We start from the raw sequence: 57,393 nt of genomic DNA, 5'->3' as shown, positions 1-57,393 counted from the left end.
GGCGGCAAGGACATTCGAGTGAGGTCGGGAAGTTGAAGACTAAGGGTGCAATCCTCCGGGAACTGAACACGCCGTGGCGGATCGAGGAGATCGAGATCGGCGACCCGAAGGCGCACGAGATCAAGATCCGGATGGAAGCGGCCGGGATGTGTCACTCCGATCATCACCTGATGACCGGCGGCATCCCGATGGCCGGCTTCCCGATCCTCGGTGGTCACGAGGGCGCCGGCGTGGTGGAGCAGGTGGGCGAGGGCGTCACCGACTTCGCGGTGGGCGATCACGTGGTGCTCAGCTTCATCCCGTCGTGCGGCAAGTGCGCGTCGTGCCGGGAGGGCGTCGCCAACCTCTGCGACATGGGCGCCATGCTGCTCCAGGGCGAGGCCGTGTCCGACCACACCTTCCGCATCCACACCGCCGCCGGTGAACCGGTCTACCCGATGACCCTCCTCGGCACGTTCTCGCCGTACATGGTGGTGCACGAGGCGTCCGCGGTGAAGATCGACGACGACATCCCGTTCGAGGTCGCCGCGCTGTGCGGCTGCGGCATCCCGACCGGCTACGGCAGCTCGACGCGCAGCGGCGACGTGCGGCCGGGGGAGGACGTCGCCATCGTCGGTGTCGGCGGCGTCGGCACCGCCGCGCTGCAGGGCGCGGTGATCGCGGGGGCACGCAACGTGTTCGCCATCGATCCGGTGGAGTGGAAGCGCGAGCAGGCCCTCAAATTCGGGGCGACCGCCGCGTTCGCGTCGGTCGAGGAGGCGATGGGGGCGATCGGCGAGGCCACCGGCTGGCGGATGTGCAAGAAGGTGATCGTGACGGTCGGCGAGGTGCACGGGTCCGACGTCGACACCTGGATGAGCATCACCGCCAAGAACGGCACCTGTGTGCTGACCGGCATGGGCAACATGGCCGAGAACCAGGTGACGCTGAACCTGTCCATGCTGACCCTGCTGCAGAAGAACCTGCAGGGCTCGATCTTCGGCGGCGCCAACCCCAAGCTCGACATCCCGAACCTGCTGTCGATGTACCGGATGGGCAAGCTCAACATCGAGGACATGATCACCCGTCAGTACACGCTCGACCAGATCAACGACGGGTACGCGGACATGCTGGAGGGGCGCAACATCCGCGGCGTGATCAGGTACACCGACGCCGATCGCGTCGGCTGAGCTCCATTGCCGGCTGAGCTTGTCGAAGCCCCCGCCCCCGCCGGCTGAGTTCGTCGAAGCCTCCGGCGGCGCGGCCGGGCGGTGTTCCGGGGCTTTCGCGAAGTGCGGGTCGAGGGGTGGATTTCGCGGGCATTACGCTGATCGGCGACCACCGACCTGGAGGAAGAGATGGCCGAAGAGAAGAAGCCCACCCGATCACGCGCCCAGCGGGGCGCAGACATCGCCAAGCAGAACAAGACGACCGGGGGCGGCGGCTTCGAGGCCTCGCCGGAGGCCAAGTCGACCGCGCTGAAACTGCGCATCGTCGCGATGGTGCTGTGGCTGGCCGCGATCGGGCTGGAGATCTTCACCATCGTCTGGGCGCTGCTTCCGGACAAGCCGGTCAACACCTGGCTGATCATCGGCCTGATCGTCGCGATCGGTGCGCTCACCCTCGGCGGCTCGCTGCTGTGGAAGAAGGCCAACCGCTACGACCCGGCCTCGGAGAAGGACAAGACCAGGTTCTTCATCCAGAACCAGCTCGGCGTCATCATGACGGTGCTGGCGTTCTTGCCGCTGATCGTCCTGATCTTCCTCGACAAGAACATGGACGGGAAGCAGAAGGGCATCCTCGGCGCGGTCGCGATCGCGGTGGCGATCATCGTCGGCGTGTTCTCCTACGACAAGGATGCGCCGTCGAAGGAGCAGTACTCGGCCGAGATCAACATCGTGGAGCAGCTGACCGACAAGAACGAGGTCTGGTACTCGTCCAAGGGCGGCACCGTCTTCCACGTCTGCAAGGAGGCCGCCCTGGTCACCGGCCAGATCAAGCCGGAGAACCTCGTCTCCGGCACCGTCCAGGACGCCCACGCGGCCGGGATCGATCAACTCACCACGCGGTGGGTGGGTGAAGCGCTCAACCGCTGCGATGTCCCGCCGGAGCGGGTGAACGCGATTCTCGACGGCGACGTCAAGGACCTGCCGGCGGATGTGGTGAAGGGCACCGTCGACGATCCGGAGCTCGTCAAGGAACATCCGGAGGAGACGGTCGAGTCCTTCGAGGCGCCCGCCGGATCGACGGTGGCGCCCGCCGCCCCGGCCACCACGACGCCCCGCGCGACGACCCGGACTCCCGCGACCAGCACCCGCTGACACCCGCCGCGGGTAGGGTGCGCAGCGTGGAGGCTCTGCAGCAACTCGCCGACTGGCCCGTCGACCACGTCGCGGCGGCGGTGATCGCACCCGGCCGGGAGGTCGCCGCCTACGGTGACGCCGATCGCGTGTTCGCGCTGGCGTCGGTGACCAAACTGCTTGTCGCGCAAGCGGTTCTGGTCGCCGTGGAGGAGGGTGCGCTGGACCTGGACACCCCCGCCGGGCCGCCGGGCGCGACTGTCGCCCACCTGCTGTCGCACGCGTCCGGGCTCGGCCCTTCGACGGGCTCAGGGGGCGCGAGCGGGTCGGCGGGCTCGAACGGTTCAGGGGGCGCGAGCGGGTCAGCGGGCTCGAACGGCTCAGCGGGCTCGAACGGACGGGACGCCGTGGCCGAGCCGGGGACACAGCGGATCTACTCGTCCGCCGGCTACGAGGTGCTGGCCGAGACCGTCGAGGACGCGACCGGCATCGCGTTCGGCGACTACCTGCGCGAGGCCGTGTGCGAGCCACTCGGGATGACCCGGACGTCCCTGACCGGGTCGGCCGGGCACGGGGCGTCGTCGTCCGTGGCCGATCTGACCCGCTTCGCCGCGGATCTGCTGACCCCCCGGCTGCTGTCACCGCGGACCGCGGACCGCGCCCGCGAGGTGTGGTTCCCGGGGATCGACGGCTTCACGCCCGGTTACGGGAAGTTCCGGCCGAACGACTGGGGGCTGGGCCCCGAACTCAAGGGGACGAAGAATCCGCACTGGACGGCCCCGTCGCACTCGCCGGAGACCTTCGGGCACTTCGGCCAGGCGGGGACCTTCCTGTGGGTCGATCCGGTGCGGAACGCGGCCGCGGTGGTGCTGACCGACCGGCCCTTCGGCCCGTGGGCCAAGCCGCTGTGGAGCGAGACCAATGAGGGCATCCTGGCCGATTTGTCCGCTTGACCCGGCGGTACTCTGAGGATGCGGTCAGGATCGGCCCGCGGGGCCGGAAATGGCTGCTCAGCGGGCTGAACGGGGCTCGCTGGTCACCGCACTAGGAGGCACGTCTCGTGGCACGTTACGAATTCCCGACCACCGCCGAACTGCTCGAGATGGGGGAGCCGAGGCAGGACGCGATCACCGTGTACCTGCCCGCCACCGCCGCCGAGTACGAGGTGGCCCGCACCACCGTGAAGAGCTCGATGGATCAGGCGATCCGGACCCTCCGCGAGCGCGGTGCCGATCATGCGATTCAGGAATCGTTTCACGCGATCACCGAGTGGATCCTGAACGACGACTGCTGGGACGTGCTGTCGCAGTCGCTCGCGATCTTCGCCACCGCCGACGGCGCCGAGATCTTCGTGCTGCCGAATCATCTCGAGCAGCAGCTGCAGGTGGGCAAGTACTGGGATCTGGGACAGATCGTGCGGTCGGTCGCCAACCCGCAGCGCGCGTACGCGGTGACGCTGTCGGCCAACGAGTGGCACCTGTGGGCGGCGTCGGGCACCACCGAGGCGCACGAGCTCAAGGTCGCCGACTTCGGCGACGCCCGGGCGCACGGCGACGACCGCACGCAGACCCTCGAGGCCTACGTCAAGCGCGTGGTGGCCAAGGTCGAGTCCGTGCTCACCCACGCCGATCCGACCGGCGAGCGCCCGCTCTTCTTGTTCGCGACCGACCCGCTGGAGGGGATGTTCCGCGAGTACTACGGCGGGCGCCGCGAGGTGGTCGTGGTCCCGGGCAACCCGGACGAGTTGCGTCCGGACCAGGTCGACGCGGCGATCCGGGCCGGTCTGGCGGAGATCAACGCGAGCCGGGCCACGGCGACGGTGAACACCATCGCCGACGGCCTGGGCAAGGGGCTGGTGGCGACCGATCTGGCCGACATCGGGCGCGCGGCGGTCGCCGGTGCCGTCGACACCCTCGTGTACGACTTCACCGTCGACACCCTCGGCCGGCTGGACGGGGTCACCGGAGAGGTCGTCTACGCCGACGACGGCTACGACCTGATGAGCAGGCTCGCGGTCGTCGTACTCGGCAGCGGCGGCACGGTGGTGCCGGTGCGCTCGTCGGAGATCTCCGCGGAGATCTGGAACGACGTCGCCGTCGCCCGCCTGCGGTATCCGCTGGCCCGCTGAGCGAGTCCGGGGGAGGCGCTTCGGGTGACCGGCCCGGTCGGTTAAGGTCGCGCTGGGCCGGTCGCCGGACCGGCCCAGCGGCGCGCCGTCCGCACACACGAGGGAGAGCCGATGCGTGACCTGACCCCCGACGATTTCGGCATTCTGCTGTCGCTGTTCGCGGTGCTGCTGCTCGCTTTCGCCGCGAACTTCCAGTTCTCCAGCAAGGCCGTGCGGCGTCACCGGAAGGTGGCGATCGCCTTCGTGGTGGTCAACTTCATCGGGGAGATCTCGACGGTGATCGCCCTGCTGCTGACCTGGGTGGCGCTGTGGAGCCCGAAGGCGTGGGAGCAGATCGACGACCTGCTGGTCCTGGTGCCCGGTTCGCTGGCGATCGTCTGCGGCGTGGTCCTCACGATCGAGTCGGTGATCGCGCGGGCGCTGCACATCATCCACGCCGAGCGCAAGGCCCGGGAACAGGATGAGACCGAGCGCCGGGCCGGGCTGCCCGTGGACCCCGAGCGCAAGCACAAGGGCGGACTGCCGACGCGCTGATCCCGCCCTTGCCGGGCCTTTGGTCCGGCCGGGGCCGGGTCAGCCGACGCGCTGGCGCAGCCAGGTGACCTCGGCGCCGACGCCGCCCATCCGGTACGACTCCAGCGCCTCGTCCCAGGCGGTACCCAGCGCGGCTTCCAGCTCGCCGGCCAGGCCGAAGCTGTCGGGCTGGGCGTCGATCATCGCGCGCAGCTGCAGCTCGCCGAGGATCACGTCGCCGTTGGCGCTGGTCGACCCGCGCCACAGGCCGAGGCCGGGCACGTACGCGAAGCGCTCACCGTCGACGCCCTCGCTCGGGTTCTCGGTGACCTCGAAGAGGAGACCGGACCATTCGCGCAGCGCGTTGGTCAGGCGGGCACCGGTGCCGACCGGGCCCACCCAGTCCACGGTCGCACGCATGCGGCCGGGTTCGGCGTCCTGCGCGGACCACTTCAGGTCCGCGCGGGCGTTCAGCGTCGACGCCAGAGCCCACTCCACATGCGGGCACAGCGCGACGGGTGCGGCGTGGACGTAGACCACACCGCTCGTCAGGTCCGCAAACTGGTTCAAGTTGCGCACTTGTCATCACCTCCGGTTCGACGAGGAACGTCTTCCCCAACGCCTTGTCGTCCGGATAGCACACTGTTGCTACAAAGTATGCCTTGAGTGACGTGTGTTGCGCCAGTAGTTCATCGGGATTGTCGGCGTGTCGTGCGTCGGGTGTGTCATGGCGAGATGGTAGTCGAGTGACTAGTGGGACTGAAGTTGTCAGAGTTGCGACGAGGAAGCTCGCCCGCAGAGGGTGCCCTGGTGATAGCGGATCTGCCAGTCGTCCCCGGCCCGGACCCAGAGCGTCGCGCGGCGGGTCCGTCGCCCGCCCTGGGTGAGCGCGTAGGTGAACAGGTACGTGCCGCCGCCGAGTTCGGCGATGCCGGCCTCGCTCAGTGCCCAGCCCGCCTGTCCGGCATCGACGGGCGGCGACGCCGCCAGGTGCGCGAGGATCTCGGCACGCCCGTACCGGGTGCCGGAGGCGCCGACCTCCCAGTAGTCGTCGGTCATCCGGCGGGCGAAGTCGTCGAGCGTGCGGCCGAACGCCGGCGTGTGGAAGATCGGCTCGAGCCGGCGGAGCTGGTCGAAGACGGTCACCGTGCCACAGTAGTGCCGCGATCGCGCGCAGGGGGCGACAGACGACTCGCCGCCCGCCTCCGAGTGGAGACGGGCGGCGAGGGTGCTGCGGTGGCTCAGGCGCGCCCGAAGGCGAGCGCCACGTTGTGGCCGCCGAAACCGAACGAGTTGCTCAGCGCGTAGTCGATCTGCCCGCGGCGAGCCTCACCGTGCACGACGTCGATGTCGCCGCACTCGGGGTCGAGGTTCTCCAGGTTGAGCGTCGGCGGGATCACGCCGTCCTCGACGGCCTTGATCGTCAGGATCGCCTCGAGGGCGCCGACGGCACCGATCGAGTGACCCAGCGCCGACTTGGGCGCGTAGATGGCCGCGTGGTTGCCCACGGCCGCCTGGATGCCCAGTGCCTCGGCGGTGTCGCCGATCGGGGTCGACGTCGCGTGCGCGTTCACGTGCGCGATGTCCGACTTGGCGAGGCCCGCGGTCTGCATCGCGCGGAGCATCGCCCGCGTGTTGCCCTGACCGCTGGGATCCGGGGCCACCAGATGGAAGCCGTCGGACGTGATGCCCGCGCCCATCACACGTGCGTGGATGTGCGCACCGCGCGCCTTGGCGTGATCCTCGCGCTCGAGGATCATCATCGCCGCGGCCTCGCCGAAGACGAAGCCGTCGCGATCCTTGTCGAACGGCCGGGAGGCCGCCGCCGGATCGTCGTTGCGGGTGCTCATGGCGCGCATCATCGAGAACGCCGCGATCGGGATGGCGTCGATGTGGCCTTCCACGCCACCGGTGACCACCATGTCGGCGTCACCCATGACGATGTGCCGCCACGCGTGCGCGATCGCCTCGGCGCCCGACGAACACGCCGAGACCGGGGTGATGACGCCGGCGCGTGCGCCCACGTTGAGACCGGCCACGGCGGCCGGGCCGTTCGGCATGGCCATCGAGACGGCCAGCGGCGACACCTTGCGGTAGTTGCCGGAGGTCTCGATCGCCTTGACGGCGTCGACCATGGCGTCGCCGCCACCCTGTCCGGTGCCGATCACGACGGCCAGACGCTCCGGGTCCACCTCGGGCTCGCCGGCCTGCGCCCAGAGGCGCTTGCTCATCACGTGGGAGATCCGCTCGACGTACGCCATGCGGCGTGCCTCGACCCGGGTGACCTCATTGGCCGGATCCTCGATGAGGCGTCCGCCGATGCGGCACGGCAGTTCGCCGTACTGGGTGACGAAGTCGTCGGTCAGTTCCCGGATGCCGGACTCACCGGCCACGAGCTTCTCCCAGGTCGAGTCGAGATCGACGCCCAGGGAGGTGGTGGCGACCATGGAGGTCACGACCACACTGGGGAAGTCTCCACCGCGGGTGGAGAAGTCACGCAGCTCGGTCATATCAGGCCTTGTCAGCCTCGATCTGGGCCGCGATGGCGGCGGCGGCCTCGGGGTTCTCGGCTTCGAGCTTCTGGATGTAACCGACGGCGTCGCCGACGGTGCGCAGGCCGGCGAGGTCCTCGTCCGGGATCTTCACGCCGTACTTGTCCTCGGTCTGGACGGCGATCTCCACCATCGAGAGCGAGTCGATGTCCAGGTCGTCGACGAACGACTTCTCCATGGTGACTTCCGACGGCTCGATGCCGGTGACCTCTTCGATGATCTCGGCGATGCCGGCGACGAGCTGTTCCTGAGTGGCGGCCACGGGGGTCTCCTTCGTAGTTGTGACGTGTCTTGCTGTCCGGATGCGGCCGGTGGGCCGCGTTGGACGGAGCCGCGGGGTTGCGGCTCTCCGGAGGGTCGGGTTACCGACCGCTATCCAAGTCCTGGGAGGTCCTCCAGATCGGCGGGGACCTTGACGGCGCGCGTGGGCACGCCCTTGAGCTCGCGCTTGGCGATACCGGCGAGCGTTCCGCCGGGAGCGAGTTCGACGATGGCGGCGACGCCCGCGTCGCGCATGGTGGCCGAGCAGAGGTCCCAGCGCACCGGGCTGGTGACCTGGGAGACGAGCCGGGCGAGGGCTTCGGCGCCCGAGGCGACCGGCCGGCCGTCCGCGTTGGACAGCAGGGTCAGCGTCGGGTCGCGGGGCGTGATCCGCGCGGCCGCGGCGGCGACGGCCTCCTGGGCGGGGGCCATGAAGTGGGTGTGGAAGGCGCCCGCGACCGGGATCCGGCGGACCCGGGCCTTGTCGGGGGCGTTGTCGACGAGCTTGTCGATGGCCTCGACGGCGCCCGCGGCCACGATCTGGCCGACGGCGTTGCGGTTGGCCGGGATCAGCTCGTACTCGTCGAGGCGCTCGAGGACGGCGGCCTCGTCGCCGCCGAGGACGGCGGCCATGGTGGTCGGGATCAGCGCGCAGGCCTTGGCCATCTCGGCTCCGCGGATGGCGGCCAGGCGGACGGCGTCGTCGTCGGAGATGACGCCGGCGATCGCGGCGGCGGCCAGTTCGCCGACCGAGTGCCCGGCGACGAGAGTGTCGGCGGGCAGGTCGCCGTATACGCCGCGCAAGCGGTCGTACGAGAGCAACGAGGCGGCGACGACGAGCGGCTGGGTCACCGCGGTATCGGTGATCTCCTCGGCCGTGGCCGTGGTGCCGAGCGTCACGAGGTCCAGGCCGATCGCGTCGGACCAGGCGGTCACGCGTTCGGTGGCCCCGGGCTCGGTCAACCACTCGGTCAACATGCCGGGCTTCTGTGAACCCTGTCCGGGCGCAAGCAACGAAAGCACGTGATCAGAGAACACCGTCGGAGGCCCTCCGCGGGGTGTTGAGCCGTCTGAACCTTTCGGCCAGATTTTGTAGGGTTCCTACAAATGGGCGTTGGGTGACCCCCGGGCGTTGCCCCCATCGTTGCCGCGCCGAGATCCGTTACCGAATCGTTGCCAAATCGCCTCTGCCTGCACAAATGGGGGACAAGGTCTGCAACGACTGTGACTCACGGGGTTACTGAGGGTGATTCTTGGCCGAATCGTGTCAATCGGCCGACGGTGGCCGCGACACGCAAGACGTAGGCGTCACGCGGGTTACTTGGATCACGTCCGGTCGCATCCGCGATCTTTTTCAAGCGATAGCGGACCGTATTGGGATGAACGTACAACGCGCGGGCGCACTGCTCGATCGAGCATCCGGCGTCCAGATAGGCGTCCAGAGTCTCCGACAGAGTGCCCGCGTCGTCCACCGGCAGCACGAGCCCGTCGGTCAGCGTGCGGACCGCGCTGCGGTCGCCGTTGAGGGCTCGTTCCGGGAGCAGATCGGAACTGAACGCGGGCCGCGGAGCGCCCGGCCAGCCGACGACGGCCTCGATCCCGGCGATCGCCTCGGTGGCGCTGATGTGCGCGCTCGCCAGGTTCGGCATCGTCGGCCCGACGACGACGGGGGCGTCGGCGAAATGATCGAGGAGATCGGAGAGGAACCGGTCGGTGGGCGTCAGCGCACCGGACACGATCGCGACGAGGCGCCGCCCCTGCACCACCGAGAGGGCGGCGCGGTCGTACCGCTTGGCGGTGTTGTGAATGGCGAGCGGCACCGACACGTTCTGTTCCGGGGGCGGCGATCCGACGAGAACCGTGGCGGGGGCGGACGCGTCCCAGCTGAGGGCGGCGGCCCGGGAGACCATCTCCGGACCGGTGTCGCCGCGGACCACGCCGTCGACCACCAGCGCTTCGAGACGGGAGTCCCAGGCGCCGCGCGACTCCGCGGCGGAGGCGTAGATGGCGGCCGCGGCGAAACCGATCTCGCGGCCGTAGCGCAGCACCGATTCGGTGAGCGCACGCAGCTGCGCGTCGTTCCGGGCCAGCAGGGGCAGCCACTTCTCGAAGAACTCCATGGCGACGCGGACCATCTCGACGGTCTGCAGCAGCGTGACGCGCCGTGCCAGGTCCTGCGGGACCACCTGGAACGCCTGCACGGTGAACTTGACGTTGCCCTCGGGGTCGGAGATCCACTCGACGAAGTTGACCACCGCGGTCTGCACGACCAGCTGGACGCTGGCGCGCTGGGCGGCGTCGAGGTCACCGAAGTAGGGGAGCTGGTCGGACATGGAGTGCACGGCCTCGGTCGCCAGCCGCCCGCTGTACTGCTTGATGCGGCGCAGCAGCGTGTCGGGCAGCGCGTCGTGCACGGACGACGACGTCGGGATGTGCGCCCCGCGCTCGCCGATCAGGTCGGCGACTCGCTCGGGGCTCAGTGGATCATCGGGCACGTGTTCAGGGTAACTGGCCTGGGGATTCGTGCCGCGGGTGACGGAGACCCGTCTCCCGGTGTGGCCGCGAGGGGATCAAGCGGGGAAGCCGACCTTCACGGGTGTGTCGGCGGGGTGGTTCGTGCCGTCCCCGACATCGCCGAACACGTTGCTGCCCCAGCACCAGGCGGCGCCGTCGGAGATGACGCATGCGGTCGTGAGTCCGTTGACGGCGCCGACGCTCAGAGACGTCACGCCGTTCGGGGCTCCGCTCACCCGCGCGGGCGGGCGCGAATACCTGCCCGTGCCCCAGCAGAAGACGTCGTCTCCGGCGACCGCGCACACCCTGGACGAGACGCCGATCGCCGTGACATCACCGTCGAGGGCGCTGTTCACACTGGGAGTGCTCGGCCGCCGGGTGTCGGTGTTCAGACTGGTCCCCCAGCAGTAGAGCCGCTTGGCCGAGATCGCACAGCTGGTACCCCAGCCGGTCCGAATCGCCTGTGCGGTCGGGAGGTCTTTCACGTGGACCGGGCGCGGCCGGTTCTCCGTGGTTCCGTCGCCGACTTGGCCCGCGAGGTTGTCGCCCCAGCAGTACGGTGCGCCGTCCGCGATCGCGCAGACCGTCGAACCGTCCTCGGAAGCTCCCTCTACGGAGACGTCGGTGACGTGACTCAGGCCGGCGATGCGCGCGGGAGTCGATCGGGCCGCCGTGGTGCCGTCGCCGAGCTGGCCGCGGCTGTTGCCGCCCCAGCAGTAGAGACCTGCATCGGCGATAGCGCAGGTGGTGGAACCGTCGGTGCTGATCGCGGTGACGTCGCCGGGCAGGCCCGGTACCGGGGCAGGCTCGGCGCTCGAGGTCGTCGTGCCGGTGCCGCCGTTCCAGCAGTAGGCCTTTCCGTGGTCGACCGCGCACGCCGTGCCGCCGGATACGGATACCGCGGTGGCGCCGTTCAGCGTGCCGATCCGGGCGGGCGTCCGGCTGCCCCCGCCCCAGCAGTAGACCTCGCCACCGCGGACCGCGCAGGTCCGCCCCTGATCGGTGCTGATCATCGATACGCGTGAATCCGCGGCGCCGGAGCCTCGCACGAGGAAGTACCCGGCGACCCCCGCGGCGATCAGCGCGAGGACGACGATGGCGACGATTCCGGTGATCAGGGGCCCGCGCCCCCGGCTCGAGGAAGGGGGGTGGGGCGCCGGGGCACCGAGTGGTAGCGGCGCTGGACGGTGCACGGTCGGGGAATACTCCGCCGGGGCGGAGGGATGCCGGACCGTCGGTGCTGCCGTTGCCGGAGTGGCCGCCGTGACCGGTGGCTCGAGCGTGGGTGCCATCGTCGGTGAGGATGCGGCGGCGCCGAGCGCGCTGGCGAAGGTGCGGCAGTCGGGATAACGCTCGGCGGCGTCCTTGGCGAGGGCACGACCGAAGACCGGGTCGAGACGGGCCAGGTCGGGGCGGCGGCTGCTGATCGGCGGCACCGGCTTGTCGGCGTGGGCGCGCATCAGGGCGATCGGCGTGGGTTCGGTGAACGGCGGTGCGCCGGTGAACAGTTCGTAGAGGGTGCAGGCGAGGGAGTACTGGTCGGCGGCGGCAGTGGGTTCGCGGCCGTCGATCGCTTCGGGTGCGCTGTATTTGAGGGTGCCGATGAACATGCCGGTGCCGGTGAGACCGTCCACATCGTTCGGGCGGGCGATGCCGAAGTCGAGGACGGTGGCCGTCTCGATCTGGCCGCGGGTGTCGCGGGTCAGGAAGATGTTGGCGGGCTTGATGTCCCGGTGGATCACGCCGTGATCGTGGGCGTAGTCAAGGGCGGCCGCCGCGTGCTGGGCGACGGCGAGGATCTCGGTGTCGGGCAGGCGGGCGCCATTCAGGTCGTTCCCGTCGAGGTGACGCATCGTGAACCAGGGGACGCCGCCGGTGACACCGTAGGCGTAGACGGTGATGATCGACGGGTGGTGAAGGCCGGCGGCGATTCTGGCTTCGCGGGCGAAGCGTTCGGCGAAGTCGGGTGAGGCGCCCGCGGTCACCACCTTCAGGGCCTCGCGCCGGCCGAGCGCGGGATTCTCCACGAGGTACACGTGTCCCATGCCGCCGCGACCGAGCAGGGAGATGACCGTATACCCGGCGAAGGTGGTTCCGGGTGTGAGTTCCACAGCGGCGTCCTCCGGGTCGGTCGAGTGCGGCCGACTCAGCATATCCGGCGCCGGTCGGTAGACCGGGGCGACACTCGAACGATGGAACGCGCGCCGTCGTGGGGCGGCGTCCTTCGCCGCGGTCGTGACTTGGGGCACGACCGGTGGGTTCCGAGCCGAGTCGAGGGGCTCAGCCGCCGAGCGGGTGGTCTCGACTCCGCTCGACCGAGCGGGGTAGCGGGGGCGAACGAACGGGCAGCGGGCAGGCCGGAGCGGGGAGCGGGGCGTACGCGGTGCTGAGCGGTGAAGTTCAGTCGCGGACGTCGACGTGTTCGATGTCCAGTGGGGTCTTCGGGTTACCGTCGTCCGCGGTGCCGGCGGCGCCGGGGATGATACCGCCGCGGGCGACGTCGTCGATCACTCTCATTCCGGCATCGCCGACGTGCCCGACGATGGTCAGGGTGGCCGGAAGTCGGGAATCTCTGGTGACGATGAAGAACTGGGCGCTGCCGGTATCGGTGGTGCCCATGGAGGGGTCGTTCCGGTTGGCGATGGCGAGGGTGCCGCGCGGGTAGATGTACGCCTGATCCATGCCGAACGGGGTGTCGTCGCCGGGGGCGGTCGCTAGGCCGATGGGCAGCTCGTCCGGGCTGGTCCAGCCGGGGCCGGAGGCGCCGGTGCCCGTCGGATCGCCGCACTGCAGGACACTGAGCGTCTCCTTGGCGACGAGGCGGTGGCAGGAGGTGCCGTTGTAGTAGCCGTCCTTCGACAGCGAGACGAGGGCGTTGACGTTACACGGCGCCTTCGCGCGGTCCAGGGTCATCGGGACGTCGCCGTCGTTGGTCTTCAGCGTCATCGTGACGGTGCCGGTGTCGGGAGCCTTGGACGGCGGCTTCGGTGCGCTGCGCTGCTTCTGACTGCCCTCGCGCAGCAGTGTCAGGTACGCCTCGCCCTGAGCCTTCTGGTCGGCCGGTGCGGCCTTGACCTGGGCCTCGACCGAGGCGATCGTGGCCTCCCAGTCGAAGGGCGCGTCGGTGTAGACACAGTCGGTGTGACTCCCGCCCTCCGCCGTCGTGCCGCCGCCGTGCCGGGTCAGGAGGAATGCGGTGATCCCGGCGGCGATCACCGCCACCACGACGACCGCGCCGATCACCGCGACGACGATCGGCGCCACGTTCCGCCGCGGTGCCGGTGACGGGGGTGGCGCCGATTCGGGTGGGAGCGGAGGCTGCGTCACGACGGGCTGGTCCTTTCGGGCGGTCGGCGGACATCGCGGTCCCGCCGAATAGGGCCCGCTCAGCGTATCCGCCCCTGACCGGCGGATCGGATTGTCGTCCGAATGGGGGAACGCGCTCGTGGTGTGGGAGCTTGGCTTCGTCGCGGGCTCGACCGTCATGATTCCGCTCGACCGGCATGCCGGTCGAGCGGAATCATGACCACGCGGACGGACTACGCGGAGCCGGGGTCGGCGGTGGAGACCGGGGCGGCCGAGACGTCGGTGATCGCGTACTTCTCGGCGGCCGCGGCGGGTACCGAGCGGTCGATCTTGCCGTCGCGGGCCAGGGCGGTGAGCACGCCGACGGCGATCGAGGCCGCGTCGACGTTGAACACGCGGCGGGCCGCCGAGCGGGTGTCGGAGAAGCCGAAACCGTCGGTGCCGAGCGTCAGGTAGGTGCCGGGCACATAGGCGCGGATCTGTTCCTGCACGGCGCGCTGGTAGTCCGAGGCGGCCACGAACGGGCCCTCGCCGCGTTCCAGCAGTTCGGTGACCCACGGCTTGCCGACGACGCCCTCGCGCAGCTCCCGCTTGTCGCATTCGACGCCCTCGCGGGCCGGCTCGGTCCACGACGTCACCGAGTAGACGTCGGCGGCTACGTTCCAGTCCTCCGCCAGCATGTCCTGGGCGAGCAGGCCGTCGCCCATGGTGATGCCGGAGACCAGGATGGAGGCGCGGTGCTCGCCGGCTGCGGCGGCCGGGCGGTAGAGGTAGATGCCCTTGCGCAGGCCCTCCAGGTCCAGATCCGCCGGCTCGGCCGGCTGGTGGATGGGCTCGTTGTAGACGGTGAGGTAGTAGTAGATCTTCTCCGGATCGTCCCCGTACATGCGGCGCAGGCCGTCCTCGATGAGGCGGGCCAGCTCGTAGGCGAAGGCCGGGTCGTAGGCGACGACGCCCGGGTTGCTGGCCGCGAGCAGATGGGAATGACCGTCCGCGTGCTGCAGGCCCTCGCCGGTCAGCGTGGTACGACCGGCCGTCGCCCCGATCACGAAGCCGTGCGCCATCTGATCGGCGGCCGCCCAGAAGCTGTCACCGGTCCGCTGGAAGCCGAACATCGAGTAGAAGATGTACAGCGGGATCATCGGCTCGTTGTGGGTCGCGTACGACGTCCCCACGGCCGTGAACGACGCCGTCGAACCGGCCTCGTTGATGCCCTCGTGCAGGATCCGCCCGGTCTGATCCTCCTTGTAGGCGAGCATCAGCTCGGCGTCGACCGACCGGTACAGCTGCCCGGCCGGGTTGTAGATCTTCAGGGTCGGGAACCACGAGTCCATGCCGAAGGTGCGGGCCTCGTCCGGGATGATCGGCACGATGCGCTTGCCGATCTCCGGATCGCGCAGCAGTTCTTTGAAGATGCGGACCAGCGCCATGGTGGTGGCCACCATCTGCTTGCCCGACCCGCCGGAGACGGCGCGCAGCGCCTTGGTGGTGTCCGGCTTCAGCGGCTTCGGGGTCAGGTGCCGCTTGGGCAGGAAACCGCCGAGATGCTCCCGGCGCCCGAGCATGTACTGGATCTCCGGGGAGTCCATGCCGGGGTGGTAGTACGGCGGCAGATACGGGTCGGCCTCGAGCTGCTCGTCGGTGATCGGGATCCGGTTGGTGTCGCGGAAGGCCTTCAGATCGTCGAGCGTCATCTTCTTCATCTGATGGGTCGCGTTGCGTCCCTCGAAGTGGCTGCCCAGGGTGTAGCCCTTGATGGTGTGCGCCAGGATGACCGTCGGCTGGCCCTTGTGGCTGAGGGCGGACTGGTACGCGGCGTAGATCTTGCGATAGTCGTGCCCGCCGCGCTTCAGGTTCCAGATGTCCTGGTCGGTCATGTCCTTGACCAGTTCCTTGGTGCGCGGGTCGCGCCCGAAGAAGTTCTCCCGGATGTAGGCGCCGTCGTTGGCGCGGTAGGTCTGGTAGTCGCCGTCGGGCGTCTTGTTCATCAGATTCACCAGGGCGCCGTCCTGATCCTTCTGGAACAGCGTGTCCCACTCGCGGCCCCACACCACCTTGATCACGTTCCAGCCGGCGCCGCGGAAGAACGACTCCAGCTCCTGGATGATCTTGCCGTTGCCGCGCACCGGGCCGTCGAGGCGCTGCAGGTTGCAGTTGACCACGAACGTGAGGTTGTCGAGGTGGTTGATCGCGGCGATCTGTGCCAGGCCGCGCGACTCGGGCTCGTCCATCTCACCGTCGCCCAGGAAGGCCCAGACGTGCTGCTGCGAGGTGTCGGAGATGCCGTTGTCGTGCAGGTAGCGATTGAAGCGTGCCTGGTAGATGGCGTTCATCGGGCCGAGGCCCATCGAGACGGTGGGGAACTGCCAGAACTCCGGCATCAGGCGTGGGTGTGGGTACGACGGCAAGCCGCCGCCCAGTCCGGCATGGCTGTGCTCCTGCCGGAAGCCGTCCATCCGCGCCGCGTCGATGCGGCCTTCCAGGAAGGCGCGCGCATAGATGCCGGGGGAGGCGTGGCCCTGGATGAAGATCTGGTCGCCGCCGCCGGGGTGCTCGAGGCCGCGGAAGAAATGGTTGAAGCCGACCTCGTACAGCGACGCCGACGACGCGTACGTCGAGATGTGGCCGCCCACCCCGATCCCGGGCCGCTGCGCGCGATGCACCATGATCGCGGCGTTCCAGCGGATGTAGGCGCGGAACCGGCGTTCCATGTCCTCGTCGCCGGGGAACTCCGGCTCCAGTTCGGTCGGGATGGTGTTGACGAAGTCGGTCGAGGTGAGCGACGGCAGTTGTACGCGCTTGTCGTCGGCGCGCTCGAGCATCCGCAGCATCAGGTAGCGGGCGCGCTCGGGGCCGGCGGCCTCCAGCATGGCGTCGAACGATTCCAGCCACTCGTCGGTCTCGGTGGGATCGGCGTCGGCGAGATACGACGCCACTCCGTCCCGGATCACCTGCACGCGATTGGTGCTGGCGGGAGGCCCTGCGTTGACTTCGGCCTGGTCGGTCACGATTTCACCTGTCTGCATTCGTCGGTCGGGCCCGTGGGTTCTGGGCCGCGGAAGGATGAGCCACAAGGGGTGCTGCGGCCTCCTCCATCGTGCACGATCTCACAGAGATCGGCAGCGGATGCGGGCGTCACAGCGGATGAATCTCGGCACACGATGCACGCGGCATGACACCGGTGCGGCAGGATGTGAGATCAGGGTCAAAAGACCCGAGGGAGGAGGGAACGTGCGACCGAGTGCGCGCATCATCGCCGTTCCGCTGCTCTGCGCCACCGCGGTGCTGTCCGGCTGCGGCGGTGAGAAGCCGGCACCGCCGCCGCAGTCGATCGGGGTCACCACCGTGACCACGCAGTCGCGGGAAGGCATCGACGCCGCCATCGCGGTGTGCCGGCAGGTGATCACCTCGGCCGGCGTGATGGTGCGCGACTACAACGCCTTCGTCGCGCGCCTCAACCAGACGCAGGACTACGCCAAGATCGACACCGAAGACCGGTACGCGCGCGACACGCTCACCACCGGCGCCGACCTGATCCGGAAATCGCTGAGCCCGGCGGTCCCGGAAGACCTCGACGACAAGGTGCAGCGCTTCCTCACCGCGACCGATCAGCTGTCCGAGCAGATCGGCAAGCGGCGCAAACTCTCGCTCAACAAGGCCACCGACGACTGGAGTTCGTCACGCACCGAACTGATCGACGCGTGCGGCGAATTCATGCCCACCGGAACCGGTTGACGCGTCCGGTGTGGGTGAGGTCTGTTCTCCGGCGCGTCTAACCCTCTAGGGTTACCGTTGTCAAGAAGACGAAAGCCAGGCCGTGCTCGCTCCGCGAATGGAGACGAGTCAGGAGATCAGGAGGTCACACCCGGTGGTAGCCACCACGGAGGACGGAAATGTCGGCAAGCTCGGATTCACCCATGGCATGGTGATCCAGGAGCTCGGGTGGGATGAGGACACCGACGACGACCTGCGTGCCGACATCGAAGACGTCATCGATGCCGAGATGCTCGACGAGGACGCGGTCGACGTGATGGACGCGGTCCTGCTCTGGTGGCGCGACGGGGACGGTGATCTGGTGGACGCCCTGATGGACGCCATCGGTCCGCTCGCCGAGGGCGGCTTCGTGTGGGTCGTGTCCCCGAAGACCGGCAAGACCGGGTACGTCGACCCGAGCGAGATCGCCGAGGCCGCGCCCACGGCGGGCCTGAGCCAGACCAAGGTGGTGAACCTCGGCGACTGGTCGGGTTCGCGTCTGGAGTCACGGCCGCGCGGTAAGCGCTGATGGCGGCCGCGCCGATCCCGGTCGGCTCGATCGCGCCGGACTTCGTCCTGCGTGACCAGAACAATCAGGAGGTCGCCCTCGCCGCGCTGCGCGAGAAGGGCGCCGTCCTGGTGGTCTTCTTCCCGCTGGCCTTCACCGGTACCTGCGAGGGCGAACTCGGCTACATCCGCGACCACCTGCCGCAGTTCGACGACGACGAGCTCTCCACGGTCGCCGTCTCCGTCGGCGCGCCGCCCACGCACAAGGTGTGGTCGTCGGCGCAGGGCTTTCTGTTCCCGATCCTCGCCGACTTCTGGCCGCACGGCGCCGTCGCGCAGGCCTACGGCGTGTTCGACGACGCCCGCGGCATCGCCAATCGCGGCACCTTCCTGATCGACCGCGACGGAACGGTGGCGTTTTCGGCGATGGTCGGCCCGGGGGAGGCCAGGACCGTCGAGACCTGGGATGCGGCGCTGGCCGCGAACACCGCGACCTAGACGGCCTCGCCCGTTCCGCTCGCCGTGAGCGCATCCCTCGGCAGACGGCGGCGCACTCGGCAGAATGACGGTCACCCGCGGGTGTGGCTGAGTGGCGAGGCAGCTGTCTGCAAAACAGTGTGAGGCGGGTTCGAATCCTGTCACCCGCTCCACGGTCGACCCCGGCTTGACGGCTCGCCCGGCGGGCCGGGCGGGGCATCAGCCCGCCCCGCCGGCCCGAGCCCGCAAGGGCGCCCTTCGACGCCGCGTCGTCGCACGTGGTTCCTGAGCGGAGGCGAAGGGCTCCGCCGCGCCGGCTCAGGACCCGGGGCGAGGCGAAACGGACCGGCCGGGGAGGGCGTTTCGACACGGACTCGCCTAACGGCTCGTCCGGCTCAACGGGCTATGTGGCGGCTTGTCCGGCTCGACGGGCTATAGGACGGCTCGTCCGGCGGACGCGGCCTAGGTGTGCTGGTCCTTCGCCGGGGGTTCGACGGTGTCGATCGAGCGGAGCACGCAGCCCTGCGGCGGCAGGTCGTCGGCGGGGAACTCCGTGGCCAGGGCGGTCGCGATCATCCGGGCCCGTTCCGCGTTGCCCTCCGGCGTGTAGTGCACGCCGTCGAGGAACCAGTCCTGGTGCACCGCGCCCGCGAGGTCGTACACGCGCAGGTTCGGGTAGCGCTCGCAGGCCCGGATCAGGGCCTTGTTGAACCGCTGCATCGCGCGGTTGTTGTACGCCGGGTTCTGGTTGAGGCGGTTGGTGATGATGGTCGGCCACAGCACCGGCTGATCCTTCAGCGGACGGAGGAGCCGGTCGATGCGCATGTCGGCCGGTCCGGCGCCGCCTACCTCCATGTTCGCGGTGTCGTTGATGCCCATGTTCATCACCCAGCAGCCGCGCCATCCGCGGGCCAGGTCCGCCTGGATGGATTCGGCGGCGTTGGGCTGGTCGTTGACGCGCTCGAGGCTGGACCGGCCGCCGACGATGTCGGGGTGGAAGATCCTCGCGCCCACCCGCTTGTACTGCCCTTCCAGGCGGTCGGCCGGGTCGGGCTGCATGTCGGGCTCGTTCATGCCGAGCGACGTCGAGTCGCCGACGTGGATCACCTCGGTGCAGCGGGTCCGCCGTTCAGCGGGCGGCAGCGTCGGGCCGACCGGGTGGTTGGTGGGCGTCTTGGCCGTCGGATCGTCGAGCGAGCCCAGATCGGACGACGACGACAGCGCCCGCACCACCGTCATGTCCGGGTTCAGCAGGCTCGATCCGACCAGGAGCGCCACCGCGAGGGTCAGGAAGCCGAGTACCGACGCGATCGGGCGCACCATGGTGCGGCGCCGGGACCGGCGGGTGTCGGGGATGACCACGACCAGGCGCTCCCGCGAGCGCTCCGAGTCCGACCGGACGTCCGGAGCCGCGGTCTGGGGCTGCGGCTGGTCGTCGCCGGTGCCCGATCCCTCGGCTCGGGTGCCGGTATCGGCTCCGTCGGTCTCCGTCTCGGTATCGGGTCCGGGCTCGTCGTCGGGGGCGGCGGACTCCTCTGCTGGTGCGTCGGCGTCCTCGTCCTCATCGGACTCGGTGCCGGGTTCGTCGGTGTCGGGCTGTTCGGCGTCGTCCTCGGAACCGTCCGGTTCCGCGCCGGGACCGGCGTCGGGATGCCGGGTGGCCGGCGGCTCGTCGGTGTGATCGAGGACGATCATCGCCAGCGCGGGCGTACGTTCCTCGGCGGCCTCGTCGGCGGGCTCCTCGGCGACGTCGCCGGCGGTCTCGTCGGTGGACGCGGTGCGGCCGAGGACGCCGGTGAGGTCGACGGGTTCTTCGACGACCGTGCGTGGCGGCGGTGCCGCGTCGGCGAGGGCGAGATCGGGCAACACGATGATCCCGGCGTCGTCCGCGGGTGCGGACACATCGGCGGCGACGGCGTCCCCGGCCGGTGCGGCCGGCGCCGTGTCGGGGTCGGTCCGGCGGCCGGTGAGCGCACCGGCGAAACCGTACTTGCGGATCGGATTCTCGATGAACCGCCACGACAGGCTCGCCAGCAGAACGGTGACCGCGAGGGTGACGATGGCCCCGACCCAGGGGGAGTCGGTGCGGACGGCCAGCGGAACGAAGGCCACGACCGGCATGTGCCACAGGTAGATCCCGTACGACCGCTCACCGATCCAGCGCAGCGGCGGCAGGCTCAGCAGCGTCGCGACCAGGGTGTCTGGGGCGACCGCCGCGGCCAGGATGCCGAGGGTGGCGACGGTGAGCAGGGCCAGCCCCCAGGTGTAGAGGCCCATCGAGTTGTCGTGCGTGGTGAGGACGAGGTACACGATGGCGCCGATGCCGGTCAGGCCGAGGACGTCGAGCCAGCAGCGCTGCGTGTGGTTCACCTGGCGCTTGCGCGCGGGCCACCAGAAGGCGAGGGCGGCGCCGAGCAGGAGGCCGCCCGCGCGAGTGTCGGTGCCCTCGTAGGCGCGGGTGTTGTCGAAGGCGGGGGAGGCGAGGGCGTCGAGCAGCCAGAACGAGCCGAGCGCGAGGGCCACGATCACCACCGTCATCACCGCGCGCCGCTTGAACACCAGGAACATCAGCGCCAGCAGCAACGGCCAGACGAGGTAGAACTGCTCCTCGATCGACAGTGACCACATGTGGCTCAGCGGCGTCGGGCCGCCGAACCGGTCGAAGTACGAGGTGCTCGATGCGATCGTGTACCAGTTGTTGACGTAGAAGAGCGCGCTGATCGCTTCCCACAGGTAGCTGAGGAAGTTCTTGGGCACCGCGATCGCCGCGGTGATCAGTGTCGCGACCAGGACCAGGATCACCGCGGGCATCAGGCGCCGGGCCCGGCGCAGCCAGAAGGTCTTCAGACCGAGCCCGCCGGTGCGTTCCCGGGTGAAGATCAGCAGCGACGTGATCAGGAAGCCGGACAGGGTGAAGAACATCCCGACCCCCAGCAGGCCGCCGCCGAAGCCGGGGACGTCGAGGTGGTAGAGGACGACGAAGATCACCGCGAGGGCGCGGAGGCCGTCGAGCGCGGGGAGGTACGACGTTTCGTGGTGAGTCGGCCGTGGCATACCGCGCGCGTGCTCCTTCGCCGTGGGCTACGGGGGACGTCGCGGCCCTCGAGCGTTCCTCCCGAGCGAGTCTCCCCAGGCGCCGGGCCGCAAAGTTCCATTCTACGACGGCGGGCGCCGGACCGGTGTCGGCAGATCGGACGAATACCGCCCTGACCCGGGCATTCCGGTCGTGAGATCGTTCACACCGGGCGGGCCGCTCAGCGCCCGGTCAGGGCCTTGGGCGGCGCGGCGGCGGCCGGGAAGGCGGTCGCCAGGGCGGTGGCGAACAGGCGGTTGCGCTGGGCCAGCCCGTCGGCGTTGTAGTGGATGCCGTCGACGTACCAGGAGGGCTGCGCCTCCGCGGCGAAGTCGTAGATGCGCAGGTTCGGATAGCGGGCGGCGGCGCGGGTGAGGGCGGCGTCGAACTCCCGCATGTGGGTGTCGGCGTACGCCGGGTTCGACGGCGCGGCGGTGGCCACCGTCGGCCAGAGCACCTGCTGGCCCTTCAGGAGGTTCATCACGCGGTCGATGCGCTGGTCGGCGTCGACGGTGGAGCCGACCGCGATGTCGGCGGCGTCGTTCACGCCCATCGCGATCACCCAGCAGCCCGTGCGGCCCTTGGCGAGTTGCGATTGGATCACCTGGACGGCGTTGGGTTCGCCGTTGACCGTCTCGACGATCGAGCGGCCGCCGGCGGCGTCGAGCACGGTGTTCTTGACGCCGACGCGCTGGTACTGGCTGCTGAGCCGGTCGGCGGGGTCGGTGAACTTCGCCGGGTCGTCGATCCCGACGGAGGTCGAGTCGCCGATGTGGGTCACCTCGGTGCACGAGGTGGTGCGGTCACCGGTGGGCAGCGAGCGGGGTGTGCCGGGCTGCGGGACCTGCGGGATCAGCAGGGTGAACAGCGACGGCAGGTCGGCGGAGGAGTTCGACGTCTCCGGCAGCGCTTGCAGGATCTGGCCCGCGACGCCCATCAGCTCGTCCGCCGGCGCCGCGGAGGCGCGGGCGGGGAGGGCGGCCGCGCTGCTCGCCGCCACGGTCAGTCCGGCGAGGAGCGCGGCGGTGCGGACGGCAGCGGTGCGGCGCGCGTGGCGGCGGGCCGGTCGTGGGCGGCGGAGGATCGTCTCAGTAGTCACAATAGATACATTGCAACTCACCAGTCACTTATGTTTCAAGTTGGAGGGCGCATCGGATCGGTCACGATCGCCGGTCCGGACGGGGTGGCTCAGATCATGTAGTGCAGACTCGCGACGATTCGGCGGCCGAGTTCCTCGTCGCCCTCGATCGTCACGCGTGCCGGATCGGCGGTGGTGCGCCCGCCGATGAGCCGGGCCCAGTCGGCGAGGCCGACGCGCAGGGTCACGTCGGCGGGGCCGTCGAGTTCGGGCACGATCGCGGCGCGTTCCTCGACGGCGACGTGCACCTGCCGTGGTGCGGGGCCGGTGAAGTCGACGGTCACCGCGGTGCCCGCCGGCGCGCCGGCCTTCTTGCCGATCAGGAAGGGGAGCGAGGCGCTCATCTCCTTCCGCGCCCAGGTGGCCGGCAGGAGGTCGTCCGGTTCGCCGAGGCCGAGCGTGTCGCGGATATCCACCTCGTGGATCCAGCAGTCGAACACCCGGATCCGCATGAACCGGCCGTACGAGTCCTTCCCGGCGGGGGTGAAGCCCTCGGCGTCCCACTGCTGTTCGGTCATGCCCTCGAGGGCGTCGAGCCGCTGCGCGGTGACCTCGCGGAAGTCGCGCATCAGCTCCTCGCGGGACCGGGCGCGGTAGTGGTCGAGCCACTTCTCGTTCAGTTCGCCGATCGGATTGCGGACATGCTCCAGCGCGGCGACGTCGCGCGTGGCCTCGATCTCTCGGCCGGTCAGCGACCACTCGGTGCCCGCGATGTGGGCCACGATGTCGGCGACGGTCCACCCGGGCAGGATCGACGGCGCCGACCACTGCGCGTCGTCGAGGCCGGAGGCCAGTGCGTCGAGCGTGGCCCACTCGTCGCGCAGGGCGTCGATCACGGGCTGCCGGGGGATGCGGGTGACCATCGTGGTCTCCTCTTCTCGCGGGCTGGGTGCCTAACGCTAACCCCGACGCCCGGGTAGCGGGAGGATTGTCTCCCGGCGCGCCTCGCGGCCCGGTTTGGGGCAGGCCAGCGGGGACGGTATCTTTCTCACAGTCGGCGGCCCCGCCCCGATCGCGCGCACATAGCTCAGCGGTAGAGCCCTGGTTTTACACACCAGTGGTCGTAGGTTCGATCCCTACTGTGCGCACCTCTCCTGCCGAACGGGTGGTGTCGCTGCGACTTGATGGGTGGCCGCCCGCCGGCTCAGGCGGAGCCGGCGAGTGGTCGGCATTCGGTCACTACCTGGCGGTTGCGGGGCTCTACCCGCCCGGCGTGAGCCGGATCTCGATGCCCGGCCGCTTGCGGCGCGTGGACGGTGTGGTGAGTCCGAGGAAATCGTCGATCACCGGCCCGAAGACATCGGCCCGCATCACCAGATCGATGTGTCCGCCTCCGTGCGCGTGCACAGTCGCCCGCGGAAGGAGGGACGACAGAATCCGCGCATTGGCCATCGGGATGATCGGATCATCGGTTCCGGCGATGATCAGAGTGCGTTGACGAATCGCGGGCAGTGCGAAGATCGACGTCCACATCGACCCGGCGAGTAGTTGGTGCAGATACCCGCGGAGCGAACCGGCGTGGAGTTGCCGGACGAACAGTTCGCCGACATCGTGACCGTGTTCGCGGACCTGACCGCCGTAGAGGTCGGGAGCGATCGATGCGCCATACGACGGGTCGCGGAAGCGCCGCGGCGTCAGCATCTTCGATAGCACCGATGGTTTACCGGGAACCATGATCATGCCGCTGCCGGTGGCCACCAGGATGAGGCGCCGGCACCGGAAGGGATTCTGGAACGCGAATTGCTGCGCCAGTGCACCTCCCCAGGACAATCCCAGGACGTCGACGACATCGATCTCGAGGCGATCGAGCACCCGGCCCAGCACCCATGCGAGGTACGGGAATCCGTACGGCACCAGTGACGGTGGCGATTCGCCGGTACCCGGCACGTCGAAACGCACCACCGGGCGATTCGGATCAAGGTTGTCTACCAACGGGTCAAGGATCTCCAGGCTCGCACCGATTCCGTTGCAGAGCACAAGCGGAATGCCTATTCCGGGGCGGTAGCGGACGCGAATGCGCTGGCCTCCGGTGGCGAGGTAGACGTCGTCGGAAGAGGTTTCCGCCGGTGTGGGAGTCACGTCGTTCATCGGTAGAGCACCACGCATTCGGCGACGCAGGCCGGTCGTTGTCCGCCTTCGAGTTCGGCGGTCAGTGTGTAGACCACCTCGATGCCTGCCGGCTTGGACTGGGCCGCGGTGAGGGCGACGTGCCCGCGAATGCGGGACCCGACGGGGACCGGAGCGGGGAACCGGACCTTGTTCAGCCCGTAGTTCAGGGCCGCCGTGACACCGCCGATCTCGACGGTCTCGGCAAGGAAGCGCGGCGCCAGGGACAAGGTGAGATAGCCGTGGGCGATGGTCCCCCCGAAGGGGCCAGCTGCGGCGCGCTCCACGTCGACATGGATCCACTGGTGATCGCCGGTGGCCTCGGCGAACAGGCTCACCTGCTCCTGAGTGATCAGGATCCAGTCGGTGGTGCCCAGCGGGCTGCCGACGTGGTCGGCGATGTGCGAAAGGCTGTCGATTCGGGTTGTCATGATCTTCCTTCGGGAAATGTGTCCGGGTCAGTTCTCGAGCACGTAAGTGCCAGGCGCCGGGGCGAGGGGTTCGAATCCCGCGGCGCCGAGTGCCGAGGGTGCATCGACGATCGTGCCGCCGTGCTCGGTGAGCCACCGCAGGTGATCCGGCCACCAGGAGTCGGGCTTCTTCTCCGCGGCGTCCCGCCAATCGTCGGGATCGAGTTCGGCGTCGACGTCGGCGGTGCGAAACGATGCCTTGGGGTTGCCCGGTGGATTGACCAGTGAGGCGATATGCCCGCTCGTGGACAGCACATACCGGTTGCTCTTTCCGCCGAGGAGCGCGGCGCTGCGGTAGGTGGCTTGCCACGGGCAGATATGGTCGGCGACGCCGCCGATCACATACGAGTCGCAGTCGATGGCGCCAAGGTCCACCGGGGACCCGAGCATCGTCGCAGCACCCGGTGTGACCAGGTCGTTGCCAAGACCCATCAGAACCATGTCCTTGTGGAGTGCGGCCGTCATCCGCGTGGTGTCGGCATTCCAGAACAGCACGTCGAACGGTGGCGGGGTACGGCCCTGGATGTAATTATTGACCCAGTACCGCCAGATCAGGTCCGTAGGGCGCAGCCAGGCGAACATCTCGGCCATCGCGCGGCCGTCCAGGTACCCCTTCGACGAGGACTGCTGAATCGCCGCGTGCGCCGAGTGCTCGCTGGTCAGCGATGCGGTGAAGCCGGCCTGTGTCTGATCGAGGACCGTGACCGCGAGGGTGAGTGCACCGACCTTGTCGGCCTGTCCGGTCGCGGCCAGATGAGCCAGAACCATCGCGGAGAGAATTCCACCGGAGCAGGTACCGAAGACGTTGGTGGTGTCGGCTCCGGTGATCGTCTGAGATGCGTCGATGGCATCGATGATCGCCTGACCGTACGCATCGAACCCCCAGTTGCGGTGGCGTGCTTTGGGGTTGCGCCACGAGATGGCGAACACCTGCTGGCCGTTCTGCACGTAATACTCGATCATGCTGCGCTTGGGGGCGATGTCCATGATGTAGTACTTGTTGATCACCGGGGGGACCATCAACAGCGGGATGTTGCTGACCTGCTTGGTCTGCGGAGCGTACTGGATGAGTTCGAACATCTTGGTTCGCAGGACCACCGTGCCCTTGGTGGCCGCCACGGTCTCGCCGACACTGAACGCATCGGGCTCGACCATCGCCGGCACCCGTGGCTTGCTGGCCATATCCCGAACGAATGCCCTGAAACCGCGGTAAGCGGACAGCCCGCCGGTGTCGATGAGCGCCTTCCAGCCCTGAGGGTTGAGCAGAACGTTGTTCGTGGGCGCCAGACCCTCGATGATGTTGTCGAGGACGAACCGAACCTTCTCCGCGTCTTTCCAATCGAGATCGGCGGCGGCGTACAGCCTTTCCAGGGTATCCGAGGTGGCGAGATAGCTCTGTTCCAGCCTGCGCAGCAGCGGGTTCTGGGACCATGCCGGATCGGAGAATCGCTTGTCCGAGCGCGCCGGCACCCGCTGTGATCGGCCCAGCGCGATGGTGCCGATCTCCTTGGCGAGTCCGGCGCCCATCTCCGCCACCGAGATCGGTTGTTTGACCAGGGACGCGCCGAAGCGGGCGACGGCCCCGTCCGGGATCATCCGACGGGTGAAGGACTTGGTGGAGTTCACCAGGAGCAGATCGAGAGGGGCGGCGATCTCGCCGGCGGCCGCCTGATTCTGTGCGATGGTCATGGTTCAGGCCTCCTTGCCTGTCAGGGAATCGGCGACGGCGGCTGGGACGCCGATGTCGCGTTTCTGGATCTTGCCGGTGGCGCCGGTGGGGAGCCTCTCGACGAACCACACATGGCGCGGGTACTTGTAGGCGGCGACCCGCTCCTTGACGTACCTGCGCAGTTCGTCCTCGGTGAGCGTTTCGCCCTGTTTCAGTGCGATGGCGGCGCCTACCTCTTCACCGAGGGTGGGGTGCGGAACGGCGATCACTGCCGCGGCCTCGACGGCCGGGTGCTCGTAGATGACCTCCTCCACCTCGCGGGGATAGATGTTGAGACCGCCGCGAATGATCAGGTCCTTGGTGCGGTCGACGATGCGGAAGTAGCCGTCGTCGTCGTAGACGCCGATGTCTCCGGTGGAGAACCATCCATCGCCGTCGATGGCTTCAGCGGTGGCCTCGGGGAGGTTCCAGTAGCCCTTCATGATGTTGTGGCCGCGGATCTGCACCTCCCCGGGTTGCTCGACGGGAGCCGGGTTCCCCTCGACGTCGACGATGCGCATCTCGACGCCCTCGATGGGGGTGCCGATGGTGCCTGCCTTTCGGGTGCGATCGGGATGATTGAAGCAGGCGACGGGCGAGGTCTCGGAGAGTCCGTAACCCTCGAGGATCATCGCGTCGAAGGCGGATTCGAAGTCCGCGATCACCTGGGTCGGCAAGGCGGCCCCGCCCGAGATGCACACACGCAACGAACGGGTGTCGTCGTCGGCGGTGCGTTCGGAGATCAACGCCGAGTACATCGTCGGCACTCCCTCGAAGATCGTGACACGATCGGCGGCGATCGTGTCGAGGACCAGACGCGGATCGAATCGTGGGATGAGACTCAGCGCGGCGCCGGCGATCACCGCCGCATTGAGCCCGCACGTGAGGCCGAAGACGTGGAAGAGTGGCAGGCAGCCCATCACCACGTCGGACTCGGTGGCGGTGATCAGGGTCCGCTGGGTGACCTCGGCGTTGCGGCCGAGGCCGGCATGCGTCAGTTCGGCCCCCTTGGGTGCTCCCGTGGTTCCGGACGTGTGCAGGATGACGGCGGTGTCGCCGCCCGCCCGATCAATCGGGTGGTCTTGCGGGGTGCAGGATCCGATGGACTCGGCCAGCGTGTCGTCGACAACCAGGCATCGGGCGCCGGCCGTTGCCGCGCCGGTGCGAGCCTCGTCGGCGAAGGCCGGTGTTGCGAAAATCGCGGTGGCGCCGGTATTGGACAGGTAGTAGGAGATCTCGCGGGACTTGAGCAACGGATTCATCGGGACGGCGATCGCCCCGGCGCGCAGGATTCCGTAGAACATGATCGCGAACTCGGGCACGTTGGGCAGCATGAGTCCGACACGGTCACCCGGACAGACGCCCTGCCCGGTCAGATAGGTCGCGAAAGCGGCTGCCGCCGTGTCGAATGCGGAATAGGTGTAGGTGACGTCACCGCAGGTGAGTGCGGTCCTTTCGGGATGTCGACGGGCCGCGTCGACGAGATTCTGACTCAGATTGACCATGCTCGGACTTTCTCTCGGGAAGCCGGTTCTGCCTCCCCTCAAGCATGTGCTCCATCACTCTGCTGGGCGATGGTGCGAGAGACAACACGAATCCCGCTCCGAGTGTGCACAAGCACAGTCGGCCGGTCCGGATCAACCGTGGTGCGATTCCGGAACCGTCAGGCGCGCGTCCACCTCGAAGGCCAGGCAGAGTTCGGCGAGCTCGCGCGGAGACGTCGTGGAACGACCGGTGAGGTCTTCGATCCGCCGAAGCCGGTGACGCACGGTGTTGCGGTGGACGAAGAGCGCTTCGGCGGTGGCGGCGACGTTTCCGTCGGCATCGGTCCATGCGCGAAAGGTCTCGAACAACGGTTCGCGGTCTTCGGCAGCCAGCCCGTACAGGCGATGGAGCACGGTCTCGGCGAGGTCGGTGCTCACATCGGGGGTGCTGACCGCAGCGATGCCGAGCACCGAGTCATCGAAGACGGTGACCCCGTCGCCGGGGCCGCTGAGGGCGAAGCGCGCGTACCGGAGGGCCTTGGGGGTATCGGTGAGATCTGTGAATCGTGCGCTCACCCCGACGCGGCCGGTGGCCACCCGCCCGAGCAGATCCAGCAGAGCGGTGTGCATCTCCGCCGAGGGCACGTGCACCATGCCGATCTGCTGATCGGGGAGCAGCCGCCACGTCGAGCGCAGGTCGATGCTCCGCAGTTTGTTCTCGATGGCCGGCAGCGGCGGACCGCCGGGAGTCGACGTCGCGGCCACGGCGACATATGGGCCGCGGGCCGGCATGCGGACCAGCGCCGCGATCTCCCAGAGACTCATGTCGGCCGTGGTGCGCCCCTCGAGCAAGCGTTCAGTGAGGACGGCTCGTTCGGCGGCGTCGTCGAGAATCCGCTCGGTGGTGTACTCGCGGTGGGCTTCGGCCATGTCGGTCGCGAAACGGTCGTGGCCGATCCATAGGCGCTCGGAGGCCTCCAGGATCGCCGGTCGCGAGAAGCTGGTGTCGGCCTCGACGACGGCGCGGAACTCTCGCCACACCCCCTGGAAGCCGATCCGGTAGGCATGCATCAGCGAGGCCAATGGCACGCCGAGCGCCGCTCGCTGGGCGCCGGTGCGGCGGGCCGGTGTGGTGTCGAAGTTCGAATCGGTGGTGATGGCGTCGATGACGTAGGCGAAGTTGATCTGGACGACATCGTGGGTCATTTCACGCGGGACGATGTCCGAGGTGGCATAGAAGACGATGTCGCGGTGAATGGCCGCGGTGATGTCCTCGGACATCCGGCCGAGCCGCTGAGCGAGCGCCTCGCCGATCCGCGCCAGTTCGGCGGTGATCTCCGGATTCGCTGCGCTTCGGGGCACCATCAGAGCATTGTCGTCGGCATACGTGCCCGGAGGTGGCGGAATCGTCGGTTTCTGCCGTGCGGGATACCGCGTCGCCGGGCGACACGCCGTCCGGGCTCGACGGGTATCCGGTCCTGCCGCCTCGTCGTGGAACACGAGAACGACATCGACGTTCGTCGGGTTCTGTGGCACTCGCACGATTCGCGGGATCGTCGTCGGCAGTCGACGGCGCGCGCCTGACTCGCACGGTCCGATGTGCGGGAACGTGCCCTGACCGGGTCGCTGGATGTGCGCCGGATCACTCCACGACACGCGCGCTGACCTGCCGCTCGTCCACGACCCGGCGGATCTCGGTACGTTCGATACATCCGTAAGAAAACGATCCTTCGGGCGGTTCGCCCGGGTTCGCAGGGCGGAAGGACGCAAGACGATGCTCGCCGAAGACCGATATTTCCCCGACCGACGACGCCGTGATCGGCGGATCGGGTGCCCCGGCACCGGGACGGGGCGCGGAGTTCCCAGATTCCCCGGCCGCACGAGAGGAGTCGCCTGCTCGCCGGGAGGCCGGTGAGCGGTGAATCTCTGGCATTACATCTCCGGTCACCGCGGGACACTGACCTTCCTCACCTATCAGCACGCGTCGCTGTGTTTCCAGACGGTGCTCGTCGGCACCGTGGTGGCGATCGTGCTCGCCGTGGCGGTGTACCGGCTGCCGATCCTGTCGGCACTGACGCTGACGTCGAGCCGGGTGGCGCTGACCATCCCGTCGCTCGCGCTGCTGGCGCTGCTCATCGTGCCGCTCGGGCTGGGGGTGCCGCCGTCGTTCACGATGCTGGCCTTCTTCGCGGCCATGCCGGTGATCGGCAACGCCATCGTCGGCCTGCGCTCGGTGCCGCCGAGCCTGATCGAGTCGGCGCGCGGGATCGGGCTGCCGCGCTGGCGGATCCTGCTCACCGTCGAACTGCCGATGGCCTGGCCGGTGATCCTCACCGGGATCCGGGTGTCCACCCAGATGATCGTGGGCGTGGCGGCCATCGTCGCGTACGTCCTCGGCCCGGGCCTGGGCTCGCTGATCTTCAACGGGCTGTCCCGGCTGGGCGGCGCCAACGCGCTGGAGATGGCGTCGACCGGCACCATCCTCATCGTGCTCATCGCCCTCGTCTTCGACGCGCTGCTGGTCCTGCTCGGACGACTGACCATCTCGAAAGGTTTGACATGACCACCACCGGTACCGCAGGCGGGAACACCGACCGGGAGATCACCGGCGCCTCGATCGTGCTCGACGGGGTGGAGAAGCGCTATCGCGGGCAGTCCGAGCCGGCCGTCGCGCACCTCGATCTGGAGATCGGCGCCGGTGAGATCGTCACCTTCGTCGGCCCCTCCGGCTGCGGCAAGACGACGACGCTCAAGATGATCAACCGGCTGATCGAGCCCACGTCGGGGCGGATCGTGATCGGTGGCCGGGACATCACCCGGATGAACCCCGACAAGCTCCGCCAGTCGATCGGCTACGTGATCCAGTCCGGCGGCCTGTTCCCGCACTGGACCGTCGAACGCAACGTCGGCGCGATCCCGCGCGTCCTCGGCTGGGATCGCGGCCGCATCGCCGAACGCACCGAGTACCTGCTCGATCTGGTCGGCCTCGACCCCGCCGAGTACGCGAAGCGGCTGCCCAAGGACATGTCCGGCGGGCAGCAGCAGCGGGTCGGGGTGGCGCGCGCGCTGGCCGCCGATCCGCCGGTGCTGCTGATGGACGAGCCCTTCGGCGCGGTGGACCCGATCACCCGGGTGCGTCTGCAGGACAGCCTGATCGAGATCCACCAGGAACTGGGCAAGACGATCGTGATCGTCACCCACGACTTCGACGAGGCCACCAAGCTCGGCGATCGCGTCCTGATCCTGTCCAAGGGCGGGAAGATCGAGCAGTTCGCGACGCCCGCCGAGATCCTCGCGAATCCGGCGACCGAGTTCGTCTCCGAATTCATCGGATCCGGCGCCACGCTGGCGCAGCTCTCCTTCAGCCGGGTGGCCGACGTGCGGATGGACAAGGTGATGACCGCCCGCGTCGGCGAGCCGAGCGGCGAGGTCTCCGCTCGCGTCCGCGCGGCGGGCGGACGATGGGTGGCGGTGGTCGACGCGGCAGGCCGGCCGATCGCGTGGCCCTCGCTGGACGAGATCGAGTCCGCGCCGCAGATCGCCGCGTACGTGGACCCGCGGCTGTCGGTCGTCGCACCGACGTCGACCCTGCACGACGCGCTCGACGCCATGCTGGCCGCCCGGCAGAACGGCGCGCTGGTCACCACCGCCGGGGGCCGGCTGCTCGGCTACGTCAGCTTCCGCACCGTCGTCGAGACCATCCGCGGCCAGCTCGACGACGCCTACGCAGACGAACCCGACTACGCCCAATTCGCCGAGGTCACCGTCGCGGAGGCCACCGGCGAGGAGGGGGCGTCATGACGGCCGCGACCGGAACCGTCGCCCGGAGGCTGCGGCGGCTGCCGGTCGACGTGTGGTTCGAGCCGCTGGTGATCCTGGTGGTCGGCGCAATCTTCTTCCTCTGGTACGCGCGGACCACCTTCACCAGCACCGAGTCGGCGCAGCTGGAGTGGGCGGTGCTCTGGGGGACGATCGCCGACCATGTGATCCTCACGGTGACCGCCGCGGCGATCGTCCTGGTGATCGCGATTCCGCTCGGGATCCTGCTCACCCGGCCGCGGCTGACGCGGCTGACGCCGATCGCGGTGGGCATCGCGAACATCGGGCAGGCGGCGCCCGCGGTGGGCCTGCTGGTGCTGTTCACGTTCGCCTTCGGGACCGGCTTCCGTACCGCGGTGATCGGCCTGGTGGTGTACGCGATCCTGCCCATCCTGCAGAACACCATCGTCGGTCTGCGGCAGGTGGACCGGCGGGTGATCGAGGCGGCGCGCGGCATCGGGTACTCCGGTACCCGCACCCTGATCCAGGTGGAACTGCCGCTCGCGGTGCCGGTGATCCTCAACGGGGTCCGGACCGCGCTGGTGATCCTGGTCGGCACCGCGACGCTGAGCACCTTCATCGGGGCCACCAGCCTCGGCACCCTCATCACCACCGGGATCACGCTGTTCCTGCCGAAACTGCTGATCGCCGGCGCGGTGCTGGTCGCGCTGCTGGCGATGATCATCGACTGGCTCGGCCGCCTCGTCGAACTGGTGGCGACACCGAAGGGACTGTCATGACGCGGCGGGCGCGGCGGGCCGCGCCGGCGATCGTCGCGCTGCTGACCGCGGCGCTGCTGGCGGGCTGCGGTCTGGTCAGCTCCTCGGGCACCTTCCACAGCGCGAAGCTGCCCGACGGCGACCGGCCGCTGGCCGGGGCCCACCTGACCGTCGTCTCCAAGTCGTTCACCGAGCAGGTGCTGCTCGGCAAGATCACCGCGACCTATCTGGCCGCGGCGGGCGCCGAGATCACCGATCTCACCGGGGCGCCGGGCTCGGCGTCGGGCCGTCAGGTGATGGTCAACGGCGACGCCGACGTCACCTGGGAGTACACCGGCACCGCGTGGCAGGCCTATCACGGGCAGACGGAGGCGATCTCCGATCCACACGAGCTGTGGCAGCGCGTGCACGATCTGGAGGAGAAGCAGGGCCTGATCTGGCTGCCGCCCGCCGGATTCAACAACACCTATGCCTTCGCCACGTCGCGCCGCAACGCCGAACGGCTCGGCGTGCACACGCTGTCGGAGGTCGCCAAGCTCCCGGTGCACGAGCGGACGTTCTGCATCGACGACGAGTTCTTCAGCCGCGCCGACGGCATGCGGCCGATGCTGGAGGCCTACGGCATCCCGTTCAACACTCCCGACGGGGTGCCGCAGAACAACGTCACCCGGATGGACTCCGGCGTCGTCTATTCGGCGACCGCCGCCGGGAAGCCCTGCAACTTCGGCATGGTCTACACCACCGACGGCCGCATCCAGAACCTCGGCCTGGTGGTGATGCAGGACGACCGCAAGTTCTTCCTGCCGTACAACGGGGCCGCGGTGGTCCAAGAAGCGACGCTGCGGAAGTACCCGCAGTTGCGCGGTCTCCTCGGCGAGATCGCCGGACGACTGACCGACGAGGGCCTCCAGCAGCTCAACGCGAAGGTCGACATCGACGGGCAGGACCCGGCCGACGTCGCCTACGACTGGCTGATCGAGCAGAAGCTGGTGGTGCCGGACTGAGTCCGGTTCGGTGTCGCTGGCGAGGGGAGTCAGTCCGGCGGGTGGCCGATGAGCGGCCTCGCAGAAGCCATTTGTCACACCGCCCGGATGAGTGATTCCCGGTGTCGGCGACGGGCGTGGCAGCGTTCGCGGGCAGAAGCAGCGCTCGCGAACGCTGCTTGTGTACTGACGCGCTGCTTCGTGGCTCGGCGGCCGTCGGCGCGTGGGGGTCTGGACTCGATGGGCCGTGAGGTCCGTGTCCGGTGGATGGTCGGGCTCGGTGACCGTGCATGCCCTGGCGGCCTGGCCACCGTGCGGTGGTCAGACTGCCAGATGCTGTTCGAGGAGGAGTTCGACGCCGGAGTCGGTACCGGTCCCCGCGGTCCGGCGGTGTCACCGAGCCGGTGGTTCACGATCGGTGGCGGGAAGCGGTCCTCGGCCGCGCGACAGCCCGATCGCCTGCACGACACCCGGGTCCGAAGCGACTCCCGCCCACTGGTTGTCAACATGGTGTTGCGGGCAGAGCACGGGTGTCACGCAGGCGCGGCGGGAGACGATCCGCACCGCGGCCGGCCGATCACGCACCACCGGAGATCGCGAACCCCGGAATCGAGCATCTAGGAGACTGCTGAAGAATCAGGATGTTTGCCTCTGCCAGCTGGTTGAGCCGGTGACGAGCGCAGCGAGGAGCCGTGTCGAAACCCATCCTCATGTGGCTGGAAGTCGTTGTGTCCCAGTGCATGTGGCGGCGTTTCGACACGGAACTCCGCTAGCGCTCCGTTCCGGCTCAACGGGCTGCTGTAGGCGATCGCGGCCATTGTTCAGCAGGTTCCTGGACCGTGCTACGGCCTGGCAATCTCCTAATCGCGCAGGGGCGCGGCGCTGCGGGCGAAGGCGGCCACGTCGTCGCCTGTCACCAGGCGTGACGGTTCCGGGTCGCTGCGCAGCAGTCGCTGCAGCTCGGCGGAGCCGGGGAGCGGGCCGTCGCTCGCCACCACGACGATGTTCCCGCTTCGGCGGCCCTTCAGCATCGCCGGATCGGAGATCAGGGCCACCTCGGCGAAGACCTCGCGGACGGTGGCGACCTCGCCGCGCGCCGAGACCAGATCGCGACGGTCACCGCAGTTCGCCAGGTAGAGGCCGCCCGGCGCCAGCACCCGGCGTACCGCGGCGGTGAACTCCACGGTCTTCAGGTGCGCCGGGGTGAGCGACTCGGCGAAGGCATCGCGGATCACGATGTCGCGGGTGCCCTCGGTCAGCGACTCGACCACCTCCCGCGCGTCGCCGACCCGGATGCGCAGGCGGGGTGCGCGCGGCAGGTCGAACCATTCGCGGGCCAGCCGGGCCAGTTCGGCGTCGATCTCGACGGCGACGTGCCGGGACTTGGGGTAGCGGTGCGCGAGGGCGCGGGGGAGTGCGCACGCGGCGGCCCCCAGGTGCAGCACCCGCAGCGGCGCGTCGCGGGCGGGATGTGCGTCGTCGATGGCCGCGGCCATCTGCCGCATGTACTCGAATTCCAGGTTGGCGGCGTCGAACGGGTCGACGTGACTGCTCTGCGCACCGTTCACGGTCAGCAGCCAGCCGCCGACCCCGTCGCGGGTGAGTTCGGCGGTGCCGGTGGAGATCTCGAAGCTGCCGGCTTCGGGGGCGGGTGTGTGGGCCATCGGATGCCGATTCTAGCGGTCGGGTGCCGGTACCATCGCCGCGTGCGCAGACGTGACGGCGAGGCCCTGGGACTGGCGATCGGCGCCGCGGCGGATCTCGCTTTCGGTGATCCGCGCCGCGGGCACCCGGTGGCCCTCTTCGGCGGCGCCGTGGCCGCCGGTGAACGCCGGTGCTACCGCGACACCCGGCCCGCGGGAGCGGTGTTCGCCGCGTTCTGGATCACCGCCGCGACGGCCGTGGGCCGCCTCGCCGCGGTGGCCGATCCGGCCGGGACCGCGGCGGCCACCTTCTCCGCGCTCGGCGGCACCTCGCTCTGCCGGGTGGGCGGGCGGATCGCCGACGCGCTCGACGACGGCGACCTCGACGGTGCCCGCGCCATCCTGCCGAGCCTGGTCGGCCGCGACCCGAGCCTGCTCGACGAGGCGGGGATCTGTCGCGCCGCGGTGGAGTCGATCGCCGAGAACACCCCCGATGCGACCGTCGCACCGCTGTTCTGGGGTGCGATCGCCGGGGCGCCCGGCCTGCTCGGATATCGCGCGGTCAATACGCTCGACGCGATGATCGGCTACCGGTCGCCCCGGTACCTGCGTTTCGGCTGGGCCGCGGCGCGCACCGACGACCTCGCGAATCTGGTGCCGGCCCGGCTCGCCGCGGTGCTCGCCGGACTGCTGAGCGGGCATCCGGTGCGCACCGCGCGGGCGGTCCGCCGGGACGCCCACCGGCATCCGAGCCCCAACGCGGGCATCATCGAGGCCGCCTTCGCCGGGGCGCTCGGCATCTCTCTCGGCGGGCTGACGGTGTACGCGCACGGCGCGGAGCAGCGGCCGGTACTGGGCGACGGCCCCGCACCGCGCGCCGCGGACCTGCGCGCGGCGGTGCGGTTGTCGCGCCGGGTGCAGGTGGCGAGCGCGGTGCTCGCGGTGGGAGCGCGATCCGCGCGGAGCAGTCGGTCTGTGACATAGCGCGCAGACCGGGCACACGCTGTGACATGATCGGGCGGCCGGAACCGCGCGGGCGCGGTGCGCTCGATGACAGGAGCAGTGTGGGCCAGACTCCGATCTCCCCGGGACGGGTCCGCCCCGCGGACTGGATCGTCGAGATGTTGCGGATACGCCGCGCCGAGTTTCCGCTGGGGCATTCGATCCGTTCGGCGGTCGCCGTCGGCGGCCCGTTCATCGTGGGCTCGCTGACCGGCCACCTGATCACGGCGATGTGGATCGGACTGGCGACGCTGTTGCTCGCGGCCGGCGAACGCGAGGGCACCTACCGTCTCAATTTCACGATCATCGCGATCTCCACGCCGATCGCCGCCGCCGGCTACCTGCTCGGCTTCATCCAGGACGCGCCGATCGCCGCCCTGGTGGTCCTGGCGGCGCTGCTCGCCTTCCTGATGGGTGTGATCGCCGGACTGGGCCCGGCGTTCTCGGTCGGCGGAATGCAATTCCTCCTGGTCGCCAGCATCGCGCTCGGGGTCAAGGGGATCGACTGGTGGGAGCCGATCGGCCTGTACTTCGCGGGCGGCGTCCTCTACGCCGCCCTGCTGGGGATCGAGATGCTGTTGGTCCCGGCGCGCCCGCAGCGCGCCGTGCTGGTGCCGATGCTCACCGCCCTCGCCGATCTCGCGCGGGCCCGGCACGACGATCTCGCCGAGGGCGGCGACCGCACCGCGGCCGCGCGGGGCCGGGCCACCGCGGCGCTGCGGGCGGCGACCACCCGCGTCGCCGAGTTCTCGGTGCGCACCGCAGGCTCGGCCGGGTCGTGGACGCTCGACGACGGCGTGACCGGGGCCGCCGAACGAGTGCAGGCCTTCCTGATCGGCGACCGCGATCCGGCGGCCGCCGAGATCGCCGAGCGGCGCCTGCGAGCACTCGCCGCCGAGGTCGCCGCCGGCCGGTCCGCAGATGCCGGCGAGCCCGCGACGGAACCGGCGGTCGCCGGGTCGAGCCGGGGCGCGGCGCTCCTCTCGACCCGGATCGACGAGCTCGCCGACGCGCTGCGGCCCCGGAAGCGGCCCGCCGGGGCGCGGCACGAACGACTGGTCTCCGGCGGTATCGGGCGCGAAGTGGTGCTGGCGGCCGCTCGCCTCGCACTCTGCTACGGCATCGCCGTCGCGGCCAGGGAGTACTTCCCGTACGGCCACTGGTTCTGGGTTCCACTGACCGTCTGCATGGTGATGAAGCCGGACTTCGGTTCGGTGTTCGCCCGGGCGATTCTGCGGGTGATCGGCACCGTCGTGGCCGTCGCCCTCGCCTCGCTCTTGCTGCTGGTGGTGCCCAAGGGGGTCGGGCTCGGCATCCTCATCGCGGCGTTCGCGGCGCTGGTGCCGTGGCTCATGATGAAGTCGTACGCGCTGCAGGCTCTGGCCATCACCCCGATCGTGATCTTCCTGGTCGACGTGATCACCCCGGGCGATGGCGGCAACTTCTCGTGGGAGCGGATCGCGGCGACGGCGATCGGTGGGGCGATCGTGATCGTCTTCGGCTACCTGATCTGGCCGCATTCGCGGCGGGCCTGGGTCGCCGAGACCTTCGCCCAGGCCATGGCCGGCATCGCGGCGCACCTGCGGGTGGCGGGCACGGCGGTACCGGACGACGCCGGGCCGGCCGCGGACCGGCACTCCGAACTCGTCGCCGCCCGGCGGGCGGCCACGCGCGCGATGTCCGATCTCCAGACGCGGCTGGAGCGCGCGCTCGCCGAACCGCCACCGGCCGATACGGTCGCCGGGGCCTGGATTCCGGCGGTGGACGCCGCGCAGGTGCTGGCGGATTCGGTGACGGCGTACGCGACGGACCGGGTGGCCGATGACGTCCCGCCCGACGAACCGGAGAGCGCGGCGCTCGCCGCCGACATCCGGCACGCCGGTGAGGGTGGGCGCAGCGGTGAGGCGGTGGCACCCACCGATCCCGCGCTGCGGCCGATTGCGGACCGGCTGGCACGGGTCCGCGCGCATCTGGCCGACACCTGACCGCCCGTACCCCGCGTTCGAGAGAAGACGCTCGCCCGGGATCAGCGCCCGTAGCGCTGGGCGAGCTTGGCGCGCACGTCGTCCTCGTGGCTGTCGACGGCCACGCCCCCGCCGATCTCGACGTCGACGCGCGGGTCGGCGGTCCCGGGTGCGCTCGCTTCGCGGAGTTCGTCGCGGATCCGTCGTCGCTCCGCGCCCCGGCCGTCCTCGGCCGGGGTGTCGTCCACCACCTCGCCGTTCTCCTGCTTCCGGGCGAGGGCGCGGCGGTGCTTCACCTCGGCCCAGACGAAGTAGCCGATGCCGAGCGGCGCCATGATACCGAAGGCGAGCCACTGCAGCCCATACGAGAGATACGGGCCGGATTCGAGCTGCGGCAGGTCGATGGTGCCGAGCCCGCCGGGCTGATGGTCGGTGAGCTGCACGTAGAACGGATCGAGCGGGGTGCCGTCCGCGGCGGACAGTGCGGCGGTGTCGATGGTGTACGCGGTGAGCGTGCCGCCCTCCACCTTGGGGCCCTTGCCCGGACTGGTGGCCTCGGATCTGCGCAGGCGGGCGTGCAGCGTCACCTCGCCCGACGGCGGAGCGGGGATCTGGGTCCGGCCGGCCGAGTCGGGCCGGACGTAGCCGCGGTCGACGAGCACGATGCGCTCGGAGCCGGTGAGCTGGAACGGTGTCACGACCTCCACGGCAGGTCGCTCGTCGACGACGCGCAGCCGCACCTCGATCTGCTTGTCCGTCAGGTAGCGGCCGGTGAGGGTCACCTCGCGCCACTCGTGGCCGGTGGGCAGCACGCCTCCGGCCGGCACCAACCGGTCAAGGGGCACGGCCGCGGTCTTGGCGGCGGTCTGGATCAGGTCGTTCCGGTGCTGCGTCGCGGTGTTCTTCCCGAGTTGCCAGGGCGCAAGGATCAGAAAGCACGCGGCGGCGAACGCGGCCACCAGGACGGCGGCGAGTAGCCATCCGGGCCGCAGGAAGGTTCGCAGCAGGTGCACGCCGTCCAGAATAGGCGAGGAGGCTTCCTCAGCCCCGTTCGGCCAGGGTGGCGTGCACCCAGGCGAGCAGCCCGGGGACCGCGTCCTCGATCTGCGCACGCACGTCGGCGAAATCCTCCGGCGAGCCGTAGTACGGATCGGGGACGTCGCCGCCGTCGGCTCCGGGGTCGAAGCTGCGCAGCAATCGGACGCGCTCGCCGAGGCGCTTACGGGTCAGCTCTTTGACATGGCTGGAGTCGAGCGCGACCAGCAGATCGGCCGAGAGATGCTCCGGATCGAGCTGGGCGGCCACGTGATTGTCGGGGTAGCCGTGGGCCAGAAGTTCGGTGCGGGCGCGGTTGTCGGCCGGCTCGCCGACGTGCCATCCACCGGTGCCCGCGCTGGTCACCTGCACCTCATCGGTCAGCCCGGCATCGTCGATCGCCTTGGCGAAGATCGCCGCCGCCATGGGCGACCGGCAGATGTTGCCGGTACAGATGAAACAGACATGCAGCCGGTCAGGGCTATCGGACACCGAGTACCTCGCGCAGTTGCGGGACCGTCTGCACGGTCCACGTGGCTTCGTCGACCTCCCCCGGACGAGCGTAACCCCAACCCACCGCGATCGTGGGAACACCGAATGACGCGGCTCCGTCGACGTCGTGGGAGCGGTCACCGATCATCACGACGGGGTTCGTCGCCGGGTCCAACTCTAGTACGCCGAGCACGCGCGCGATGACCTGCGCCTTGCTTCGGCGGGTGCCGTCGTCGCTGGATCCGCCGATGAACGCGAAGTGCCGGTCGAGCCCGAAGTGCTCCAGAACCCGCCGCGCGATGGTCTCGTTCTTGCTGGTGGCCACGGCCAGGGTCCGCGCGCCCGCGGTGAGATCGGCGAGCAGTTCGGGCACGCCGTCGTACACCCGGTTCTCCCGCCAGCCGATCCGGTCGTAGCGGGCGCGGTACGCGGTGACGGCGGCCTGCGCGTCGTCGTCGGAGAAACCGCAGGCCCGCATGGTGTCGAGCATCGGCGGCCCGACGATCCCGGCCACGAGGTCGTCGCTCGGGGCGGGTGCGCCCATCGCGTCCAGGGCGTGCCGGAACGACGCCGCGATCCCCGGATAGCTGTCGGTGAGGGTGCCGTCGAGATCGACGAGGAGCACGGTCGCGGGGTCGGCCGGGTCGGCGGTACGCAGCATCACGGCTCCCATGGTGCCGGTCGCCCGCGGCGGCGTGACACGTAGGGTGCACGGTATGTCGACGGGTCGTGAGCTGCCGGATCTGTTCGAGCCGGGGCGGCACGGCGACGCCGACGCCGAGCCCGGCCTGATCGACTTCGCCGTCAACGTGCAGCCCGGGCCGCCGCCGTTCGTCCGGGACGTGCTGGCCGCCCGGCTCGGCGATCTCGCCGCCTATCCGTCGGCCCGCGATGCGGACGCCGCGGTCGCGGCGGCAGCGGCGCTGCACGGCCGCCGCACCGACGAGATCCTGCTGCTCGACGGCGCCGCCGAGGGCTTCGAGTTGCTGGCCCGGCTCCGGCCGCGGCACGTCGCGGTGATCGAGCCGTCGTTCACCGAACCGGAACGGGTGCTGCGCGCGGCCGGGGCGCGGATCAGCCGGGTGGTGCTGCCGCCGCCGTGGCGGCTCGACGCATCGCTGGTGCCGGACGACGCCGACCTGGTGATCGTCGGCAATCCGACCAATCCCACGTCGGTGCTGCATCCGCGCAGCGACCTCGAGGCGCTGATCCGGCCGGGCCGGCTGGTGGTGGTCGACGAGGCCTTCGCCGACCTGACTCTCGGCGACGACGGGCGCCGTGAACCGCAGTCGCTGGCCGACGGCCTGCCGAGTGGAGTGATCGTGATCCGCTCGGCGACCAAGACCTTCGGGCTGGCCGGGCTGCGGGTCGGCTATCTGCTGGCCGCGCCGGAGGTGATCGCGCGGCTGACGGCCGGGCGGCGGCACTGGCCGCTCGGCACCCTCGCGCTCGTCGCGCTCGCCGAATGCCTCGGCCCGCGCGGCCAGGCGCACGCCGCGGGACTGGCCGCCGCGATCGCCGCCGACCGGGCCGCGATGGTGGAGCGTCTGCGGGCGCACGGGATCACGGTGCCCGGGATACCGCGCGCCCCGTACGTACTGGTCGAGGTGCCCGACGGTCTCGGTCTCAAGGCGGCGCTGCGGACGCGGGGATGCGCCGTCCGCAGCTGCGCCAACTTCACCGGGCTGGGACCGCAATACCTGCGTCTGGCGGTGCGGCCGCCCGGGCGGGTGACCGCGTTGCTGGCCGCCTGGGAGGATGCATCCCGGGAGGCCGCCCGGACGGCGGCGGCCGCCACGACGACGGGAGCACACCGATGATGCCGACCCTGCGACAGGTGGTCGCCGGACTCGACGCGGCGTATCCGCCGCGGCTGGCCGAACCGTGGGATGCGGTGGGCCTGGTCTGCGGTGACCCCGACGATCCGGTGCGGTCGGCGCTGGTCTGCGTCGACGTGACCGACGGGGTGGTCGGCGAGGCGCTGGAGTCCGGCGCCGACCTGATCGTCGCGCACCATCCACTCCTGATGCGCGGGGTCGACTCGGTGGCCGCCGACACGGCGAAGGGCCGCCTGATCCACCAGCTGATCCGGGGCGGATGCGCGCTCTATTCGGCGCACACCAACGCCGACAAGGTCCGCGGCGGCGTCTCCGATGCGCTGGCCGACGTCCTCGGTGTGCGCGACACCGTGCCGCTGGAACCCGAACCGGTCGCGCCCCTGGACAAATGGGTGGTGATGGTCCCTGAGGGCAGCGCCGAGCAGGTGGCCGAGGCGATGTTCAACGCCGGCGCCGGGGCGCTCGGCGACTACACCGACTGCCTCTGGAGCGTGGTCGGCACCGGCCAGTTCCGGCCGGCCGACGGGGCCAGCCCGGCGATCGGCGCGGTGGGCGACCTGACCCGCGTCGACGAGGAACGCCTCGAGATGGTCGCGCCGAAGGGACTGCGGGCGACGGTGCTGGCGGCCCTGCGCGCCGCGCATCCCTACGAGGAGCCGGCGTTCGACGTGTTCGCGCAGGCCCCGATCGGCAGCGACATCGGGCTCGGCCGGGTCGGCACCCTCGCCGAGCCGATGCCGCTGCGCGAGTTCGTTTCGCATGCGGCGAGGGTGCTGCCGCGGGCTGCCTGGGGGATCCGCGCGGCCGGCGACCCGGGCGCGCTGATCACGACCGTGGCGGTCTGCGGCGGCGCGGGCGACTCGCTGATCGGTGCGGCGACCGCGGCCGGGGCCGACGTCTACCTCACCGGGGATCTGCGGCATCACGTGGTCGACGAGGCGCTGCGCGCCGGCAGCCCCGCGCTGATCGACGCCGGGCACTGGGCCACCGAGTTCCCCTGGTGCGTCAGCGCCGTCGAACAACTGGCCCGGATCGGTTGCCCGGCAACGGTTTACCTGCCGCCGACCGACCCGTTCACCGTGGTACCGGCGTGACCCGGGCCGGAAGATGAGAAGGTGGAACGCATGAAAGCCGCGCCCGCGCATCAGCGCCGACTCCTCGATCTCGCCGACCTCGACGCCGAACTCGCCCGCGCGCATCACCGGCTGAGTCATCTCCCGGAGAACGAGGCGCTGGTCGAGATCGACGTCGAACTCGCCGCGGCCTACGAGGAGGTGACGCGCGCCGAGTCCGTCGCCGCCGATCTGCAGGCCGAGTACGACGTGGTCGACAAGGAACTGACCGGGATGACCGAGCACGCCCGGCGCGATCAGGCCAAGCTGGACTCGGGCGGTCTGCCGCCCAAGGTGCTCGCCGAGCTGCAGCACGAGATGACCGGGCTGACCAAGCGGCGCGACGTGCTGGAGTCGGATCTGCTGGAGATCATGGAGCGCCAGGAGGCGCAGGGCATGGAGGGCGACCGCGCCCAGGCCGCCGTGGTGGCTCTCGAGGAGCGGCGGACACAGGCGCGGACCGCCCGTGACCAGGCGATGGCGGTCACCGAGAACGAGATCACCGAGTTCCTGCACCGCCGTGACGCGGTGGCCCGGGAACTGCCCGACGACCTGCTCGCCGCCTACGACCGGCTGCGCGATCAGGGCAAGGTCGGCGCCGGGCTGCTCCGGCAGCGCCGCTGCGGCGCATGCCGGATGGAACTGGATCCGCGTGCCCTCGCCGCGATCGCCGCGGCGGCCGAGGACGAGGTGGTCCGCTGCGAGGAGTGCAACGCGATCGTCGTGCGCACCGAGCAGTCCGGGCTGCCGTCGCCGCAGGCACCGCGGTGACGGACGGCGGAGCGGGGACAGCCGGCGGGGCGGAAGTGACGAGCGGCGGGACGGCGCCCAGCTGGCAGGGACAGGTCCGCGAACCGACGCGTCTGCTGTTGCTGCGGCACGGTCAGACGGCGCTCTCGGTGGATCGCCGCTACTCCGGTCACGGCGACCCCGAACTCACCGACCTCGGCCGCGCGCAGGCGGACGCCGCGGCCGGCCGGCTCGGGCGGCAGGGCGGCATCGAGGTGATCGTGTCCTCGCCGCTGCGCCGCGCCCGGGCCACCGCGCAGGCGGTCGCCGACCGGCTGGGTCTGGAGGTCGTCGTGCACGACGGGCTGATCGAAACCGATTTCGGGGCCTGGGAGGGACTGACCTTCCGCGAGGCGGCGCAGCGTGATCCGGAACTGCACCGGGAATGGCTGGGCGACGTCGAGGTGGCCCCGCCCGGCGGGGAGAGCTTCGCGCGGGTCGCCGAGCGGCTCGCCGCGACGAAGGCGGACCTGATCGCGTCGTACCCGGGTGCCCGGGTACTCGCGGTCAGCCATGTCACGCCGATCAAGACGCTGCTGCGCGACGCCTTGCACGTCGGACCGGAACTGCTGTTCCGTCTGCATCTCGATCTGGCCTCGCTGTCGATCGCCGAGTACTACCCGGACGGCGGATCGGTCGTCCGCCTGGTCAACGACACCGCGCACCTGCAGTAGTCTGTAGGACGCGAACGAGCCGGCCGGGCGGCCGCGGCGAGCGAACCACGCGGGGCACCGCGCAGGCGCGAGTCGAGGAAAGTCCGGACTCCGAAGAGCAGGGTGGTTGCTAACGGCAACCCGGAGTGATCCGCGGGACAGTGCCACAGAGAACAGACCGCCCGCCGCGTGCGGCGGGTAAGGGTGAAACGGTGCGGTAAGAGCGCACCAGCGCCGCGAGTGATCGCGGCGGCTCGGTAAACCCCACCCGGAGCAAGGCCGAAGTCCGCACCGCTTCGCGGCGGTGCGGGTGCGCGAGCGATGAGGACTGCTCGTCCGAGCTCGCGGGTTGGCTGCTCGAGGCACCCGGCGACGGTGTGCCCAGATGGATGGTCGCCCCCGGCCTCACCGGCCGGGACAGGATCCGGCTTACAGGCCGGCTCGTTCGCGCCCTCGAGAAGAGGCACTGGCTTGTGGCAGTGACATGATCGTCGTCACACACGATGCGAGCCTGCCGCGGGGCGCGGCCGAACTCGGACTTCGTGTGGAAGACCCCATCGAGGGATGAGGTCACCGGCCGGTGAGAGTGGAGACGACGATGACGACCCAGTGGCGGCTGCGCGCACCCGCGCTCGACTTCGACCGGCTCCGCGCCGAACTCGGACTGGCCGCCGAGTTCCCGGCCGACGTGACCGCGGAGGCCGCCGCGGCGGCCGACCGGCACGCGGACGACCGCGCCGACCGCCGCGACCTGGAATTGGTCACCATCGACCCGCCCGGCTCGATGGATCTGGACCAGGCGCTGCGCGTGGTGCGCGACGACGACGGCTTCCTGGTGCACTACGCGATCGCCGACGTCGCCGCCCTGGTGGAACCCGGGGGAGCACTCGACGCCGAAAGCACCCGCCGCGGCGAGACCGTGTACTTCCCGGACGGCAACGTTCCGCTGCATCCGCGCGTGCTGTCCGAGGGCGCGGGGTCGTTGCTGCCCGATCAGGACCGGCCCGCCGTGCTCTGGACGGTGCGCGTCGGCCCCGGCGGCGACGTGCTGCACACCGCGGTGGAACGGGCGACGGTGCGTTCGCGCGCCCGCCTCGACTACGCCGGGGTGGCCGCCGACGTCGCGGCGGGCTCGGTGCATCCGGCCGTGGCGGCGCTCGCCGACTTCGGGCGCGTCCGCGAGTCGTGGACGCTGGCGCGCGGCGCGGTCTCGCTGAATCTGCCCGACCAGGAGGTGCTGCCCAACACCGGGGCCAGCCCCCGCGCCTGGACACTCGCGCTGGCGCCGCGGACGCCCGTTGACGGCTGGAACGCCCAGGTGTCGCTGCTGGTCGGAATGTGTGCGGGCACGCTCATGCGCGACGCCGGAACCGGCTTCTTCCGCACGCTGCCCGCGGCGACGGCCGGGGCCGTGGACGAACTGCGGGCCGTGGCCGGCAGCCTGGGCGTCCCGTGGCCGGACGGCGCCACGCCCGGACAGTTCCTCGCCGGTCTCGCGCCCGACGCACCCACCACTCTCGCCCTGATGAGCGCCGGGGCCCGCCTGATGCGCGGCGCCGGCTACCGCGCGCTCACGCCGGGGGAGCAGGTGGACGACGACACGCTGGCGCACGCCGGAGTCGGCGGGATCTACGCGCACGTCACCGCGCCGCTGCGCCGGCTCGCCGACCGCCACGCCACCGAGGTCTGTCTCGCGGTGACCTCGGGGGCACCGGTGCCCGGCTGGGTGAGTGCGGCGCTGCCCGGGCTCGGCAAGGTCATGAGCGGCGCGGACACGGTCGCGGCGACGGCGGCGCGGCGGAGTGTCGATCTGGCCGAGGCGGTGGTGCTCGCCGACCAGCTCGGCGCGCGTTTCGAGGCCACGGTGATGCGCGAGGCGAACGGCCGCAAGGAAGCGGAGATCTTCATCGAATCGCCCGCGATCATCGCACCCTGCTCCGGGGCGCCCGGTGCCGGTCAGTGCTGCACGGTCGAGGTGACCGCCGCCGACCCGGACGGCGGAACCGTCGAGTTCACCGTCGTTTAGCGGGGGGGCTTCGACTCGCCACCTCGCCCCAGGGGGCTCGGTGGCGGCTCAGCCGGCTAAGGGGCTCGGTGGCGGCTCAGCCGGCTAAGGGGCTCGGTGGCGGCTCAGCCGGCTAAGGGGCTCGGTGGCGGCTCAGCCGGCTAAGGGGCTCGGTGGCGGCTCAGCCGGCTAAGGGCGCTCGTCGAGGAATGCCTGGACGGCGCGGCGGCCGCGCTCTTCCTCCCGGGCATCCAGCCGGCCGAGCACGAAGACCGCGCGGGACGAGAGGCCGGGGACGGCCACGACCTTCTGCAGATTCTCGCGATTGACGACCGTATCGTTGAAATCGCCCAGATGGGTCTGCACGCCGGCGGCCTCCGCGGCGGCCTTCGCCGCCTTCTTCAGGCCCAGCGGCTTGCCGGCGTCGGCGGTGTACCGGACGGCCTTGGCGCGCTTGCGGATGCGGTGCACCTGCTCCACCCACTCCTCGGACCACTCGTCGAAGTCGTCGAGCTTCTTCTCGGCCTTGTGCATCCGTTTGGCGGCGTGCTCGATGCCCTCCATCGCGACCTTCTCCGCGCCGCGGTCGGCATCGGGGCCGGGGGCCGGATTCGCGATCAGCGCGTCGAGGGTGTCGAGCAGTTGCAGGTACCGGCGGGTCGACAGCGCGTACCGCAGCGACCGGAGGGAGCGCTGCTGGCGGACCAGTTCGTCGTCGATCAGCGCGACGCGCAGGTCGGCGGGCGGATCGTTCTCCGAGTCGAGGAGCCCGGCGTTGATCTCCAGCTGCACCTCGCGGTCGCGCGCCTCGCCCAGCACCTCGCCGAGTGCGCGCAACTCCTCGGAGAGCCCCGCGACGGACTCCGAGTCGAGCACCGTCGGGAACGACGTCAGCACCGATCGCAGCTTCCGGGCGGTCACCCGCATCTGGTGCACGGCGTCCCATGCGTTCTCGCGGACCAGAGGATCCCAGTGCAGTAGCGAATCCCGGTGTGTGGCAAGGGAATGCACCACGAGATCGAGGCCCGTCGGGTGCTTGGCGAGCTTGGCCGGCTTGTGGTTGCGCGGTTCGGAGCCGATGGCGCGGGCCAGTTTGGAGACGCTCGACGCCGGGCGCGCACCGGCGCCGCGGAGCAGCGAACGGGCCTTCTTGAGCAGGCGCGTGTCACCGCCGGTGAGCTCGAACTCCCACTCGGCCCACTCCTTGGTGACCTGCGACTGGTGCGCGTGCGAGAGGACGCGGTCCTCGCAGAACTCGGCGAGCGAGTCGCCGTCCTCGTCGTACACGACGGTGACCGTGCGCGCGGTGCTGATCTCGGCGACCGGGATCAGCGGCCGGTCGCGCACGATCGCCAGCACGGCGCTCGCGATGGCCGCGGGGACCGGCCCGTCGGCGGGCGCCTCGGAGAAGTCGACCTGCAGTTCCCGCCGGGCGTCGCCGCCGGCCGGCCGCTTGAGATGCCAGCCGCTGTCGGTGCCGCCGGTGCGGCGCCGCAGCGTGATGCGATGCGCGGCGAGGTCGTGGGCGGGGGTGTCGAGGTAGGTCGCCACCAGCTCGTACTGCTGGGGCTCGCCGGCCCGGCCGCCCGGGACCAGCACGCTCAGGTCGGGGGCCGGCAGCCCGGCGTCGACGTCGAACTTGCACTCCACTTCGATGATCTCGGCGCGGGGGTTCAACGAGGTGCCTCCTTGGCGAAGTGGTCGGTCGCCGCGACCAGTTGCGCGGCGATCCCGGGCTCGAACGATGCGTGTCCGGCATCGTCGACGACGACGAAGCGCGCCTGCGGCCAGGCGCGGTGCAGATCCCAGGCGCTGCGCATCGGACAGACGACGTCGTACCGTCCCTGCACGATGACCCCCGGAATGTCTTGCAGCGCCCCGATATTCGACAGCAACTGGCCCTCGTCGAGGAAGCCGCCGTGAACGAAGTAGTGATTCTCGATGGTAGCGAAGGCGAGGTCGAAGCGGTCGCCGTCGCCCGAATCGCTCCGCGGCAGCAGGTGCGAGGTCCGGTTCTCCCAGCCCGTCCAGGCCGCGGCGGCGCGGGCCGCCGCCGCCCGGTCCGAGCCGGTCAGGATGCGGTGATAGGCGGCGACCAGGTCGCCGTCGCGTTCGTCCTCCGGCACGGGCGCGAGATAGCTCTCCCAGACGTCCGGGAACAGGTGCGCCGCGCCGCCGTTGTAGTACCAGTCGATCTCGCTGCGACGCAGCAGGAAGATGCCGCGCAACACCAGTTCGGTCACCCGATCCGGGTGGGTTTGCGCGTAGGCCAGGCCCAGCGTCGACCCCCACGATCCGCCGAAGACCTGCCAGCGGTCGATACCGAGGTGCGTGCGCAGCTTCTCCAGATCGCCGATCAGGGCGGCGGTGTTGTTCGCCGCCAAAGCGGCGGCGAGCGCGTCCGGCCCGGCGGCCTCGGCGTCGGCGATGTGCGGGCGCGACCGCCCGCAGCCGCGCTGGTCGAACAGCACGATGCGGTAGCGCTCCGGATCGAAGAAGCGGCGCTGCTCACCGGAGGTGCCGCCGCCGGGGCCGCCGTGCACGAAGACCACCGGCTTCCCGGCGGGATTCCCCGAGGTCTCCCAGTAGATCTCCTGGCCGTCGCCGACGGCGAGATGACCGGACGCGTACGGCTCGAGGGGTGGGTAGAGACCGCTCATACCGCCCACCCTATCGGCGAATGACGGCCGCGGCGTGGCGTGCGTCAGTACTCGTGCTCGGCGGCCGGGAACACCGACCGGGCCACCTCGTCGCGATAGGTGCGGGCGGCGTCGAGCAACTGGTCGCCGACGTTCGCGTAGCGCTTGACGAACTTCGCGGTCCGGCCGTGCGTGTAGCCCGCCATGTCCTGCCACACCAGCACCTGGGCATCGGTCTCGTGGCCGGCGCCGATGCCGACGGTCGGGATGGTGAGCTTGCGGGTGATCTGGCCGGCCAGCTCGGCCGGGACCATCTCCATGACGACGGCGAACGCGCCGGCCTCCTGCACGGCGATGGCGTCGGCGATCAGCTGATCGGAGCCCGCGCCGCGGCCCTGCACGCGGTAGCCGCCCAGGTTGTTGACGCTCTGCGGGGTGAAGCCGATGTGGGCCATCACCGGGATGCCGGCGGCGGTGAGCGCCGCGATCTGCGGGGCGATCCGCTCGCCGCCCTCGATCTTGACCGCGTGGGCGCCGCCCTCCTTGAAGAACCGGATGGCCGACTCGAGGGCCTGCTGGGGGCTCACCTCGTAGCTGCCGAACGGCAGGTCGGCCACCACCAGCGCGTGCGGGGCGCCGCGGACCACGGCGCGCACCAGCGGGATCAGCTCGTCGCAGCTGATCGGCACGGTGGTGTCGTAGCCGTACACGACGTTCGCGGCGGAATCGCCGATGAGAAGAACGGGGATCTCGGCGTCGTCGAAGATCCGGGCGGTGGAGTAGTCGTAGGCGGTCAGCATCGGCCACTTGTGGCCCTCCGCCTTCCATTCGGCGAGGTGCTGAAGCCGGGTCTTGCGTCGCGGCGCGGCGGCCGGCGCGGGGGAGTCTGTGGAACCGTAGATGGCTGCATCCGACATGACTGGTCTCATTTCTGCCTCGAGTCCCGCTCGGCGGGTACCCGGGTTGGTGTGGACACCCCGATTCTTCCACCGGGGGCCGGGAGCGTCACCGTCGTGTCCGGTGGTCTTTGTCACAGACCCGGTCGCGGTCCCCGGAATCGCCGTGCGTAACACGGGCGTAACAGGCCGGGCATAGGGTGCGGTCATGGATCGCCAACAGGAATTCGTGCTGCGCACTCTGGAGGAGCGGGACATCCGCTTCGTACGGCTGTGGTTCACCGACATCCTGGGCTATCTCAAATCCGTGGCGATCGCGCCGGCCGAGTTGGAGGGGGCGTTCGCCGAGGGCATCGGGTTCGACGGCTCGTCGATCGAGGGCTTCTCCCGCGTCTTCGAGGCCGACATGGTGGCCAAGCCGGATCCGTCGACCTTCCAGGTGCTGCCGTGGGAGAGCGACGGCCGGAACTACTCCGCTCGCATGTTCTGCGACATCGCGATGCCCGACGGCACCGCCGCCTGGGCCGACCCGCGGCACGTGCTGCGCCGCCAGCTCAGCCGGGCCGCCGAGGCCGGGTTCACCTGCTATGTGCACCCGGAGATCGAGTTCTACCTGCTCAAGGACATGCCGGGCGACGGCAGCGTGCCGGTCCCGGCCGACAACGGCGGCTACTTCGATCAGACGACGCACGACGCCGCCCCGAACTTCCGCCGCCACGCCATCGAGGCGCTCGAATCGATGGGCATCTCGGTGGAGTTCAGCCACCACGAGGGTGGCCCCGGCCAGCAGGAGATCGACCTGCGCTACGCCGATGCGCTGTCCATGGCCGACAACGTGATGACCTTCCGTTACCTGGTCAAGGAGGTGGCGATCGGCGACGGCGTGCGCGCCACGTTCATGCCCAAGCCGTTCAGCGATCACCCCGGTTCGGCGATGCACACGCACATGAGCCTGTTCGAGGGCGAGTCGAACGCCTTCCACAACCCGGACGACCCGATGCAGCTCTCGGCCACCGGCAAACAGTTCATCGCCGGCATCCTCACGCACGCCAACGAGATCAGCGCGGTGACCAACCAGTGGGTCAACAGCTACCGGCGGCTGGTGCACGGCGGCGAGGCGCCGACCGCGGCGACGTGGGGGCGGGCCAACCGCTCGGCGATGGTGCGCCTGCCGCTGTACACGCCGAACAAGTCGTCGTCGCGGCGGGTCGAGATCCGGACCCCCGATTCGGCCTGCAACCCGTACCTGACCTTCGCGGTGCTGCTCGCGGCCGGTCTGCGCGGCATCTCCGAGGGCTACGAGCTGCCCGAGGAGGCCGAGGACAACGTGTGGGCGCTGACCCCCGCGGAGCGGCGTGCCATGGGCTACCGCGAACTGCCGAACTCGCTGTCGGAGGCCCTGCACCAGATGGAGCGGTCCGAGCTGGTGGCCGAGGCGCTCGGCGAGCACGTCTTCGACTACTTCCTCCGCAACAAGTGGCGTGAGTGGTCGGACTACCGCGGTCAGGTGACCCCGTTCGAGCTGCAGCACTACCTGCCGCTCTGACCTCTCGAGCGGTCTAGTCTGACTGACGTGACTTCGATGGGTGGACGGTCGGCGGTACCGAGTCCCGGTCGGCTCGGGCTCCTGGAGGCCACCGCCCGGGCGGACCTGGACACTCTCGGCTGGTACGACGAGGCCTCCGTCGGTGTGCTGTGGGCGCTCTCCCGCGCCGCCGACGCCGATCTGGCGCTGAAAGCGCTGGTGCGGTTCCGGCAGGCCGCCGATGCCGCGGACTGGGCCGAGATCGACGAGCTGATCCGCACCGACAAGACCTTCCGCGGGCGCCTGTTCGCCGTCTTCGGCGCGTCCGACGCCCTCGGCGATCACCTGGTGGCCGAACCCGGCGTCTGGCGGCACCTGCTGCCCCGGGACCTGCCGACGGCGGAGCAGGCGCGGACGGAGATGCTGGCCTCGGTCGGCGCCGAGCCGGAGCCGGATCAGACCGCGGGGAGCCTGCTGTTCCGGGCCGAGGTGACCGGCCCGCAGGCGATCGGCCGGCTGCGCGTGGCGTACCGGAATCTGCTGCTGCGGCTGGCCGCCCAGGACCTGGCGGCGACCGTCGAGGACGAGCCGGTGCTCTACCTGCCGCAGGTGGGCGGGCACCTGGCCGACTTCGCCGACGCGGCGCTGACCGCGGCGCTCGCGGTCGCGATCCGGGAGGTGCTCGGCGACAAACCGCTGACCACGCGCTTGGCGGTGATCGCGATGGGCAAGTGCGGGGCGCGCGAACTCAACTACGTCAGCGACGTCGACGTCGTCTTCGTCGCGGAACCGGCCGACACCACCTCGGCCCGCCTCGCCGGCGAGATGATGCGGGTCGGCTCGCTCGCCTTCTTCGAGGTCGATGCCGCCCTGCGGCCCGAAGGCAAGCGCGGGGCGATGACGCGCACGCTGGAGTCGCACCTCGCGTACTACCAGCGGTGGGCCAAGACCTGGGAGTTCCAGGCGCTCCTCAAGGCACGGCCGATGACCGGCGACATGGCGCTGGGCGCCGACTACGCCGCGGCGACCGGACCGATGGTCTGGTCGGCGGCCGAGCGCGACGACTTCGTGACCGACGTGCAGGCCATGCGCCGCCGGGTCGAGTCGCTGGTGCCCGACACCGAGAAGGAGCGGAACCTCAAGCTCGGCCGCGGTGGCCTGCGCGACGTGGAATTCGCGGTGCAGCTGATGCAGATGGTGCACGGCCGCGCCGACGAGTCGCTGCACGTGCGGTCGACCCTGGAAGCGATCGGCGTGCTCACCCGCAAGGCGTACATGGGCCGCACCGACGGCGCGAACCTGCACGCCTCCTACGAGTTCCTCCGCCTGCTGGAACACCGGCTGCAACTGCAGCGGCTCTCGCGCACGCATCTGCTGCCCGATCCGGCCGACGACGCGGCGATGCGCTGGCTGGCGCGGGCCGCGCACATCCGGCCGGAGCGATCGCTGGTGGCCGCCGAGGTGCTGCGGCGCGACCTGCGGCAGCAGCGGACACGGGTGCGCCAGCTGCACGAGAAGCTGTTCTACCGGCCGCTGCTGGAGGCGGTGACCCGCTTCGACAAGGACTCGCTGTACCTGCACAACAAATCGGCCGAACGGCAGCTGGCCGCCCTCGGCTACGCCCAGCCCGAACGCGCCCTGGCGCACATCAAGGCGCTCGGCTCGGCCCCGGGCCGACGCGGCCAGGTGCAGATGCTCATCCTGCCGAGCCTGCTGCAGCACATCAGCGACACGCCCGACCCGGACGCCGGCCTGCTCAACTACCGGCGCCTGTGCGACGAGCTGATCGGCGCCGACTGGTTCCTGCGCCTGCTGCGCGACGACGGCGTCGTCGCCGAACGCCTGATGCACGTGCTGGGCACCTCCGAGTACATCGCCGACCTGCTGATGCGCTCACCCGACGTGATCCAGCTGTATTCGACGGGCGCTACCGGGCCGAAGCTGTGCGAGGTGACCTCGGAGGACGTCGTCAAGGGCCTGATCGCCTCGATGCGGCGGCACTCCGATCCGCGCAAGGCGATCGCCGTGGCGCGCTCGCATCGTCGTGCCGAACTGGCGCGCATCGCTTCGGCCGACCTGCTCGGCCTGATGGACGTCCAGGAGGTGTGCCGGGCGCTGTCGACGGTGTGGGCGGCGGTGATCGACGCCGCGCTGGAGAAGGTGATGGCCGCGACCGCCGCGGAGACCGGCGCCCCCGCACCGGCCCGGATGGCGGTGATCGGAATGGGCCGCCTCGGCGGCGGTGAACTCGGCTACGGGTCGGACGCCGACGTGCTGTTCGTCTGCGATCCGGTGGCGGGCGCCGACGAGACGGTCGCGCTGCGCTGGGCGCAGAACGTCGCCGACAGCGTGCGCTCGCTCCTCGGTACACCGAGCGCCGATCCGCCGCTCGAGGTGGACGTGGGGCTGCGGCCGGAGGGCAAGAACGGGCCGATCGTGCGCACCCTGGCGTCGTACCGGGCCTACTACCACCAGTGGGCGCAGGCGTGGGAGGTGCAGGCGCTGCTGCGGGCGCACGCCTGCGCCGGCGATCCCGGCCTGGGTCTGGAATTCCTGCACATGATCGACGAGATCCGGTACCCGGACGGCGGGGTGTCGCCGGAGGCGGTGCGCGAGATCCGGCGGATCAAGGCGCGGGTCGACGCCGAGCGGCTGCCGCGCGGCGCCGACCCGATGACGCACACCAAGCTCGGGCGCGGCGGCCTGGCCGACGTCGAGTGGACCGTGCAGCTGATGCAGCTGCGCTACGCCCACCGTTATCCCGCGCTGCACCGCACGTCGACCGTGGAGACGCTCGACGCGATCGGGGAGGCGGGGCTGATCCCGGAGGATCAGGTCGCCATGCTCAAGGACGCGTGGCTGACGGCGACACGGGCGCGCAACGCCCTGGTCCTGGTGCGCGGCAAACCCGTCGACCAGCTGCCGGGACCGGGCCGGGAACTCCGGGCCATCGCCTACGCGGCCGGCTGGCCGCAGGACGAGGCCGCGGAGTTCCTGGAGCACTACCTGCGGGTCACCCGGCGAGCCAAGGGCGTGGTGACCGAGGTGTTCGGGGCGTGACGCTCGTGGGACCGGTGGATCGGTCTCGAGTGCTCACCGTCTGAGTCGTCCGGCGTGGCGCGTGCCCGCGTCGGTTCGGTGTGCGCGCCGTCGGTCAGCTGGTGATCAGGACGGAAGCACATCGCGCCCGCACGAGCCGGTGATCATGCGAGACCAGCGCAGCCCCGACTCCCGCATCGACCAGCCCGTCGATCAGCCCGATGATCGCGCGCGTCGCGACCGGGTCGAGCATGGCGGTGGGCTCGTCGCACAGCAGGTATGACGGCTCTTGGACCAACACCCGTGCCACGCAGGCGCGCTGCAATTGCCCGTCGCTCAGCTGCCCCGGGTACCGGTCTAGCAGGCCCGTGGACAGACCGACCCGGGCGGCGATTTCGGCGATCTCCGGGGGCGGCGTCCGGGCGACCCGCGCGGGTTCGGCGATGATCTCGCGGACCGTCCAGCGTGGATTGCACGCCTGGCGTGGTGACTGGGCCAAGAGCGCGATCGACGCCGGCGCGGGGGAGGGGGAGCCGTCGTAGGTGAGCGATCCGCGACTGATCGGTTGTAGGCCGGCGAGTGTCCGCAGGAGCGTGGTCTTGCCGCTTCCGGACGGGCCGAGGATGCCGGTCATGGCGCCCGGGACAACCGTGCAGTCGATGTCCGCGAGTACGGTGCGGCCCGCGAAAGCCACACCGATACCGGCGCCCCTGATACCTTCGGCCATCAGTGCACCTCGCTGAAGAATGCGCGCAGATAGACCTCGTCGTCGCACTCTTCGGTGTCCGGTGTCGGGCTCGGCGCGGCCGGCGGATCGGCGAGGAAATGGCCCGCGCGGGTCTGATTCAGCAGCCGGCCGTGGCGCATCACCGCCACCGCGGGGTCGATTCCGGCCCGCCGAAGCGAGTCGAGATCGTGCGTGATGGCCAGGACTGCGGTGCCGCGACGGGCGAGCCGGGCCAGTAACTCCCAGACGGTGTGGGCGAGTTCAGGGTCCAGCGCGGACGTCGGTTCGTCGGCGACCACCACCGCAGGGTTGCCGGCGATCGCGGCGGCGATCGCCGCTCGCTGAGCCATTCCGCCGGACAACTCGTGCGGGTACAGATCGAGGGCGCCGCGCGGCAACCGCACCAGATCGCACAGTTGCTCGAAAGACCCCGGTCCGTCGAGCACGGAAACCACTTCGCGTAGTTGAGATCGCACCGTGCGTACCGGGGTGAACGACGTTGACGAGGACTGCGGAACCAGGCCGACCACGCGGCCGCGGAGGCGGTCCCATGCCGGATCGTCGTGCGTCAGCGTGGTCTGGTCGATACGAACGCTGCCGGTGACGGTGCAGCCCGGGGGGAGCAGGCCGCACAGCGCGGCTGCCACCATCGACTTTCCGCACCCGGACTCGCCGACCAAGACGGTGACCTCGCCTGTGCACACGGCCAGGCTCATCGTGTCCAGGACGCGGACCCGCGGGGAGCGCCGGTGCGCGCTGGTCGCGATGTCGACAGTCAGTGAACTCACCTGCGCTACCGGTCGCCGCGCGGCTGCCTTCACCAGACCCGCCCGACGGGAGGGGCACTGACGCGGCGAAGGACGAAGACCGCCCGGGTCACCGCCAGCGCAGTCACGATAAGTGCCAGTCCGGGAACCACCAGAGTCCACCAGGCGCCAGTGAGCACATCGCCGCGGGCGTCACCGAGCAGAGTGCCCAGGCTCGCGCGGTCCGGGGACAGCCCCACGCCGAGGAACGACAGGACGGTCTCGTGCCAGATGGCGTGCGGTAACAGGACGATCATGGCGACGAGCGCCTGCCCGGTGACGGCGGGCAAGAGATGATGCCGGGCCACGAAATAGCGTCCGGCGCCCGCTAATCGTGCCGACTCGATCCACCCCGCCGACCTCGAGCCGAGCAACTCGGCGCGGACCACGCGGGCCACGGCGGGCCAGTGCGTGAGCGCGATGGAGGCGATGATCGCCAGCGGCGCACCGCGCCACATCGCGGCGATCACGAGGCCGACCACCAGGTGCGGAAGGGCGTTGACGCCGTCGACCAGGCGCATGGACAGTGCGTCGAACCAGCCGCCGATCGTCGCCGCAGAGAGGCCGACGATCAGCCCGATCGCCGTGGAGAGCACGGCACATGCCGCGGCGATGAGCAATGAGATGCGCAGGCCTTCCGCGGTGCGTATGGCGAGGTCGTAGCCGGAGTGGTCGGTGCCCGCCAATCCGCCGTTGCCCGGAGGCAGCAGCGCCCGGGCGAAGTCGGGTGCCTGGTCGCCGGCGGCTGCGGGCACGATTACGGTCAGTAGGACAACCGCGATCAGCGTCAGCACGCTCGGCGAGGACACGGCCGCCCGCACCCGACCGACGGCCGAGGTGGTCGTTCCCGTGGTCGCTCCGCTTCCCGCTCCGGGCGGTGGGGTAGCGGCAGCACGATCGCGCCGTCGCAACCAGTGCGGCGCGCCCATCATGCGGTCATCTCGATTCGGGGATCGAGCCACACTGCGGCCGCGTCGGACAATGCCGATCCGGCCAAGACCAGCACGGCCGAGCCGACGGCTAAGGCGGCCAGGAGCGGGAAGTCGAGAGCGACCGCGGACTCGACGAGTGCCTGAGCTAGCCCCGGCCAGCCGAAGACGGCCTCCACAATGGCTGCGCCGGCAAGCAGCTCGGGCAGCCGGGTGCCGATCAGTGCCACGGTGGGGAGCGCCGACATCGGCGCGATGTGACCTAGCAGCAGGGTCTGCTTGTCAACGCCCCGGGCGCGCGCGGCGAACACTGCGTCCGAGCCCGTGGCCTCGACCACAGCGGCCCGCATCGTCAGGAGCATCCACGGGATCATCGACACGGTGAGCGCGATGGTCGGCAGCACACCGTGGGCGATCAGCCCGATCGCGGTGTACTCGTCGCCTGGCGCTCGGGCGCCCGAGGTTGGAAACCATCCGAGTGTCACCGCGAAGACGACCACTAGAACCAG

The 57,393-nt window shown here is 70.2% G+C and carries 48 protein-coding genes, 2 tRNA genes, 1 other RNA gene and 1 pseudogene (1 of these 52 cut by a window edge); 24 read left to right on the top strand and 28 right to left on the bottom strand.

Features of this window, described 5'->3' with window-relative positions; translation table 11 throughout:
• Window positions 1-32 precede the first annotated feature (32 nt).
• From MYK68_RS13245 to MYK68_RS13225, 5 genes are all read left to right on the top strand, one after another.
• Window positions 33-1,169 (top strand): NDMA-dependent alcohol dehydrogenase, encoded by a 1,137-nt coding sequence (locus MYK68_RS13245; RefSeq protein ID WP_247864149.1) that lies wholly within the window; start codon window positions 33-35, stop codon window positions 1,167-1,169.
• A 168-nt stretch (window positions 1,170-1,337) separates the two neighbouring features.
• Window positions 1,338-2,300 (top strand): hypothetical protein, encoded by a 963-nt coding sequence (locus tag MYK68_RS13240; protein WP_247864148.1) that lies wholly within the window; start codon window positions 1,338-1,340, stop codon window positions 2,298-2,300.
• A gap of 26 nt (window positions 2,301-2,326) precedes the next feature.
• On the top strand, window positions 2,327-3,232 hold the full coding sequence (locus MYK68_RS13235; protein WP_247864147.1) for a serine hydrolase domain-containing protein: 906 nt from the start codon (window positions 2,327-2,329) through the stop codon (window positions 3,230-3,232).
• A gap of 107 nt (window positions 3,233-3,339) precedes the next feature.
• Entirely contained in the window at window positions 3,340-4,407 is a 1,068-nt protein-coding gene (locus MYK68_RS13230) for a baeRF3 domain-containing protein (RefSeq protein ID WP_247864146.1), read from the top strand.
• A 111-nt stretch (window positions 4,408-4,518) separates the two neighbouring features.
• Entirely contained in the window at window positions 4,519-4,941 is a 423-nt protein-coding gene (locus MYK68_RS13225) for a hypothetical protein (protein ID WP_247864145.1), read from the top strand.
• Window positions 4,942-4,980: 39 nt separating this feature from the next.
• Here the strand turns inward: MYK68_RS13225 and MYK68_RS13220 are convergent, their stop codons facing one another.
• From MYK68_RS13220 to aceE, 9 genes are all read right to left on the bottom strand, one after another.
• The gene (locus MYK68_RS13220) at window positions 4,981-5,499 is read right to left on the bottom strand and encodes a DUF3145 domain-containing protein (RefSeq protein WP_247864144.1); all 519 of its coding nucleotides are present in this window, start codon (window positions 5,497-5,499) and stop codon (window positions 4,981-4,983) included.
• A 189-nt stretch (window positions 5,500-5,688) separates the two neighbouring features.
• Entirely contained in the window at window positions 5,689-6,066 is a 378-nt protein-coding gene (locus MYK68_RS13215; protein WP_247864143.1) for a nuclear transport factor 2 family protein, read from the bottom strand.
• 95 nt (window positions 6,067-6,161) lie between these two features.
• The gene (locus MYK68_RS13210) at window positions 6,162-7,430 is read right to left on the bottom strand and encodes a KasA/KasB family beta-ketoacyl-ACP synthase (protein WP_247864142.1); all 1,269 of its coding nucleotides are present in this window, start codon (window positions 7,428-7,430) and stop codon (window positions 6,162-6,164) included.
• A 1-nt stretch (window position 7,431) separates the two neighbouring features.
• Complete coding sequence (gene acpM / locus MYK68_RS13205; protein WP_247864141.1) at window positions 7,432-7,734, bottom strand: meromycolate extension acyl carrier protein AcpM; 303 nt, start codon at window positions 7,732-7,734, stop codon at window positions 7,432-7,434.
• A gap of 110 nt (window positions 7,735-7,844) precedes the next feature.
• A complete protein-coding gene (locus MYK68_RS13200; RefSeq protein ID WP_247864140.1) occupies window positions 7,845-8,756 on the bottom strand; it encodes an ACP S-malonyltransferase in 912 nt (303 codons plus the stop codon).
• A gap of 206 nt (window positions 8,757-8,962) precedes the next feature.
• Window positions 8,963-10,228: a PucR family transcriptional regulator gene (locus tag MYK68_RS13195; protein WP_247864139.1), complete on the bottom strand. Its 1,266-nt coding sequence runs from the start codon at window positions 10,226-10,228 to the stop codon at window positions 8,963-8,965.
• Window positions 10,229-10,303: 75 nt separating this feature from the next.
• The gene (locus tag MYK68_RS13190; protein WP_247864138.1) at window positions 10,304-12,358 is read right to left on the bottom strand and encodes a protein kinase domain-containing protein; all 2,055 of its coding nucleotides are present in this window, start codon (window positions 12,356-12,358) and stop codon (window positions 10,304-10,306) included.
• 289 nt (window positions 12,359-12,647) lie between these two features.
• Window positions 12,648-13,574: a peptidylprolyl isomerase gene (locus MYK68_RS13185; RefSeq protein WP_247864137.1), complete on the bottom strand. Its 927-nt coding sequence runs from the start codon at window positions 13,572-13,574 to the stop codon at window positions 12,648-12,650.
• 212 nt (window positions 13,575-13,786) lie between these two features.
• Complete coding sequence (gene aceE / locus MYK68_RS13180) at window positions 13,787-16,579, bottom strand: pyruvate dehydrogenase (acetyl-transferring), homodimeric type (protein WP_247864136.1); 2,793 nt, start codon at window positions 16,577-16,579, stop codon at window positions 13,787-13,789.
• Window positions 16,580-16,784: 205 nt separating this feature from the next.
• Here aceE and MYK68_RS13175 point away from each other — a divergent pair, with 205 nt between their 5' ends.
• The 4 genes from MYK68_RS13175 to MYK68_RS13160 all read left to right on the top strand — a co-directional run bounded on the left by MYK68_RS13175 (window position 16,785) and on the right by MYK68_RS13160 (window position 18,463).
• On the top strand, window positions 16,785-17,288 hold the full coding sequence (locus tag MYK68_RS13175) for an Rv2240c family protein (RefSeq protein ID WP_247864135.1): 504 nt from the start codon (window positions 16,785-16,787) through the stop codon (window positions 17,286-17,288).
• A 97-nt stretch (window positions 17,289-17,385) separates the two neighbouring features.
• Window positions 17,386-17,835, top strand: coding sequence for a DUF3052 domain-containing protein (locus MYK68_RS13170; RefSeq protein ID WP_371306765.1), 450 nt, complete (start codon window positions 17,386-17,388; stop codon window positions 17,833-17,835).
• Window positions 17,835-18,311 carry a peroxiredoxin gene (locus MYK68_RS13165; protein ID WP_247864134.1) on the top strand — a complete coding sequence of 159 codons (477 nt, stop codon included), beginning with the start codon at window positions 17,835-17,837 and terminating at the stop codon, window positions 18,309-18,311. The genes MYK68_RS13170 and MYK68_RS13165 overlap by 1 nt, the downstream gene beginning before the upstream one ends.
• Window positions 18,312-18,388: 77 nt before the next feature.
• Window positions 18,389-18,463: transfer RNA gene (locus MYK68_RS13160), tRNA-Cys, on the top strand.
• Between the two features lie 289 nt (window positions 18,464-18,752).
• On the opposite strand, the gene MYK68_RS13155 is transcribed toward MYK68_RS13160, so the two are convergent.
• The 3 genes from MYK68_RS13155 to MYK68_RS13145 all read right to left on the bottom strand — a co-directional run bounded on the left by MYK68_RS13155 (window position 18,753) and on the right by MYK68_RS13145 (window position 23,364).
• Window positions 18,753-21,344, bottom strand: coding sequence for an acyltransferase family protein (locus MYK68_RS13155; RefSeq protein ID WP_247864133.1), 2,592 nt, complete (start codon window positions 21,342-21,344; stop codon window positions 18,753-18,755).
• A gap of 200 nt (window positions 21,345-21,544) precedes the next feature.
• Window positions 21,545-22,462 (bottom strand): GDSL-type esterase/lipase family protein, encoded by a 918-nt coding sequence (locus tag MYK68_RS13150; protein ID WP_247864132.1) that lies wholly within the window; start codon window positions 22,460-22,462, stop codon window positions 21,545-21,547.
• 89 nt (window positions 22,463-22,551) lie between these two features.
• Window positions 22,552-23,364 carry a maleylpyruvate isomerase family mycothiol-dependent enzyme gene (locus MYK68_RS13145; RefSeq protein WP_247864131.1) on the bottom strand — a complete coding sequence of 271 codons (813 nt, stop codon included), beginning with the start codon at window positions 23,362-23,364 and terminating at the stop codon, window positions 22,552-22,554.
• 153 nt (window positions 23,365-23,517) lie between these two features.
• Here MYK68_RS13145 and MYK68_RS13140 point away from each other — a divergent pair.
• Window positions 23,518-23,589: transfer RNA gene (locus MYK68_RS13140), tRNA-Val, on the top strand.
• A 112-nt stretch (window positions 23,590-23,701) separates the two neighbouring features.
• Here MYK68_RS13140 and MYK68_RS13135 read toward each other — a convergent pair.
• From MYK68_RS13135 to MYK68_RS13115, 5 genes are all read right to left on the bottom strand, one after another.
• Window positions 23,702-24,589 carry an alpha/beta fold hydrolase gene (locus MYK68_RS13135; RefSeq protein ID WP_247864130.1) on the bottom strand — a complete coding sequence of 296 codons (888 nt, stop codon included), beginning with the start codon at window positions 24,587-24,589 and terminating at the stop codon, window positions 23,702-23,704.
• Window positions 24,586-25,038, bottom strand: coding sequence for a MaoC family dehydratase (locus MYK68_RS13130; RefSeq protein ID WP_247864129.1), 453 nt, complete (start codon window positions 25,036-25,038; stop codon window positions 24,586-24,588). The genes MYK68_RS13135 and MYK68_RS13130 overlap by 4 nt, the downstream gene beginning before the upstream one ends.
• A gap of 27 nt (window positions 25,039-25,065) precedes the next feature.
• Window positions 25,066-26,766, bottom strand: a complete 1,701-nt coding sequence (locus MYK68_RS13125) for a PHA/PHB synthase family protein (RefSeq protein WP_247864128.1) — start codon at window positions 26,764-26,766, stop codon at window positions 25,066-25,068.
• A 3-nt stretch (window positions 26,767-26,769) separates the two neighbouring features.
• Window positions 26,770-28,290, bottom strand: a complete 1,521-nt coding sequence (locus MYK68_RS13120) for a long-chain-fatty-acid--CoA ligase (protein ID WP_247864127.1) — start codon at window positions 28,288-28,290, stop codon at window positions 26,770-26,772.
• 132 nt (window positions 28,291-28,422) lie between these two features.
• A complete protein-coding gene (locus MYK68_RS13115; RefSeq protein WP_247864126.1) occupies window positions 28,423-29,634 on the bottom strand; it encodes a PucR family transcriptional regulator in 1,212 nt (403 codons plus the stop codon).
• A 553-nt stretch (window positions 29,635-30,187) separates the two neighbouring features.
• On the opposite strand from MYK68_RS13115, the gene MYK68_RS13110 reads away from it, so the two are divergent.
• The 4 genes from MYK68_RS13110 to MYK68_RS13095 are packed head-to-tail and all read left to right on the top strand — an operon-like array spanning window position 30,188 to window position 33,811.
• Entirely contained in the window at window positions 30,188-30,832 is a 645-nt protein-coding gene (locus MYK68_RS13110) for an ABC transporter permease (protein ID WP_247864125.1), read from the top strand.
• A complete protein-coding gene (locus MYK68_RS13105; protein ID WP_247864124.1) occupies window positions 30,829-32,070 on the top strand; it encodes an ABC transporter ATP-binding protein in 1,242 nt (413 codons plus the stop codon). Before MYK68_RS13110 ends, MYK68_RS13105 begins: the two co-directional genes overlap by 4 nt.
• Window positions 32,067-32,828, top strand: coding sequence for an ABC transporter permease (locus tag MYK68_RS13100; protein WP_247864123.1), 762 nt, complete (start codon window positions 32,067-32,069; stop codon window positions 32,826-32,828). The genes MYK68_RS13105 and MYK68_RS13100 overlap by 4 nt, the downstream gene beginning before the upstream one ends.
• Window positions 32,825-33,811: a glycine betaine ABC transporter substrate-binding protein gene (locus MYK68_RS13095; protein ID WP_247864122.1), complete on the top strand. Its 987-nt coding sequence runs from the start codon at window positions 32,825-32,827 to the stop codon at window positions 33,809-33,811. The genes MYK68_RS13100 and MYK68_RS13095 overlap by 4 nt, the downstream gene beginning before the upstream one ends.
• Before the next feature lie 839 nt (window positions 33,812-34,650).
• Here the strand turns inward: MYK68_RS13095 and MYK68_RS13090 are convergent.
• Window positions 34,651-35,454, bottom strand: a complete 804-nt coding sequence (locus tag MYK68_RS13090) for a spermidine synthase (protein ID WP_247864121.1) — start codon at window positions 35,452-35,454, stop codon at window positions 34,651-34,653.
• A gap of 3 nt (window positions 35,455-35,457) precedes the next feature.
• Here MYK68_RS13090 and MYK68_RS13085 point away from each other — a divergent pair, with 3 nt between their 5' ends.
• Window positions 35,458-36,417 (top strand): cobalamin biosynthesis protein, encoded by a 960-nt coding sequence (locus tag MYK68_RS13085; protein ID WP_502798252.1) that lies wholly within the window; start codon window positions 35,458-35,460, stop codon window positions 36,415-36,417.
• 80 nt (window positions 36,418-36,497) lie between these two features.
• On the top strand, window positions 36,498-38,420 hold the full coding sequence (locus MYK68_RS13080; RefSeq protein ID WP_247864119.1) for an FUSC family protein: 1,923 nt from the start codon (window positions 36,498-36,500) through the stop codon (window positions 38,418-38,420).
• Between the two features lie 41 nt (window positions 38,421-38,461).
• Here MYK68_RS13080 and MYK68_RS13075 read toward each other — a convergent pair whose 3' ends face one another.
• Genes MYK68_RS13075 through MYK68_RS13065 form a run of 3 tightly spaced genes read right to left on the bottom strand, consistent with a single transcriptional unit; the run spans window position 38,462 to window position 40,587 of the window.
• Entirely contained in the window at window positions 38,462-39,412 is a 951-nt protein-coding gene (locus MYK68_RS13075; protein ID WP_247864118.1) for an SURF1 family cytochrome oxidase biogenesis protein, read from the bottom strand.
• A gap of 28 nt (window positions 39,413-39,440) precedes the next feature.
• Entirely contained in the window at window positions 39,441-39,860 is a 420-nt protein-coding gene (locus MYK68_RS13070) for a low molecular weight protein-tyrosine-phosphatase (RefSeq protein ID WP_247868053.1), read from the bottom strand.
• Between the two features lie 55 nt (window positions 39,861-39,915).
• Window positions 39,916-40,587 (bottom strand): HAD hydrolase-like protein, encoded by a 672-nt coding sequence (locus MYK68_RS13065; RefSeq protein ID WP_247868052.1) that lies wholly within the window; start codon window positions 40,585-40,587, stop codon window positions 39,916-39,918.
• 55 nt (window positions 40,588-40,642) lie between these two features.
• Between MYK68_RS13065 and cobC the strand changes: the two genes are divergently transcribed.
• The 6 genes and pseudogenes from cobC (at window position 40,643) to MYK68_RS13035 (ending at window position 46,344) form a co-directional block, all read left to right on the top strand.
• On the top strand, window positions 40,643-41,746 hold the full coding sequence (gene cobC, locus MYK68_RS13060; RefSeq protein WP_247864117.1) for an Rv2231c family histidinol phosphate aminotransferase CobC: 1,104 nt from the start codon (window positions 40,643-40,645) through the stop codon (window positions 41,744-41,746).
• On the top strand, window positions 41,743-42,858 hold the full coding sequence (locus MYK68_RS13055; RefSeq protein ID WP_247864116.1) for a Nif3-like dinuclear metal center hexameric protein: 1,116 nt from the start codon (window positions 41,743-41,745) through the stop codon (window positions 42,856-42,858). Before cobC ends, MYK68_RS13055 begins: the two co-directional genes overlap by 4 nt.
• A gap of 30 nt (window positions 42,859-42,888) precedes the next feature.
• Complete coding sequence (locus MYK68_RS13050; RefSeq protein WP_247864115.1) at window positions 42,889-43,647, top strand: zinc ribbon domain-containing protein; 759 nt, start codon at window positions 42,889-42,891, stop codon at window positions 43,645-43,647.
• Window positions 43,593-44,339 (top strand): annotated as a pseudogene (locus tag MYK68_RS13045) (bifunctional RNase H/acid phosphatase); the annotation flags it as partial. The gene MYK68_RS13050 and the pseudogene MYK68_RS13045, both read left to right, overlap by 55 nt.
• Window positions 44,340-44,354: 15 nt before the next feature.
• Window positions 44,355-44,766, top strand: an RNA gene (gene rnpB / locus MYK68_RS13040) — RNase P RNA component class A.
• A gap of 150 nt (window positions 44,767-44,916) precedes the next feature.
• Window positions 44,917-46,344 (top strand): RNB domain-containing ribonuclease, encoded by a 1,428-nt coding sequence (locus MYK68_RS13035; protein ID WP_247864113.1) that lies wholly within the window; start codon window positions 44,917-44,919, stop codon window positions 46,342-46,344.
• A 168-nt stretch (window positions 46,345-46,512) separates the two neighbouring features.
• Here MYK68_RS13035 and MYK68_RS13030 read toward each other — a convergent pair whose 3' ends face one another.
• The 3 genes from MYK68_RS13030 to panB are packed head-to-tail and all read right to left on the bottom strand — an operon-like array spanning window position 46,513 to window position 49,879.
• Complete coding sequence (locus MYK68_RS13030) at window positions 46,513-48,000, bottom strand: CYTH and CHAD domain-containing protein (protein ID WP_247864112.1); 1,488 nt, start codon at window positions 47,998-48,000, stop codon at window positions 46,513-46,515.
• Window positions 47,997-48,983 carry a prolyl aminopeptidase gene (gene pip, locus MYK68_RS13025; protein WP_247864111.1) on the bottom strand — a complete coding sequence of 329 codons (987 nt, stop codon included), beginning with the start codon at window positions 48,981-48,983 and terminating at the stop codon, window positions 47,997-47,999. Before pip ends, MYK68_RS13030 begins: the two co-directional genes overlap by 4 nt.
• A gap of 44 nt (window positions 48,984-49,027) precedes the next feature.
• Window positions 49,028-49,879 carry a 3-methyl-2-oxobutanoate hydroxymethyltransferase gene (gene panB, locus MYK68_RS13020; RefSeq protein WP_247864110.1) on the bottom strand — a complete coding sequence of 284 codons (852 nt, stop codon included), beginning with the start codon at window positions 49,877-49,879 and terminating at the stop codon, window positions 49,028-49,030.
• A gap of 187 nt (window positions 49,880-50,066) precedes the next feature.
• On the opposite strand from panB, the gene glnA reads away from it, so the two are divergent.
• On the top strand, window positions 50,067-51,404 hold the full coding sequence (gene glnA, locus MYK68_RS13015) for a type I glutamate--ammonia ligase (protein ID WP_247864109.1): 1,338 nt from the start codon (window positions 50,067-50,069) through the stop codon (window positions 51,402-51,404).
• Window positions 51,405-51,440: 36 nt separating this feature from the next.
• Window positions 51,441-54,443 carry a bifunctional [glutamine synthetase] adenylyltransferase/[glutamine synthetase]-adenylyl-L-tyrosine phosphorylase gene (locus MYK68_RS13010; protein ID WP_247868051.1) on the top strand — a complete coding sequence of 1,001 codons (3,003 nt, stop codon included), beginning with the start codon at window positions 51,441-51,443 and terminating at the stop codon, window positions 54,441-54,443.
• A gap of 94 nt (window positions 54,444-54,537) precedes the next feature.
• Here MYK68_RS13010 and MYK68_RS13005 read toward each other — a convergent pair whose 3' ends face one another.
• From MYK68_RS13005 to MYK68_RS12990, 4 genes are all read right to left on the bottom strand, one after another.
• Window positions 54,538-55,149 (bottom strand): ABC transporter ATP-binding protein, encoded by a 612-nt coding sequence (locus tag MYK68_RS13005; protein ID WP_247864108.1) that lies wholly within the window; start codon window positions 55,147-55,149, stop codon window positions 54,538-54,540.
• Window positions 55,149-55,937, bottom strand: a complete 789-nt coding sequence (locus MYK68_RS13000; protein ID WP_247864107.1) for an ATP-binding cassette domain-containing protein — start codon at window positions 55,935-55,937, stop codon at window positions 55,149-55,151. The genes MYK68_RS13005 and MYK68_RS13000 overlap by 1 nt, the downstream gene beginning before the upstream one ends.
• A 29-nt stretch (window positions 55,938-55,966) precedes the next feature.
• Complete coding sequence (locus MYK68_RS12995; RefSeq protein ID WP_502798333.1) at window positions 55,967-56,764, bottom strand: ABC transporter permease; 798 nt, start codon at window positions 56,762-56,764, stop codon at window positions 55,967-55,969.
• Between the two features lie 119 nt (window positions 56,765-56,883).
• Window positions 56,884-57,393, bottom strand: partial view of an ABC transporter permease gene (locus tag MYK68_RS12990; protein ID WP_247864105.1) — the 3' portion only. It continues 567 nt past the right edge of the window; 510 of the gene's 1,077 nt are visible here — the last part of the coding sequence; the start codon falls outside the window, past its right edge; its stop codon occupies window positions 56,884-56,886.

This window comes from Gordonia sp. PP30, assembly GCF_023100845.1.
In the GTDB taxonomy this organism is placed as follows: domain Bacteria; phylum Actinomycetota; class Actinomycetes; order Mycobacteriales; family Mycobacteriaceae; genus Gordonia.
Note: the sequence above shows the minus strand (reverse complement) of the source record. Positions and strands in the feature narration are given on the sequence as shown.

Excerpts from the sequence above, each read along its gene's own strand:
- MYK68_RS13065 (WP_247868052.1), bottom strand. The coding sequence starts at position 40,587 with ATGCTGCGTACCGCCGACCCGGCCGACCCCGCGACCGTGCTCCTCGTC.
- MYK68_RS13070 (WP_247868053.1), bottom strand. The coding sequence starts at position 39,860 with ATGGCGGCGGCGATCTTCGCCAAGGCGATCGACGATGCCGGGCTGACC.
- MYK68_RS13055 (WP_247864116.1), top strand. The coding sequence starts at position 41,743 with ATGATGCCGACCCTGCGACAGGTGGTCGCCGGACTCGACGCGGCGTAT.
- aceE (WP_247864136.1), bottom strand. The coding sequence starts at position 16,579 with ATGCAGACAGGTGAAATCGTGACCGACCAGGCCGAAGTCAACGCAGGG.
- MYK68_RS13085 (WP_502798252.1), top strand. The coding sequence starts at position 35,458 with ATGCCGATTCTAGCGGTCGGGTGCCGGTACCATCGCCGCGTGCGCAGA.
- panB (WP_247864110.1), bottom strand. The coding sequence starts at position 49,879 with ATGTCGGATGCAGCCATCTACGGTTCCACAGACTCCCCCGCGCCGGCC.
- MYK68_RS13145 (WP_247864131.1), bottom strand. The coding sequence starts at position 23,364 with ATGGTCACCCGCATCCCCCGGCAGCCCGTGATCGACGCCCTGCGCGAC.
- MYK68_RS13155 (WP_247864133.1), bottom strand. The coding sequence starts at position 21,344 with ATGCCACGGCCGACTCACCACGAAACGTCGTACCTCCCCGCGCTCGAC.
- MYK68_RS13115 (WP_247864126.1), bottom strand. The coding sequence starts at position 29,634 with ATGGTGCCCCGAAGCGCAGCGAATCCGGAGATCACCGCCGAACTGGCG.
- MYK68_RS13130 (WP_247864129.1), bottom strand. The coding sequence starts at position 25,038 with ATGACAACCCGAATCGACAGCCTTTCGCACATCGCCGACCACGTCGGC.
- glnA (WP_247864109.1), top strand. The coding sequence starts at position 50,067 with ATGGATCGCCAACAGGAATTCGTGCTGCGCACTCTGGAGGAGCGGGAC.
- MYK68_RS13170 (WP_371306765.1), top strand. The coding sequence starts at position 17,386 with ATGGAGACGAGTCAGGAGATCAGGAGGTCACACCCGGTGGTAGCCACC.
- MYK68_RS13010 (WP_247868051.1), top strand. The coding sequence starts at position 51,441 with ATGGGTGGACGGTCGGCGGTACCGAGTCCCGGTCGGCTCGGGCTCCTG.
- MYK68_RS13100 (WP_247864123.1), top strand. The coding sequence starts at position 32,067 with ATGACGGCCGCGACCGGAACCGTCGCCCGGAGGCTGCGGCGGCTGCCG.
- MYK68_RS13095 (WP_247864122.1), top strand. The coding sequence starts at position 32,825 with ATGACGCGGCGGGCGCGGCGGGCCGCGCCGGCGATCGTCGCGCTGCTG.
- MYK68_RS13005 (WP_247864108.1), bottom strand. The coding sequence starts at position 55,149 with ATGGCCGAAGGTATCAGGGGCGCCGGTATCGGTGTGGCTTTCGCGGGC.
- MYK68_RS13240 (WP_247864148.1), top strand. The coding sequence starts at position 1,338 with ATGGCCGAAGAGAAGAAGCCCACCCGATCACGCGCCCAGCGGGGCGCA.
- MYK68_RS13035 (WP_247864113.1), top strand. The coding sequence starts at position 44,917 with ATGACGACCCAGTGGCGGCTGCGCGCACCCGCGCTCGACTTCGACCGG.
- MYK68_RS13125 (WP_247864128.1), bottom strand. The coding sequence starts at position 26,766 with ATGACCATCGCACAGAATCAGGCGGCCGCCGGCGAGATCGCCGCCCCT.
- MYK68_RS13135 (WP_247864130.1), bottom strand. The coding sequence starts at position 24,589 with ATGAACGACGTGACTCCCACACCGGCGGAAACCTCTTCCGACGACGTC.
- MYK68_RS13210 (WP_247864142.1), bottom strand. The coding sequence starts at position 7,430 with ATGACCGAGCTGCGTGACTTCTCCACCCGCGGTGGAGACTTCCCCAGT.
- MYK68_RS13165 (WP_247864134.1), top strand. The coding sequence starts at position 17,835 with ATGGCGGCCGCGCCGATCCCGGTCGGCTCGATCGCGCCGGACTTCGTC.
- cobC (WP_247864117.1), top strand. The coding sequence starts at position 40,643 with ATGTCGACGGGTCGTGAGCTGCCGGATCTGTTCGAGCCGGGGCGGCAC.
- MYK68_RS13120 (WP_247864127.1), bottom strand. The coding sequence starts at position 28,290 with ATGGTCAATCTGAGTCAGAATCTCGTCGACGCGGCCCGTCGACATCCC.
- MYK68_RS13050 (WP_247864115.1), top strand. The coding sequence starts at position 42,889 with ATGAAAGCCGCGCCCGCGCATCAGCGCCGACTCCTCGATCTCGCCGAC.
- MYK68_RS13105 (WP_247864124.1), top strand. The coding sequence starts at position 30,829 with ATGACCACCACCGGTACCGCAGGCGGGAACACCGACCGGGAGATCACC.
- MYK68_RS13090 (WP_247864121.1), bottom strand. The coding sequence starts at position 35,454 with ATGGCCCACACACCCGCCCCCGAAGCCGGCAGCTTCGAGATCTCCACC.
- pip (WP_247864111.1), bottom strand. The coding sequence starts at position 48,983 with ATGAGCGGTCTCTACCCACCCCTCGAGCCGTACGCGTCCGGTCATCTC.
- MYK68_RS13225 (WP_247864145.1), top strand. The coding sequence starts at position 4,519 with ATGCGTGACCTGACCCCCGACGATTTCGGCATTCTGCTGTCGCTGTTC.